This is a genomic window from Geodermatophilus sp. CPCC 205761 (genome assembly GCF_051383655.1).
Lineage (GTDB): Bacteria > Actinomycetota > Actinomycetes > Mycobacteriales > Geodermatophilaceae > Geodermatophilus.
In genome coordinates, this window is sequence record NZ_JALPKQ010000015.1 from 1 (window position 1) to 57,671 (window position 57,671).

Annotated in this window: 54 protein-coding genes (1 of these 54 running past the window's edge); 36 read left to right on the forward strand and 18 right to left on the reverse strand. The window is 74.6% G+C overall.

The features are described from left to right. The 4 genes from MY526_RS11230 to MY526_RS11245 form a co-directional block, all read left to right on the forward strand. A partial coding sequence (locus tag MY526_RS11230; RefSeq protein ID WP_436703895.1) for a methyl-accepting chemotaxis protein occupies positions 1–499 on the forward strand: 499 nt, incomplete at its 5' end. Between the two features lie 147 nt (positions 500–646). Beyond that, positions 647–3,064 (forward strand): chemotaxis protein CheA, encoded by a 2,418-nt coding sequence (locus MY526_RS11235; RefSeq protein WP_436703896.1) that lies wholly within the window; start codon positions 647–649, stop codon positions 3,062–3,064. A 1-nt stretch (position 3,065) separates the two neighbouring features. After that, positions 3,066–3,512, forward strand: a complete 447-nt coding sequence (locus MY526_RS11240; protein ID WP_436691931.1) for a chemotaxis protein CheW — start codon at positions 3,066–3,068, stop codon at positions 3,510–3,512. Between the two features lie 277 nt (positions 3,513–3,789). Further along, the gene (locus tag MY526_RS11245) at positions 3,790–4,668 is read left to right on the forward strand and encodes a hypothetical protein (RefSeq protein WP_436691932.1); all 879 of its coding nucleotides are present in this window, start codon (positions 3,790–3,792) and stop codon (positions 4,666–4,668) included. A 68-nt stretch (positions 4,669–4,736) separates the two neighbouring features. Here the strand turns inward: MY526_RS11245 and MY526_RS11250 are convergent, their stop codons facing one another. Further along, positions 4,737–5,924: a glucose-1-phosphate adenylyltransferase family protein gene (locus MY526_RS11250; RefSeq protein WP_436703897.1), complete on the reverse strand. Its 1,188-nt coding sequence runs from the start codon at positions 5,922–5,924 to the stop codon at positions 4,737–4,739. 916 nt (positions 5,925–6,840) lie between these two features. After that, entirely contained in the window at positions 6,841–8,364 is a 1,524-nt protein-coding gene (murJ, locus tag MY526_RS11255; protein WP_436703898.1) for a murein biosynthesis integral membrane protein MurJ, read from the reverse strand. Positions 8,365–8,765: 401 nt separating this feature from the next. Between murJ and MY526_RS11260 the strand changes: the two genes are divergently transcribed. The 6 genes from MY526_RS11260 to MY526_RS11285 are packed head-to-tail and all read left to right on the forward strand — an operon-like array spanning position 8,766 to position 12,447. Beyond that, the gene (locus tag MY526_RS11260; RefSeq protein WP_436703899.1) at positions 8,766–9,875 is read left to right on the forward strand and encodes a protein-glutamate methylesterase/protein-glutamine glutaminase; all 1,110 of its coding nucleotides are present in this window, start codon (positions 8,766–8,768) and stop codon (positions 9,873–9,875) included. Continuing rightward, positions 9,872–10,696, forward strand: a complete 825-nt coding sequence (locus MY526_RS11265) for a CheR family methyltransferase (protein ID WP_436703900.1) — start codon at positions 9,872–9,874, stop codon at positions 10,694–10,696. The genes MY526_RS11260 and MY526_RS11265 overlap by 4 nt, the downstream gene beginning before the upstream one ends. 14 nt (positions 10,697–10,710) lie before the next feature. After that, on the forward strand, positions 10,711–11,082 hold the full coding sequence (locus MY526_RS11270) for a response regulator (RefSeq protein WP_436703901.1): 372 nt from the start codon (positions 10,711–10,713) through the stop codon (positions 11,080–11,082). After that, positions 11,079–11,591, forward strand: coding sequence for a chemotaxis protein CheX (locus tag MY526_RS11275; protein WP_436691938.1), 513 nt, complete (start codon positions 11,079–11,081; stop codon positions 11,589–11,591). Before MY526_RS11270 ends, MY526_RS11275 begins: the two co-directional genes overlap by 4 nt. Continuing rightward, positions 11,588–11,950, forward strand: a complete 363-nt coding sequence (locus MY526_RS11280; protein ID WP_436691939.1) for a response regulator — start codon at positions 11,588–11,590, stop codon at positions 11,948–11,950. Before MY526_RS11275 ends, MY526_RS11280 begins: the two co-directional genes overlap by 4 nt. Next, positions 11,947–12,447, forward strand: coding sequence for a hypothetical protein (locus MY526_RS11285; RefSeq protein WP_436691940.1), 501 nt, complete (start codon positions 11,947–11,949; stop codon positions 12,445–12,447). Before MY526_RS11280 ends, MY526_RS11285 begins: the two co-directional genes overlap by 4 nt. A 169-nt stretch (positions 12,448–12,616) precedes the next feature. On the opposite strand, the gene MY526_RS11290 is transcribed toward MY526_RS11285, so the two are convergent. Together MY526_RS11290 and MY526_RS11295 are read right to left on the reverse strand one after the other, a co-directional pair. Then, the gene (locus MY526_RS11290) at positions 12,617–13,072 is read right to left on the reverse strand and encodes an ATP-binding protein (RefSeq protein ID WP_436691941.1); all 456 of its coding nucleotides are present in this window, start codon (positions 13,070–13,072) and stop codon (positions 12,617–12,619) included. 117 nt (positions 13,073–13,189) lie between these two features. Then, positions 13,190–14,842, reverse strand: coding sequence for a SpoIIE family protein phosphatase (locus MY526_RS11295; protein ID WP_436703902.1), 1,653 nt, complete (start codon positions 14,840–14,842; stop codon positions 13,190–13,192). A 203-nt stretch (positions 14,843–15,045) separates the two neighbouring features. Here MY526_RS11295 and MY526_RS11300 point away from each other — a divergent pair, with 203 nt between their 5' ends. Next, on the forward strand, positions 15,046–16,878 hold the full coding sequence (locus MY526_RS11300) for a SpoIIE family protein phosphatase (RefSeq protein ID WP_436703903.1): 1,833 nt from the start codon (positions 15,046–15,048) through the stop codon (positions 16,876–16,878). Here MY526_RS11300 and MY526_RS11305 read toward each other — a convergent pair. The 3 genes from MY526_RS11305 to MY526_RS11315 all read right to left on the reverse strand — a co-directional run bounded on the left by MY526_RS11305 (position 16,803) and on the right by MY526_RS11315 (position 19,858). Continuing rightward, on the reverse strand, positions 16,803–17,726 hold the full coding sequence (locus tag MY526_RS11305; RefSeq protein WP_436703904.1) for an alpha/beta fold hydrolase: 924 nt from the start codon (positions 17,724–17,726) through the stop codon (positions 16,803–16,805). The genes MY526_RS11300 and MY526_RS11305 overlap by 76 nt on opposite strands. Positions 17,727–17,772: 46 nt before the next feature. Next, entirely contained in the window at positions 17,773–18,528 is a 756-nt protein-coding gene (locus MY526_RS11310) for a ZIP family metal transporter (protein ID WP_436691945.1), read from the reverse strand. Positions 18,529–18,673: 145 nt separating this feature from the next. Then, complete coding sequence (locus tag MY526_RS11315) at positions 18,674–19,858, reverse strand: AAA family ATPase (protein ID WP_436703905.1); 1,185 nt, start codon at positions 19,856–19,858, stop codon at positions 18,674–18,676. A 166-nt stretch (positions 19,859–20,024) separates the two neighbouring features. Between MY526_RS11315 and MY526_RS11320 the strand changes: the two genes are divergently transcribed. The 21 genes from MY526_RS11320 to MY526_RS11420 all read left to right on the forward strand — a co-directional run bounded on the left by MY526_RS11320 (position 20,025) and on the right by MY526_RS11420 (position 43,363). Further along, positions 20,025–20,393: a phage holin family protein gene (locus MY526_RS11320; RefSeq protein ID WP_436691947.1), complete on the forward strand. Its 369-nt coding sequence runs from the start codon at positions 20,025–20,027 to the stop codon at positions 20,391–20,393. Positions 20,394–20,487: 94 nt separating this feature from the next. Further along, positions 20,488–21,321 (forward strand): VOC family protein, encoded by an 834-nt coding sequence (locus MY526_RS11325; protein ID WP_436691948.1) that lies wholly within the window; start codon positions 20,488–20,490, stop codon positions 21,319–21,321. A 209-nt stretch (positions 21,322–21,530) separates the two neighbouring features. Beyond that, positions 21,531–23,096 (forward strand): purine-cytosine permease family protein, encoded by a 1,566-nt coding sequence (locus MY526_RS11330; protein WP_436703906.1) that lies wholly within the window; start codon positions 21,531–21,533, stop codon positions 23,094–23,096. Between the two features lie 118 nt (positions 23,097–23,214). After that, positions 23,215–23,763, forward strand: a complete 549-nt coding sequence (locus tag MY526_RS11335) for an aromatic-ring-hydroxylating dioxygenase subunit beta (protein ID WP_436691950.1) — start codon at positions 23,215–23,217, stop codon at positions 23,761–23,763. Between the two features lie 40 nt (positions 23,764–23,803). Then, positions 23,804–25,210, forward strand: a complete 1,407-nt coding sequence (locus MY526_RS11340) for an aromatic ring-hydroxylating oxygenase subunit alpha (protein ID WP_436691951.1) — start codon at positions 23,804–23,806, stop codon at positions 25,208–25,210. Between the two features lie 49 nt (positions 25,211–25,259). Beyond that, complete coding sequence (locus MY526_RS11345; protein WP_436691952.1) at positions 25,260–25,916, forward strand: isochorismatase family protein; 657 nt, start codon at positions 25,260–25,262, stop codon at positions 25,914–25,916. Further along, on the forward strand, positions 25,913–27,181 hold the full coding sequence (locus tag MY526_RS11350) for an NADH-ubiquinone oxidoreductase-F iron-sulfur binding region domain-containing protein (RefSeq protein WP_436691953.1): 1,269 nt from the start codon (positions 25,913–25,915) through the stop codon (positions 27,179–27,181). Before MY526_RS11345 ends, MY526_RS11350 begins: the two co-directional genes overlap by 4 nt. Before the next feature lie 13 nt (positions 27,182–27,194). Next, positions 27,195–27,389, forward strand: coding sequence for a ferredoxin (locus MY526_RS11355; RefSeq protein WP_436691954.1), 195 nt, complete (start codon positions 27,195–27,197; stop codon positions 27,387–27,389). A gap of 47 nt (positions 27,390–27,436) precedes the next feature. Further along, positions 27,437–28,210: an SDR family oxidoreductase gene (locus tag MY526_RS11360; RefSeq protein WP_436703907.1), complete on the forward strand. Its 774-nt coding sequence runs from the start codon at positions 27,437–27,439 to the stop codon at positions 28,208–28,210. A 27-nt stretch (positions 28,211–28,237) separates the two neighbouring features. Beyond that, positions 28,238–29,251 carry a hypothetical protein gene (locus MY526_RS11365; protein WP_436691956.1) on the forward strand — a complete coding sequence of 338 codons (1,014 nt, stop codon included), beginning with the start codon at positions 28,238–28,240 and terminating at the stop codon, positions 29,249–29,251. A gap of 1 nt (position 29,252) precedes the next feature. Beyond that, the gene (locus MY526_RS11370) at positions 29,253–30,395 is read left to right on the forward strand and encodes a hypothetical protein (protein WP_436703908.1); all 1,143 of its coding nucleotides are present in this window, start codon (positions 29,253–29,255) and stop codon (positions 30,393–30,395) included. A 29-nt stretch (positions 30,396–30,424) separates the two neighbouring features. After that, positions 30,425–31,279, forward strand: coding sequence for a carbon-nitrogen hydrolase family protein (locus MY526_RS11375; RefSeq protein ID WP_436691958.1), 855 nt, complete (start codon positions 30,425–30,427; stop codon positions 31,277–31,279). Then, positions 31,276–31,587, forward strand: coding sequence for a hypothetical protein (locus tag MY526_RS11380; protein WP_436691959.1), 312 nt, complete (start codon positions 31,276–31,278; stop codon positions 31,585–31,587). The genes MY526_RS11375 and MY526_RS11380 overlap by 4 nt, the downstream gene beginning before the upstream one ends. After that, positions 31,584–32,396 carry a GntR family transcriptional regulator gene (locus tag MY526_RS11385; RefSeq protein WP_436691960.1) on the forward strand — a complete coding sequence of 271 codons (813 nt, stop codon included), beginning with the start codon at positions 31,584–31,586 and terminating at the stop codon, positions 32,394–32,396. The genes MY526_RS11380 and MY526_RS11385 overlap by 4 nt, the downstream gene beginning before the upstream one ends. Positions 32,397–32,502: 106 nt before the next feature. Further along, positions 32,503–33,255, forward strand: a complete 753-nt coding sequence (locus MY526_RS11390) for a maleate cis-trans isomerase family protein (protein ID WP_436691961.1) — start codon at positions 32,503–32,505, stop codon at positions 33,253–33,255. 23 nt (positions 33,256–33,278) lie between these two features. Beyond that, positions 33,279–34,067, forward strand: a complete 789-nt coding sequence (locus tag MY526_RS11395) for an SDR family NAD(P)-dependent oxidoreductase (RefSeq protein WP_436691962.1) — start codon at positions 33,279–33,281, stop codon at positions 34,065–34,067. A 139-nt stretch (positions 34,068–34,206) separates the two neighbouring features. Further along, on the forward strand, positions 34,207–34,602 hold the full coding sequence (locus MY526_RS11400) for a hypothetical protein (RefSeq protein ID WP_436691963.1): 396 nt from the start codon (positions 34,207–34,209) through the stop codon (positions 34,600–34,602). Positions 34,603–34,633: 31 nt separating this feature from the next. Beyond that, the gene (locus MY526_RS11405; protein ID WP_436703909.1) at positions 34,634–35,491 is read left to right on the forward strand and encodes an FAD binding domain-containing protein; all 858 of its coding nucleotides are present in this window, start codon (positions 34,634–34,636) and stop codon (positions 35,489–35,491) included. Beyond that, positions 35,488–35,961, forward strand: a complete 474-nt coding sequence (locus MY526_RS11410; protein WP_436691965.1) for a (2Fe-2S)-binding protein — start codon at positions 35,488–35,490, stop codon at positions 35,959–35,961. The genes MY526_RS11405 and MY526_RS11410 overlap by 4 nt, the downstream gene beginning before the upstream one ends. A gap of 2 nt (positions 35,962–35,963) precedes the next feature. Then, positions 35,964–38,321: a xanthine dehydrogenase family protein molybdopterin-binding subunit gene (locus MY526_RS11415; RefSeq protein ID WP_436703910.1), complete on the forward strand. Its 2,358-nt coding sequence runs from the start codon at positions 35,964–35,966 to the stop codon at positions 38,319–38,321. Positions 38,322–38,422: 101 nt separating this feature from the next. Further along, the gene (locus MY526_RS11420; RefSeq protein ID WP_436691967.1) at positions 38,423–43,363 is read left to right on the forward strand and encodes an NAD-glutamate dehydrogenase; all 4,941 of its coding nucleotides are present in this window, start codon (positions 38,423–38,425) and stop codon (positions 43,361–43,363) included. A 54-nt stretch (positions 43,364–43,417) separates the two neighbouring features. Here MY526_RS11420 and MY526_RS11425 read toward each other — a convergent pair whose 3' ends face one another. The 6 genes from MY526_RS11425 to MY526_RS11450 form a co-directional block, all read right to left on the reverse strand. Then, the gene (locus MY526_RS11425) at positions 43,418–44,020 is read right to left on the reverse strand and encodes a TIGR03086 family metal-binding protein (RefSeq protein ID WP_436691968.1); all 603 of its coding nucleotides are present in this window, start codon (positions 44,018–44,020) and stop codon (positions 43,418–43,420) included. Between the two features lie 119 nt (positions 44,021–44,139). Further along, positions 44,140–45,561: an amidase gene (locus tag MY526_RS11430; RefSeq protein ID WP_436691969.1), complete on the reverse strand. Its 1,422-nt coding sequence runs from the start codon at positions 45,559–45,561 to the stop codon at positions 44,140–44,142. Positions 45,562–45,570: 9 nt separating this feature from the next. Continuing rightward, the gene (locus MY526_RS11435) at positions 45,571–48,174 is read right to left on the reverse strand and encodes a SpoIIE family protein phosphatase (RefSeq protein WP_436691970.1); all 2,604 of its coding nucleotides are present in this window, start codon (positions 48,172–48,174) and stop codon (positions 45,571–45,573) included. 150 nt (positions 48,175–48,324) lie between these two features. Continuing rightward, on the reverse strand, positions 48,325–49,083 hold the full coding sequence (yaaA, locus tag MY526_RS11440; RefSeq protein WP_436691971.1) for a peroxide stress protein YaaA: 759 nt from the start codon (positions 49,081–49,083) through the stop codon (positions 48,325–48,327). A 29-nt stretch (positions 49,084–49,112) separates the two neighbouring features. After that, positions 49,113–49,904: an exodeoxyribonuclease III gene (locus MY526_RS11445; protein ID WP_436691972.1), complete on the reverse strand. Its 792-nt coding sequence runs from the start codon at positions 49,902–49,904 to the stop codon at positions 49,113–49,115. Positions 49,905–49,959: 55 nt separating this feature from the next. Continuing rightward, positions 49,960–50,892 (reverse strand): acyl-ACP desaturase, encoded by a 933-nt coding sequence (locus tag MY526_RS11450; RefSeq protein WP_436691973.1) that lies wholly within the window; start codon positions 50,890–50,892, stop codon positions 49,960–49,962. A 199-nt stretch (positions 50,893–51,091) separates the two neighbouring features. Between MY526_RS11450 and MY526_RS11455 the strand changes: the two genes are divergently transcribed. Continuing rightward, on the forward strand, positions 51,092–52,711 hold the full coding sequence (locus MY526_RS11455; protein WP_436691974.1) for an LCP family protein: 1,620 nt from the start codon (positions 51,092–51,094) through the stop codon (positions 52,709–52,711). A gap of 3 nt (positions 52,712–52,714) precedes the next feature. Here MY526_RS11455 and MY526_RS11460 read toward each other — a convergent pair whose 3' ends face one another. Further along, on the reverse strand, positions 52,715–54,307 hold the full coding sequence (locus MY526_RS11460; RefSeq protein ID WP_436691975.1) for an ABC transporter permease: 1,593 nt from the start codon (positions 54,305–54,307) through the stop codon (positions 52,715–52,717). Beyond that, positions 54,304–55,215, reverse strand: coding sequence for an ABC transporter ATP-binding protein (locus MY526_RS11465; RefSeq protein WP_436703911.1), 912 nt, complete (start codon positions 55,213–55,215; stop codon positions 54,304–54,306). Before MY526_RS11465 ends, MY526_RS11460 begins: the two co-directional genes overlap by 4 nt. 96 nt (positions 55,216–55,311) lie before the next feature. On the opposite strand from MY526_RS11465, the gene MY526_RS11470 reads away from it, so the two are divergent. Further along, positions 55,312–55,821, forward strand: coding sequence for a GbsR/MarR family transcriptional regulator (locus MY526_RS11470; protein WP_436703912.1), 510 nt, complete (start codon positions 55,312–55,314; stop codon positions 55,819–55,821). 4 nt (positions 55,822–55,825) lie between these two features. Here the strand turns inward: MY526_RS11470 and MY526_RS11475 are convergent, their stop codons facing one another. Then, positions 55,826–56,209: a VOC family protein gene (locus MY526_RS11475; RefSeq protein ID WP_436691978.1), complete on the reverse strand. Its 384-nt coding sequence runs from the start codon at positions 56,207–56,209 to the stop codon at positions 55,826–55,828. After that, positions 56,194–56,505, reverse strand: a complete 312-nt coding sequence (locus tag MY526_RS11480) for an ArsR/SmtB family transcription factor (protein WP_436691979.1) — start codon at positions 56,503–56,505, stop codon at positions 56,194–56,196. Before MY526_RS11480 ends, MY526_RS11475 begins: the two co-directional genes overlap by 16 nt. Before the next feature lie 53 nt (positions 56,506–56,558). Between MY526_RS11480 and MY526_RS11485 the strand changes: the two genes are divergently transcribed. Both MY526_RS11485 and MY526_RS11490 read left to right on the forward strand, forming a co-directional pair. Then, positions 56,559–56,756 (forward strand): hypothetical protein, encoded by a 198-nt coding sequence (locus MY526_RS11485; RefSeq protein ID WP_436691980.1) that lies wholly within the window; start codon positions 56,559–56,561, stop codon positions 56,754–56,756. A 70-nt stretch (positions 56,757–56,826) separates the two neighbouring features. Then, positions 56,827–57,027: a hypothetical protein gene (locus MY526_RS11490; protein ID WP_436691981.1), complete on the forward strand. Its 201-nt coding sequence runs from the start codon at positions 56,827–56,829 to the stop codon at positions 57,025–57,027. A gap of 29 nt (positions 57,028–57,056) precedes the next feature. On the opposite strand, the gene MY526_RS11495 is transcribed toward MY526_RS11490, so the two are convergent. Beyond that, on the reverse strand, positions 57,057–57,671 hold the 3' portion of the coding sequence (locus MY526_RS11495) for an acyl-CoA dehydrogenase family protein (RefSeq protein WP_436691982.1). It continues 597 nt past the right edge of the window; the window shows 615 of its 1,212 coding nt (coding positions 598–1,212); its start codon lies off the right edge, out of view; it ends in the stop codon at positions 57,057–57,059.

Consider the following 57,671-nt stretch of genomic DNA (forward strand, 5'->3'; position numbering starts at 1 on the left):
CGAGATCGGCAACGTGGTGAAGGTGATCACCTCGATCGCCGAGCAGACCAACCTGCTGGCGCTGAACGCCACCATCGAGGCGGCCCGGGCCGGCGAGGCGGGCAAGGGCTTCGCGGTGGTCGCCAACGAGGTGAAGGAGCTGGCGCAGGAGACGGCGAAGGCGACCGAGGACATCGCGCGGCGGGTGCAGGCGATCCAGGGCGACACCACGGCGGCGGTGACCGCGATCGGGGAGATCTCCTCGATCGTGGCGCAGATCTCCGACCGGCAGACCACCATCGCCTCGGCGGTGGAGGAGCAGACCGCCACCACCAACGAGATGTCCCGGTCGGTGCAGGAGGCGGCGAGCGGGTCGGGGCAGATCGCGGAGAACATCACCGGGGTGTCCGAGGCCGCGGGTGCCACCACCCAGGCGCTGACCCAGACCCGTACCGCGGTCGACGAGCTGTCCCGGATGGCCGCCGACCTGCGCACCAGCGTGGCCCGCTTCACCTACTGATCCGCCCGGGAGGGGCCACGTCGGCCCCTCCCGGCCCGGGCCGGCCGGGGCACAGCCGCCCGGCCGTTTGGGCTTGAGGTTCGGCCTCCCGTGTCCGATGACCCCTCCGAAGCGCGTGCAGCGCCGGAGACGAGAGAGAAGAGCAACGTGGACGGTCTGGACGACATCGTCGAGGAGTTCCTGGTCGAGAGCCACGAGAACCTCGACCAGCTGGACACCGACCTGGTCGCCCTGGAGCAGGAGCCCGACTCCCGGGAGCGGCTCTCGAGCATCTTCCGCACGATCCACACGATCAAGGGCACCAGCGGCTTCCTCGCCTTCCACCGCCTGGAGGAGGTCACCCACGTCGGGGAGAACATGCTCTCCCGGCTCCGGGACGGCGCCCTCGCGCTGACCCCCCGCCGGACCAGCGTGCTGCTGCAGATGGTCGACACCGTCCGCTCGCTGCTGGCCTCCATCGAGGCCACCGGCGGCGAGGGCTCCGTCGACGTCTCCGCCGTCGTCGCCGCCATCAGCGCGGCGATGGACGACGAGCCGGCCGTCGAGGCCGCTCCCGCCCCCGAGCCCGCTCCCGAGGTCGAGGTGCAGGCGATCGCCAAGCCGGCCCCCGCCAAGGCGGGCACCGCCAAGACCGCGGCCAAGGCGAGCACCGCCAAGACCGCCGGCAAGGAGACGGCCGCCAAGCAGCCCGCCGCCACGCTGACCGCCCCCGCGGGAACCGCTCCCGACCCCGTCGCCGAGGTGCCCGCCGCCGTGACCGACACCCCCGTGGTCCCCGCTCCCCGGCCCGAGCCGGTGGCCGAGGCCGCCGACGTGCACGAGGCCGACGTCGCGCCCGCTGCCGACAACGGCGGCGGCCAGACCCGCCGCGCCGTCGCCGACAGCACCATCCGCGTGGACGTCGACCTGCTCGACGAGCTGATGCTGCTGGTCGGCGAGCTGGTGCTGACCCGCAACCAGATCGTCCAGTACGTGGGCCGCACCAACGACACCGATCTGCTGCGCGCCTCGCAGCGGCTGAACCTCATCGCCAGCGAGCTGCAGGAGGGCGTCATGAAGACGCGCATGCAGCCGATCGACCACATCTGGTCCAAGCTGCCCCGCGTCGTCCGCGACCTGGGTCTGCAGTGCGGCAAGTCGGTCCGCCTGGAGATGGAGGGCCGCGACACGGAGCTGGACAAGACGCTGCTCGAGGCGGTCAAGGACCCGCTGACCCACCTGGTCCGCAACTCCGTCGACCACGGCATCGAGTCCCCCGAGGCCCGCGCCGCGGCCGGCAAGCCCGCCGAGGGTGTGCTGTTCCTCCGCGCGAAGCACGAGAGCGGCCAGGTCGTGGTCGAGGTCGCCGACGACGGCTCGGGCATCGACCCGGCCCGGATCGGCGCCAAGGCCGTCGAGCGCGGCCTGGTCACCCCGGACGCGCTCACCCGGATGGGCCCGCAGGACGTCCTCCAGATGATCTTCCTGCCGGGCTTCTCCACGGCCGCGGCGGTCACCAACGTCTCCGGCCGCGGCGTCGGCATGGACGTCGTCAAGACCAACATCGAGTCCATCGGCGGCACCATCGAGGTCGAGTCGATGCCCGGGAAGGGCACCGTCTGCCGGCTGCGCATCCCGCTGACCCTGGCGATCGTCCCGGCGCTGACCGTCGAGTGCGCCGGTGACCGCTACGCCATCCCGCAGATCAGCCTGCAGGAGCTCGTGTCGCTCGACGCCGAGAAGGCCGCCAACGCGGTCGAGGAGGTCGGTGGCGCGCCGGTCTACCGGCTCCGCGGCGAGCTGCTGCCGCTGGTCCGGCTCACCGACGTCCTGGGGCTGACCTCCGACCGGCACGACGGCCACGTCGTCATCGCCGTGCTCCGCTCCGAGGGCCGCCGCTTCGGGCTCGTGGTCGACCGGGTGATCAACACCGAGGAGATCGTCGTCAAGGCCGTCGGCGGCCAGCTCAAGGCGATCGGGCTGTACTCGGGCGCCACGGTGCTCGGCGACGGCACGGTCGCGCTGATTCTCGACGTCCAGGCGCTGGCCCGGCGCGCCCTGCGCACCGAGACCAGCGACCGGCAGGAGTCACGCGCGGCCGCCCTGCAGTCCGCGGTCACCGAGTCGGAGCGGCAGCGGATGCTGCTGGCCGCCATCGGGGGCGGCCGCCGGGTCGCCATCCCGCTGGACACCGTCACCCGCCTCGAGCAGGTGCGGGCCGAGGCGGTCGAGCGGGTCGGCAACCGCGAGGTCGTCCAGTACCGCGGCGCGATCCTGCCGATCGTCCGGCTCGACCGGCACCTGGGTGCCTACGGCGAGACCGACCGCGAGGTCCTCGAGGTCATCGTCTACAGCGACCACGGGCGCAGCGTCGCCATCGTGGTCGAGGAGATCCTCGACATCGTCGACGGCGAGGCGGCCGTCCGCAGCGACATCGACGACCTGGGCCTGCTCGGCTCGGCCGTGCTGGGCGACAAGGTGACCGAGCTGCTCGACGTCCGGGCCGCGATCCTCGCCGCCGACCCGGCCTTCTACTCCGCTCCCGTGACGCCGGCCGGCGTCCCCTCGTCCCTCCTGGAGGTCTGAGATGACCACGGACACCGCGGCCCCCGCCGTGGGCGGCCAGCTGGCCACCTTCTGGCTGGACGGCGACCTCTACGGCGTCGAGGTGGCGCACGTGCAGGAGGTGCTGCGGAGCCAGGGGCTCACCCGGGTGCCGCTGGCGCCCAGCGCCGTCGCCGGCCTGATCAACCTGCGCGGGCAGGTCGTGACGGCGATCGAGCTGCGCGAGCGGCTGGGCCGCCCGCCGCGGCCCGAGGACACCGACGCCGTCGTGATCGTCGTCCGGCTGCACGGCGAGGCGGTGAGCCTGCTCGTCGACGCGATCGCCGACGTCGTGGACGTCGACCCGGCCGACTTCGAGGCGCCGCCGGACACCCTCGACGGCTCCGCCCGCGAGCTGATCCGCGGGGCGTTCAAGCTCGACGGCCAGCTGCTGCTGGCGCTGGACGTCCAGAAGGCGGTCGGTGCCTGAGCGGCACCCCTGATCGTGGCGCGGCCGGACTTCCCCGGCGGCCGACGCCCTTCCCCCCGGCCCCCGGTCCGGCGGTCCTCCTCGGAGGCCGCCGGCCCGGGGGCCGGCCCCTTTCCGGTCACTGTCCGCAACCGGGCGCTGACGCTTCTGCCGAGGACACGCAGGACCCCCCTGACCGGGGTCCGGCGAACGGGTGACGACCACGTGGCGCAGCCTGGTGATCACCGTCAGCATGGGCTGACCTCACCTCGGGGGAAGTGAACTGGGAGGCGCCGCCGTGCCCTACTCGCTGGTCAGTGCCGCCACCCTCGGCTTCGACCTGGTCCGCCTGCCGGCCGGCCGCGCCGTCGCCGACGCACTGCTGGCCGGCCTCGCGTCCGACGCCACCACGCTCGAGCAGCTGGCCTCCGTGCACCCGGCCGCCGGCCGCGACCGGGAGGCGCGGGCCACGCTCGCCGTCCGGTCCCGCCGCGCCCGCGAGCTCGCCGTCGCCGTGCCGCACGTGCGCAGCGCCGCCGACCTGCCCGGCACCGACCGGGCGGCCGTCCTCATCGCCTCGCTCGAGCGCAGCACCATCGGCGACGCCGCCGCCCTCGAACGGGTGGTCCGCGACGACGTGCTGGGCCCGGAGCACCCCGCCGCCGCGCTGGTGGACGAGGACACCCGCGACGCCGCGGCCGACGTCCTCGCCGACGCCGCGGTCGGCTCGTGGGCGGCCGCCGTCCTCCCGCCGCTGGTGCGCCGCCAGCTGACCGGCCCGTTCGCGGTCGCGGTCGCCGCGGGCATGGTCGGCGCCCCGGACCTCGACCTCGGCCCGGCGACCGGCGAGCTGACCGGCCTCCTGGACGGCCTGCGCGGGCTGGACGCCGCCGGGCGGGCCCGCTGGCTGGCCGCCGTCGACGAGGGCCGCGCCCGGCGCCGGCCGTGGGCGACCGCGATGCACGAGGGGTCCTGGGCCGCGCACGTCTCCGGCCGCACCCGCACCCTGGCCATCGCCCAGCTGCTCGCCGTCCAGGCGTTCCTCGACGGCGGCTTCGACGCGGCCGGGGCGGCGGCCGGCGCGTGGAACGCCGTGGCCGGCTGCGTGCAGGGGATCGTCATGGCCGACCTGCTGGGCGCCGACGCGCTCGACGTCCTGCTGGCCCCGCGAGCCTGACCCGGCGCTCTCCCCAGGCATAGGAAGCTCTACCCGCGTCCTGAGTCGCAGGACGTGGGTAGAGCTTCCTATGCCTCGTCGTCGTCGGGGTCGGGGAAGCGGGCGCCGGCGCGGAGCTCGCTGCCCGCCGCCACGGTGGCCTCGCGCCCGACGAGGGTGACCTCTCCCTCGCCGCCCACCGACGCGCCCTCCCCGACGTCCACCCGGTCGTCGAGCACCGTGCGGGTGACCGTGGCGCCGGCCCGCACCCGCACCCCCGGCAGCAGCACCGAGTCGACGACGACGGCGCCCTCCTCCACGACGACGCCGGGCGACAGCACCGACCCGATCACCCGGCCGGCCACGCGGGTGCCGCCGGAGACCAGGCTGTCCTCCACCTCCGCGCCTCGCAGCACCCGGGCGGCGCTGTGCCGGCCACCGCGGGTGTGCACCGGCCAGCGGGGGTGGTCGAGGTCGAGCGGGGGCTCGGGGGAGCGGAAGTCCTGGTGGGCCGCCCAGTACGCGTCCACCGTGCCGACGTCGCGCCAGTAGCCGGTCAGCGGGTGGGCGCGGGCCAGCCCGTCGCTGGTCTGGGCCGGCAGCAGGTGCGAGCCGAGGTCCTCCAGGCCGTCCTCACCGTGCTCGGCGGCCAGGGCCTCCAGCCGGTCGAGGGTGGGGTCGGGGCTGAAGACGAACACCTCGTTGGTCGCCGTCGTCGTCCGTGGCTCGTCGGGCTTGTAGGCGTAGTCCCGGATCCGGTCGCCCTCGCCGACCTCGACGATGCCGTAGCGCGCGGCGTCGTCCGCCGCCACCTCGGTGGTGACCATCGTGACCTCGGCGCCGGAGTCCAGGTGGCCGTCGACGACCTCGCGGTAGTCCAGCTCGTAGACGGCGTCGGAGCTGACGACGACCAGCGCCTCGGCGTCGAAGTCCCGGATCAGCGGCGAGTACCGCCACAGCGAGTTCGCCGTGCCCGAGACCCAGCCGGCGCGCTCGGTGCCCTGGTACGGGGGCAGCACGAGCAGGCCGCCGGTGGTGCGGTCGAGGTCCCACGGCCGGCCGTTGGCCAGGTGCTGCGACAGCGAGGTGGGGTGGAACTGCACCGACACCCAGACGTCGGACAGCTGCGCGTGCTGGCAGTTGCTCAGCGGGAAGTCGATCAGGCGGTACACGCCGGCGAACGGCACGGCCGGCTTCGCCCGCCGCTCGGTCAGCAGTTCCAGGCGGCCGCCCGCGCCACCGGCGAGGACGAGGACGAGGACGCGGGGGAGGGCCATGCGGCGCGGGCTACCCGGCGGCCCGGCGCGTCATCCCCGGTGGTCGTCCCGGAGTTCCCGGCACAGGGCCGGAGCCGGGCGTACGGGCGGTGACCGGCCGCGGGCCGGGCGCCACGCCGCGCCGCACCCGTACCCGACGCCGGCAACGGATGTGACGTGGCTCACGCGTGTCTCGCCAGGTGCTCCGCGCTCGACCGCCACCCTCGGCGGCCCGGATCACGGAGACGAGGACGCGGAGGCCCCCATGCCCCACCCCAGCACCTGGTCGACCTGCCCGACGACGACCCGCTGGTGGACCAGCCACCCCGTGTCGACGCGGTGGCTGGTGCCCGATGACGACCTGGCCACGGAGCTCGATCGGTCCACGGCCGCGCTGCGGCGTCCGGGCGACACGGTCGGCGTGAGCGAGAAGGTCGCCGTCCTGCTGACGGGTGGGGCCATCCCCCGGGAGCGGGTCGTCCCGGGGCGGCTGGCCCGGTTCCTGTCCCGGCACGTCCGGACCGTCGGCAGCAGCTGTGGCCTGTCGATCCCGGAGAAGATGCAGCTGGTCCTGGAACGGCAGGGTCGGGTGCGGGTCGTCCTCGCCGCCGCCTGCTGCTCGGTGCTGCGGCCGCTGGGCCTGCACGGCTCCTTCTACCGGATGGCGGGGTCGTTCGCCCGGGACCTGGACGGGATGCGGCCGCCCTACTTCGACCTGCTGCTGCCGCCCCTGGAGCCCATGGCGGCCCGGGAGCTGGCCGAGCGGCTGGAGCGGCGGCTGGGCGTCGGGGTCGCGATCGTCGACGTCAACGACCGGGGCGGCTCGGTGCGGGCGGTCTCCGGGACCGCACTGCCCGCCTCCGATCTCATGGCCGCGTTGGGGGACAACCCGATGGGGCAGGGCTCGGAGGGCCGGCCGTTCGTCATCGTGCGGCGGTCACCCGCGGGCGACCAGCCCGCGAACGGCGCGCCCCAGCTCGCCCAGCTCCCGACAGCGCAACGCCCACAGCACGACCAGGTAGACCGTCAGGCAGCTCGCCGTCGCAGCCGCCGTGCCTCCGAGCCCGTCCCCGTACCGCGCCAGGAGCGCCGCCGGTACCGCGCCGCAGGCCGCCGCGAGGGCGACCTGGGCAGAGCAGCGGCCCAGGCCGGTCAGTGACAGCCCCTCGCCGGCGGAGCGCAGCCGCCACAGCGACAGCGCCGCCACGAGCAGCAGGGACAGCGACGTCGACACGGCGAGCCCCAGGACGCCGAACCGGACCCCCAGGGTGAGGTCGCCGACCACGTTGACGGCCATGCCGAGCAGCCCCAGCGCCACGGGGGTGCGTGAGTCGCCCAGGGACAGGAAGGCCCGGGTCGCCGGCTCGCGCAGGGCCAGGCCCACCAGCGAGGCGGCGTACCCGGTGACCGCCAGGGCGGTGAGCCGCACGGCCTCGGCGTCGAAGGCGCCGCGCTCGAACAGGAGCGACACCACCGGCTCGGCGGCCACGGAGAGGATCACCACGCACGGCGCCACCAGCAGGAGCAGGACGCCGCAGCCGCGCCGCACCAGGTCGTCGAGGTCGCGCGTCCGGCCCGGGCGCGCGGCCGCGGCGAGGGCGGGGTAGAGCGTGGTCGCCACCGTGGCCACGACCAGGGTGTCGGCCAGCCCGACCAGCCGCCAGCCGTAGTTCAGCGCGGTGATCGCCCCCTCGCCGGTCGCCGATCCGACCGCCCGGTCGACGAGGGTGTTGACCTGGGAGACCGCGCTGCCCACCAGGAGGGGCGGGACCAGCGCCACCATCTCGCGGAAGCCGCGGTCGCGGAGGTCGAGCGACGGGCGCAGCGACTGGCCCACCGCCAGGAGCGGCGGCAGCACGAGCAGCAGCCGCAGCCCGCTCCCGACGACGAACCCGACCGCCAGCGCCGTCACCCCGTACACGCTGCCGAACCCCAGCGCGGCGACGATCAGCGCGATGTTGAACGGGATCCCCTGGGCCGCGGCCCAGCCGAAGCGCCGGTGCCCCTGGGCCGCGCCGGCCAGCACGTTGGTGGCCGCGATCAGCGCGGTGGCCGCCACCACCAGCCGGGTGAGGCGGACGGCCAGGTCGGCGGTCTCCCCGTCGAAGCCGGGGGCCAGCGCCGCGACGAGGGGGCGGGCCAGCACCGCCATGACGACGGACGCGGCCAGCATCACCAGCACGGTGACGGTGAGGGCGACGCGCACGCTGTGCCGGCCGCGTTCGGGCTCCCCGTCCGCGACCGACCGGGCCACGGTGGGGACGACGGACTTCGCCACGGCGCCGGCCATCAGCGCCAGGACGAGGTTCATCAGTCCCTGGGCGACCAGGTAGGCGTCGATCTCCGAGCCCACCCCGAACACCGCGGCCAGGACCACGTCCCGCAGGAAGCCCAGGAGCTGACTGCCCAGCGTCAGCCCGGCCACGAGTGCGGTCGACCGGGCCAGCCCCCCTCGGCTCACCGGGCGCATCCTGCCGGGCGGAGGCGGCGCCTGACACGTCAGGTCCGTCTGCGGCTCTCTGCGGTCCGTCCGAGACAGGGCTAGACGACGCTCGACGAGCCCCGGCCCACCGTTCCGGGACCCGCCGCCGGAGGTCACCCGGGGCTGCTCCGGCCACCTGTCGACAAATGCTCCGGAATGGTCGGTGATCGCATTCCCGGCCCGGCGAAAAAGGTCCGGGAAATCAGCGGGATCGGCTCAAGGACCGGTCGCGGTGGGCCGACAACTCGGAGGACGGGCACCGCCGTCGGACGCGCCCCACCGGAGCGGCGCGCCCCCGCGCCCCGCGGCCTCCGGGCGGTGCCGTCGATCCACGCACGCGAGAGCCCTGCCGGGCCTGCCCCCAGGGAGACGGAGGACGGATGGACCCGATCCGGGTGATGGTGGTCGACGACTCGGTCGTCGTCCGGAAGATCGTGACCGACGTCCTGTCCGGAGACCCCGCGATCCAGGTGGTCGGCACCGCGGTCAACGGCCGCATCGCGGTCGGCAAGCTCGAGCAGCTGAAGCCCGACCTGATCACGATGGACATCGAGATGCCGGAGATGAACGGCATCGAGGCGGTCCGGGCCATCCGCGCCGCGCGCAGCCGCGTGCCGATCATCATGTTCAGCACGCTCACCGAGCGCGGCGCGGCGGCGACCCTCGACGCACTCTCCTCGGGCGCGAACGACTACGTCACCAAGCCGGCCAACGTCGGCAGCGTCGCGCAGTCGATGGAGAGCGTGCGCGAGCAGCTCATCCCCAAGATCAAGGCGCTGACCGGCCGCCCGGTCACCCCCGGCCCGGCGCGCGCCGCGGCGCCCGCCCCGGCCCGCATCCGTCCCCCGGCACCCCGCCAGGGCCCGGTCAAGCCGCCCGCGGCACTCGTCATCGGCTCCTCCACCGGCGGCCCGGAGGCACTGGCCAAGCTGCTCCCCGTGCTGCCGGCGACCCTGCCGGTGCCGGTGCTGGTCGTCCAGCACATGCCCCCCGTGTTCACCCGCCAGTTCGCCCAGCGGCTGGACCGGCTGTGCGCCCTGCGCGTCGTCGAGGCCGTCGACGGCACCCAGCTGGCGCCGGGCACCGTGCACCTGGCCCCCGGCGACCACCACCTGACCATCCGCAGCACCGGCCGCGGCCTGACCACCGCGCTCAGCCAGAGCCCGCCGGAGAACTTCTGCCGGCCCGCGGTCGACCCGCTGTTCCGCTCGGCGGTCGACGCGTTCGACGGGGCGGTGCTGGGCGTCGTCCTCACCGGGATGGGCTCCGACGGCCGGGCCGGTGCCGGGCGCATCCGCGAGGCCGGCGGCGCCGTCGTCGTCCAGGACCAGGCCACCTCCGTCGTGTGGGGGATGCCCGGTGCGGTCGCGGCGGCCGGTCTGGCCGACGAGATCCTGCCGCTGGACCGGGTCGCCGAGGCGATCCACCGGCGGCTGTCCGCCCCCCGGGCCGCCACCGGGGTCCCGGCAACCGTCGGAGGACGGCGATGACCCTCACCGCGACCGGCTTCGACTGGGTCCGTCAGCTCGTGCACCGGGAGAGCGCGATCGTGCTCGCCCCGGGCAAGGAGTACCTGGTCGAGGCGCGGCTGCTGCCGATCGCCCGCCAGATGGGCCTGCCGGACGTCGGCCAGTTCGTCGACTCCGTCCGCACCCGGCCGAGCCCCGAGTCCACCCGCAAGATCGTCGAGGCGCTCACCACCAACGAGACCTCGTGGTTCCGGGACGGCGACCCGTTCACCGCGCTCACCTCGACGGTGCTGCCCTCGCTGCTGGCCGACCGCAGGCCGGCCGACCGGCTGCAGATCTGGTCGGCGGCCTGCTCCAGCGGGCAGGAGCCGTACACGATCGCGATGCTGCTCGAGGACGCGCTGCCCAACGCCGCGTCCCGGGTCTCCATCACCGCGACCGACATCTCCCGCGAGATGGTCGAGCGGACCCGCGCCGGCCGGTTCAGCCAGCTGGAGGTCAACCGCGGGCTGCCCGCGCCGATGCTGGTCCGGCACTTCTCCCGGGCCGGCACGGAGTGGGAGGTGGCGCCTCCGCTGCGCCGGATCGTCACCGCCAGCGAGTGCAACCTCGCTGCCCCGCTGCCGCGGATGGGCCCGTTCGACGTGGTCTACCTGCGCAACGTCCTCATCTACTTCGACCTGCCCACCAAGCAGGCGATCCTCCGCCGGGTGCGCGCGCTCATGCGCCCCGACGGCTGGCTCTTCCTCGGCGCCGCAGAAACGACCCTCGGCGTCGACGACTCCTGGGAGCGGGTCGTCATCGGCCGCAGCTCCGCCTACCGCCCGCTGAAGGGGGCCTGACCGTGCGTGCTCTGGTGATCGACGACTCACGCGCCATGCGGCGCATCGTGAGCGGGACCCTCGAGGCCTTCGGCTACGAGACCCGCCAGGCCGGCCACGGCCAGGAGGCGCTCGACGTCCTGCACGAGGGCTGGGTGCCCGACCTGTGCACCATCGACTGGAACATGCCGGTGATGGACGGGCTGCAGTTCGTCTCCGCCGTCCGCTCCAACCCCGCCTGGCGGGCGGTGACGCTGATGATGGTCACCTCCGAGGGCGAGCAGTCCCAGATCGTGCGCGCCCTGGCCGCCGGCGCGCACGAGTACGTCCTGAAGCCGTTCACCGCCGACGCCATCCGCGACAAGCTCGCGCTGCTCGGCCTGCTCCCCCAGGAGGTCGTGCTGTGAGCGCGCCGGTCATCACCGCACTGCTCGACGAGGCCACGATCCAGGAGATCGCCGACCAGGCCTGGGCCGCTCTCGTCGGCGAGGACGAGGTCCTCCTGCCGCTGCCGGGCGAGACCGGCCCCGACGCCCTGAGCTCCTGGGTCGAGATCGCCGGCCCCTGGACCGGCACCGTGGTCCTGACCTGTGACCGGGACACCGCCGAGGAGCTGACCCGCGCGCTCCTGCGCGAGCACGCCCCGGCCGAGCTGGAGGCCGAGGACGTCACCGACGCCCTCGGCGAGCTGGCCAACGTGGTGGGCGGCAACGTCAAGGCCGTCCTCCCCGGACCGTCCGTCCTCGGCCTGCCCGAGGTCGGGGTCGCGCCGCGCGCGTCCGCGCCGGCCGACACCTGCCGTGTCGACGCCCAGTGGCGCGGCCGGCCGCTGTCCATCTCCGTCCAGGGGGGCACCCCCGCCGCCCTGGAGCTCCCGGGATCGGACCTCACCCACGAGAACGGAGTGCCCCTGTGAAGATCCTGGTCGCCGACGACAGCCGCGTCATGCGGCAGATCGTCATCCGCACCCTGCGGCAGGCCGGTTACGACGACCACGACATCGTCGAGGCCGAGGACGGCCGTGACGCCTTCGACAAGGTGCGGGCCGAGAACCCGGACCTGGTCCTGTCCGACTGGAACATGCCCAACATGAGCGGGCTGGAGTGCCTGGAGGCGCTGCGCTCGTCCGGCTCCGGCGTCCCCTTCGGGTTCGTCACCTCCGAGGGCTCGCCGGAGATGCGGGAGAAGGCCGCCGACGCCGGCGCGCTGTTCCTCATCGCCAAGCCGTTCAACGAGGACACCTTCAAGGACGCCCTGGACGGGGTGATCGTGTGAGCACGCCCCTCGCCGTCGTCCTGCCGGACGCCAAGCCGGTCAAGGACATGCTCACCGGCCTGGTGGGCAAGCCGGTCGCCGTCGCGCCGGGCGCGCCGGTCACCCCCACCGCGAAGAGCCCCGTCTCGGTCGCCGTCTACGTCGACCCTGGCATGACCGTGAACGCCCTGTGCGTCATGGACCTGGGCTTGTCGGCCTACACCGGCGGTGCCCTGGCGCTCCTGCCTCCCGGCGGCGTCCAGGACGCCGTCGAGGAGGACGGCGAGCTGACGTCCATGCTCACCGAGGCCCTGCACGAGGTCGTCAACGTGCTGTCGGCGCTGTTCAACGTCCCGGGTGCGCCGCACTCGAAGCTCTACAAGCTGTACGCCCCGGGCGACGAGCTGCCCGACGACATCGCCGGCATGCTCGCCGGCTTCAACCGCCTCGACCTGGCGGTGGAGGTCCCGGGCTACGGCAAGGGCGGGCTCTCCCTGGTGGTCCCCTCGGGGGCCTGACCTACCGGACGCCCCGGGACGGCGCCGGAACGCGAGTTCCCGCCGTCCCGGGCGCACTGCACACGCGACGGCCCCGGGGCGATCCCCCGGGGCCGTCGCGTTGCAGAAGGACCCCCGTGCACGGTCTCGCCCCTCGCACGCTCGCGGCGGGACCCTGCACGGGGACCTGTCAGGAGTACGCGGGCTGGCGGTCCTCGATCGTGGTGGGCAGGCAGGCCCACACGTGCTTGCAGTCGTCGTTGACGTACCAGCCGTGGGCCACCGACAGCCGCGCCACCAGGTACAGCCCCAGCCCGCCCTGCGCGGGGTCCCGGTCCACGGCGGGGGCGGGCATGGTCTCGGGGTCGCGGTCGCTGACGTCGAGCAGCCAGCCGCCGCTGCCGGCGATGACGGTCGCCACCACCGGCGACAGGCCGTGCCGCAGCGCGTTGGACGCCAGCTCGTCGAACGCGAGGACGAGTCGCTCGGCGGCCTGGTCGTCCTCATCGAGGAAGCCGACGCCACCGAGCCGCGAGCGGAGGACCGCCCGGGCGGCGGGCAGCTCGGACACCGTCTCCAGGTCCCAGCGCCACACCTCGCCCCGGCCGTCGGGGAGCGGGCGCAACGGCCACGCGAGTCGACTCACTTCGCCCTCTCCGTCCGTCGGTTTTCTGCGACGGGGAAGGGGTGCCCACCACCTCGGCGGCTCAATCGTCGCGGCCGGTTTCCGACCCCTCGGAGTGAGGCGTCCCTCGGGATGCGCTCAGGCGGGGGACCGGAGGCTGATGGCCACCAGCGCGACGTCGTCGTTCGGTGTGCCGTCCACCATCCGGGCCAGGACCGCGTCGCACAGCCGCTCCAACGGGAGCGGGGCCAGCTCGGCCAGGTGCTCGCGCAGCCGGGCGACGCCCTCGTCGACGCCGGTGTCGCGCCGCTCGACCAGCCCGTCGGTGTAGAGCAGGACGGTCGCGCCCGGCCGCAACGGGACGGTGAACTCCCGGCGGGCCGCGGTCGGGTCCACCCCGAGCAGCAGGTCGCCCAGGCCGTCGGAGAGGACGGTGACCGTGCCGTCGGGATCGACGACCAGCGGCGGCGGGTGCCCGGCGCTGACCCACCGGAGCAGCGTCCCGCCGCGCTCGAGCCGGGCGATCGCGGCGGTCGCCAGCGTGCCGGGGTGCATCTGCGCCATCGCGGCGTCCAGCCCGTGCAGCACCTCGGCCGGGCCCGCGCCGCTGTAGTGCGCGATGCCCCGCAGCAGGCCGCGCAGCTGGCCCATCTCCGCGGCGGCCGCCGTGTCGTGGCCCGCCACGTCGCCGATGACCACGACCGGCTCGCCGCTGGGGTGCAGGAACGCGTCGTACCAGTCGCCCCCGACGCGGGCGGCCTCGGCGGCCGGCACGTAGCGCACGGCCACCTCGGCGCCCTCGATGGTGGGCGGGTCGGTGAGCAGGCTGCGCTGCAGCGCCTCGGCCAGCTGCGCCTGCTGGCTCTGCCGGTGCACGCGGTCCACCGCGCGCGCGGCCTGCGCGGCCACCTGGGCCGCCGCGGCCACGTCGTCGGCGTCCGCGCTGCGGCCGGGGTCGAGGTACAGGGTCAGGACGCCGACCGGCCGCTCCTCCGCCGTCAACGGCAGGACGACGGCCGACTCGGGGCCGAGCTCCTGCAGCAGCTGTCGCGCCGGCCCGGGCGGCATGAGCGTCAGGATGGCGGCCACCGACTCCTGCGCCGCGGTGCCCGACCGCAGTGCCCGCGCCACCGGCGACGCCTCCGGGAGGGTGTCCAGCCGCACCTGCGCGTAGCGCTCCAGCAGCTCGTGGCGGGCCGGGTCGGTGTGCCACGCGCCGACGTCCCGGGCCCGGCCCTCCCGGTCGATGACGGTGACGATGCAGCCGTCGGCCAGCGCCGGCACCACGAGCCGGGCCAGGCTGCCCAGCGCCGACTCGCCGTCCAGCGCCCCGGAGAGCTCGGCGGTGACCGCGGCCAGCAGGGCCATCCGGGCTCCGGCCCGCTCGGCGTCCCGACGGGCCCGGTCGGCCGCCTGCTGGGCCCGCCGGCGGGGGCTGACGTCGACCAGCGCGACCGCCGGGCCCGCGGGTGCCGGCCAGGCGTGCAGCTCGAACCACCCCTCGCCGATGCCGGGCAGCGCGAGCTCCACGGCGACCGGCCTCCCGGTGGCGACGGCGTCGGCGCACGCCGCGCTGACGGTGCCGCCGACGTCCGCCGGGAAGACCTCCGCGACCGCGCGCCCGAGCAGCTCGGGGAGCGGCCGGCCGAGCAGCCGCACGGCCTCCGGGTTGGCGTAGGCGACCCGCTCCTGCGGATCGAGCGCGAGCAGCGCCGCGGGCAGCGAGGCCAGGACGCCGACGGCGAGGACCGGGTCCTCGACCGGAGCCGGCAGCGGAAGGTGGTCCGCCACGACGACCACCCCCTCCGCTGCGCGCGCCGGGCACCACCCGGGGCGCTTCCCCCGCACCGGCCCGCCGGGGTCGTGGCGGGCTCCCGGATGGTGGCAGGGCGGACCCCCGCTGCCAAGCAGCGCGGCCGTGGCATCGTCCGCCGGCCGGGCGAGCGGTCTCGCACGCGCCGGGCGGGGTACGGCGATGAGGCAGAGTGATCACCGTGAGCCGGGACTCCGGGGTGCCGCCCCCCTCCGACCTGCTGCTGCAGGCGGTGGACGGCATGGACCGGCCTCTGTTGGTCCTGGACGACGACTGGCGCTTCGCCTACGTCAACGCCGCCGGCGCCGCGGTCCTCGGCCGGACCGTCGAGGGGCTCGTCGGCCGGGACGTGTGGGCGCAGTTCCCCGAGGCCGTCGGAGGCCCGTTCGAACAGCTGTACCGGTGGGTGCGCGCCACGGGCACGTCGGGCAGCACCGAGGCGTGGTTCGCGCCGCTGGGCGGGTGGTTCCGCGCCGACGCCTTCCTCACCGAGGCGGGCCTGGTGGTCACCTTCGACGACGTGACCGAGCGGCGCCGGGTCGAGGGGGAGCGCGCCGCGGCGATCGCCGCGCGGGAGGAGGCGGCGCGGGTCGCGGCCGACGCCGCCGCGAGCGCGGAGCGGGCCGGCCGGCACCTCATGCTGCTCGGCGACATCAACCTGGCCATGACCTCCACCGTCGACGTGGACGAGGCCGTCGACCGGTTCGCCCACCTCGTCGTCCCGCTGCTCGCCGACTGGTGCCTGGTCAGCGTGGTCGACCCGGACGGCACCCGGCGGGACGTCGGCCGGGCGCACCGCGACCCCGCCCTGGTCGAGGCGATGCACCGGTACGCCGACGCGCGGGTGCGCACCAACGAGCGCAGCGCGCCGGTGCCCACCGCGCTGCGCAGCGGCCGGCCGGTCGTGATCCAGGAGCTGCTGCCGCACCACGTGGACGAGATGGTCGGCGACCGGGCCACCCGCGCCCTGCTGGAGCCGCTGCGGCCGGCCGCCGTCGCGACCTTCCCCCTCCTGGCCCGCGGCGAGGTGTTCGGTGCGCTCACGCTGGTCAACGGCCCCGACCGCGGCGCGCACACCGAGGCCGAGCTGCGGACGGCGGAGATCGCCTCCCGCCGGGCCGCGCTCGCCCTCGACAACGCACGGCTCGCCGCGGCCGGCCAGCAGGTGGCCGAGCGGCTGCAGCACAGCCTGCTCTCGCCCCCGGTGCAGCCCGAGCGGCTCGAGCTGGCCGTCCGCTACCGGGGAGCCACCCGCGGGGTGTCCATCGGCGGCGACTGGTACGACGCGTTCCAGCAGCCCGACGGCGACACGGTGGTCGTCATCGGCGACGTCATGGGCCACGACATCGAGGCCGCGGCCGCGATGGGGCAGGTCAAGACGCTGGTGCGGGCGATCGCCTTCGACCGGCTGGAGGAGCCCGCCGGCGTCCTGCGCCGGGTCGACCACGCCCTGGTCGGGCTGGCCGTGCCGACGATGGCCACCGCGCTGGTCTGCCGGATCGAGCAGGCGCCCGCCGACCGGTCGACCGGCCGGCGCCGGCTGCGGTGGTCCTCGGCCGGTCACCCCGACCCGATGCTGCTCCACCCCGACGGCACCGTCAGCGACCTCTCCGCGCCGGTCGGGCCGCCGCTGGGCATCGGCTGGCGCGGGCCCCGGGCCGACGGGGTGGTGCCGGTCCCCGACGGCGGAACGGTGCTGCTGTTCACCGACGGGCTCTTCGAGCGGCGCGGCGTGCTCCTCGACGAGGGCCGCGACCAGCTGCGCCGGCTGGTGGCCGCCTCCGCCGGGGAGTCCCTGGACGCGCTCTGCGACCGGCTGCTGGCCGAGATGACCGGCGGCGGCGTGGAGGACGACGTCGCGGTGCTCGCCGTCAGGGCCCACCCGCCGACCTGGGAACGGCCCCGCCCGCCCGCGAAGGGCGGGGAGGACGGGCCTCCTCAGGTCCGCGCGGCGGCGTCCCGGACGGCGGCCGCGATCGCCTCGACCGCCTGCGGGGCCCAGAGGATCGAGTAGTGGTTGGTGTCGGGCACCTCGCGGGCGGTGATCCCCGAGGGCTCGAGCCCCAGCCCGGCCAGCCGCACCTCGTCGTAGAGGCCCGGCGGGCGGTCGGTCAGGCCGCGAGGGGCCCACAGCAGCGTCGCCGGCACCGGCAGGTCGGTGGTCGCCTCCAGCAGCCGCTCGTTGAGCAGCACGTCCCCGCCGTCGACGCGGACCGCCTCCTGCACGCAGGTGCTGCGCAGGGCCGGGGGCTCGCCGGTGACGTCGCGGGCCAGGTAGGCGGCCACCGAGGGGACGTCGACCCACGGCCCCACGGCCGGGTGCTGCGCCCAGAACGCGCGCACCGCGGCGAGGTCGGGGAACGTCATCGACAGCCGGTCGAGCGCCGGGCCGAGGAGGGCGGACAGCATCGCGTCGACGTCGGCCCCGGGCGGCTGGGGGAGGGCCAGGCCGCCGTCGACCAGAACCAGACCGCGCACCCGGTCGCGCGCCGTGCCCGCGGCGGCCAGCGCGGCGACGAACGCGCCCATCGAGTGACCCACCAGGACGGCGGCGTCCGCGCCGGAGCGGTCCGCGCCGAGGGAGTCGAGCAGCGCGGTGAGGTCGGCGGCGTGCGCCTCGATGCCGTAGGGGCCGGGCAGCCCCGCCGAGCCGGCCCGGCCGCGCAGGTCGGGGGCCACCACCTCGAACTCCCCGGCCAGCGCGCCGGCCACCCGGGCCCAGGCCATCGCGTTGGCGGTGATGCCGTGCACGAGGACGGCGATCGGGGCACCGGGCGCGGCCGGCGGCCAGCGCAGCGCGGCGAGCTCCCCGCCGTCGACGGGAACGGTGATCTGCACGGGGTCGACAACCGGGTCGCTCACGGGTCCCACCCTGCCCGGGGCGGGCGCGGGCCGCAGCGCGGGCCGGTCACCGTCCGGCCACGTCGATCGCGAAGGCGACGAGGAAGCCGAGGGTGGTGATGACGCCGGTCCAGGTGCGGGTCCGCTCGAACGCCTCGGGGATCATCGTGTCGGCGATCATGGTGAGGATCGCCCCGGCCGCGACGGCGGTGATGACCGCGATCGCCTCCGGCGGGGCCTCGCCGAGCGCGGCGTAGCCGACCAGCGCCGCGACCCCGCTGGTGACGGCGATCCCGCCCCACACTCCGAACACGTAGCGCGCGGAGCGGCCGCTGGCCTTCATCCCGGCTGCCGAGGAGAGCCCCTCGGGCACGTTGGAGATGAACACGGCGGCCAGCACCGAGGGGCTCACCGACCCGCCGCCCAGCAGCCCGAGCCCGAGGACGACGGACTCCGGGACGCCGTCGAGCAGCGCGCCGATCGCGATCGCGGCCCCGCTGCCGGACTGCTGGTCCTCCGAGGGCTGCTGGGACCCCGAGCGCTTGCGGTGCCGGGCGCCGCGACGGGCCAGCGCGGCGTTGGCGGCGACGTAGGCCAGCGCGCCGCCCACGAACCCGACCGCCGTCGGTCCCAGCCCGCCGGTGTCGGCGGCCTCCGCCATGAGGTCGAAGGCCACCGCCGAGATGAGCACCCCGGACCCGAAGGCCATCACCGAGGCGATGACCGTCTGCGGCACCCGCACGAACCAGGCGACCAGCGCCCCGAGCACCAGGGCGGCACCGCCCAGCAGGCCCCACAGGCCGGCCTCCAGCCACGTCGGCACGGCATCCCCGATCTCGCCAGCGCTGCGTGCACACATCGTGCCCTGTCGAGTGCAGAGACCGCGCTGGGTGCGCGGCATTGGAAGCTCTACCCACGTCAGCGGGCCGGGGACGCGGGTAGAGCTTCCTTTGCCCTAGGGGGGAGCTTCAGTCCGGGTGGCTGAGCAGGTAGCGGCCGAAGTGCGGCACGGTGAAGGCGATCTGGCCGCGCTCGGCGGAGTAGACCAGGCCCTTCTTGATCAGCGAGTCCCGGGCGGGGGAGAGGGACGCCGGCTTGCGGCCGAGGGAGACCGCGACCTCCGACGTCGCCACCGCGGTGCCGCCCGGCCCGCCCAGCTCGGCCATGGCGTGCATGTACTCGCGCTCGGCGGGGGTGGCGCGGTCGTAGCGCGAGCCGAAGAAACCGACCGCCAGCTCGGCCTCGGCCACCGGCGCGGCCATGGCGACGTCCGCGGCGGTGACGGGGGAGGCGGCGGCGACGTCCCAGGTGACCTTCCCGTAGGCCTGCACGAAGTACGGGTAGCCGTCGGCGGCGGCGTAGAGGGCGTCCAGCGCACCGGCCTCGAAGGTGACGTCCTCCCGCTCCGCCGGCGCGAGCAGCGCGCGGTCGGCGGCGGCGCGGTCCAGCCGGTCGATCCGCAGGTAGCGGAACAGCCGCTCGGAGTAGCTCTTGGACGCCGAGAGCACCGCCGGCAGGTGCGGCAGCCCGGCGCCGACGACGATCAGCGGCGCGCCCTGCTGGGAGAGCTCGTGGCAGGCGGCGCAGATCGCCGAGACGTCGTCGGCCTGCACGTCCTGCATCTCGTCGATGAACAGCGCGATGCCGCGGCCGACGTCGGCGGCCAGCCCGGCGGCGTCGCTGAGCAGCTCGACGAGGTCGATCTCCATGTCGCCGGAGTCGGCCCGCCCACCGGCGGCCGGCACGTCGATGCCGGGCTGCCACCGGTCGCGCATCTTCGCGTCCGGCACCTGCCGCAGCGCGAACGCCTTGAGCACCCCCAGGACGGCGTCCATCGAGTCCTGGTCGGGGTGCCGCAGCTCGCGCAGGGCCATGTGCAGCGCGGAGGAGACCGGCCGGCGCAGCGACTGGTCGGGCCGGGCCTCGATCTTGCCCGTTCCCCAGCCGCGGCCGATGGCCGCCGAGCGGAGCTGGTTGAGCAGCACCGTCTTGCCGACGCCGCGCAGCCCGGTCAGCACCAGCGAGCGCTCGGGGCGGCCGTGCGCGATCCGCTCCAGCACGACGTCGAAGGCCGACAGCTCGGTGTCCCGGCCGGCCAGCTCCGGGGGGCGCTGGCCGGCACCCGGGGCGTACGGGTTCCGCACGGGGTCCATGACGAGCACCGTATGGGCGCGTCTAGCCCGGGCCGTAGAGATCGGTAGAAGGGCGTAGCGCGTGTCGCCGTCGACCGTCGTCTGCCGGTGTCTAGCCGGGCGGCTAGACGTGCCTAGACCGCCCGACACGGGCCGGTTCGCGATCTCCGGCCGCTAGCGTGGGGCCGTGATCAGGTTCGCGCTCAAGGTCGTGCTCATGGCCGGCGTCTTCTACGGCGTGGCCTATCTGCTGGACGGCGTCCAGGTGGACGCCAACGCCGCGGGGCCACTGGGGGAGCTGGGCACCTGGTTGTGGATCGCGCTCATCTTCGCGGTGGTGAACGCGATCATCGGACCGATCCTGCGGTTGCTGTCGCTGCCGTTCGTGCTGCTCACCCTCGGGCTGTTCCTGCTGGTGGTCAACGCGGCGCTGCTCGGCCTGACCGCCGCGCTGACCGACCGCCTCCAGGTCGACGGCTTCGGCACCGCCATCCTCGGCGGGCTGCTGCTGGCCATCGGCGGCTGGATCGCCGACCAGCTGGTCGAGAAGGTCTGACCCCGGCCACCCGTCTCCTGGATGGTTGACCCCCCGGCGCGGCACCTCGTACGGTCAACTGCATGCAAAACAGCATTCACAGGGCCGGACCTGCATGAGGGTCATGGGACTGGCCTGGCTCGGCTCCAGCAGTCCCGAGCTCGACGCGATGACCGAGCTGCTGCACGGCCGGCTGGGGCTGCCGGTCGAACGCGAGCAGGCCGGGGCCCGCGTGTTCCGGTTCCCCGACGGCAGCGGCTTCGAGGTGTTCAAGCCGACCGACAGTGACCACGACTTCTTCGAGCACCCGGTCGCCGGGATCCTCGTGGACGACGTCCGAGAGGTCCGGGCCCACCTCGAGGCGGGCGGGATCGAGTTCGTCGGCGAGGTCCACGACGGCGTCGAGGACTCCTGGGCGACCGCGTGGTCGCACTTCCGGGCGCCCGACGGCTACCTCTACGTCCTGGTCAGTCGCCCGGAGCCGGCGCCCGTCCCGCAGCCCACCCCCTTCGACGAGCTGCGGGTCTGCCTGCGGGTCGCTGACCTCGACGGTGCCGTGCGGCTCTACCGCGACGGTCTGGGCATGCAGGTCGTCGACGAGTGGACGCACCCTGGCGGGCAGCGCGGCGTGCTCTTCGGCGCCGTGTACGCCGCGGTGGAGCTGTTCGACGACCGGCAGTGGGATCTGGTCGACCAGTCCGAGACCGGGACGACGCTGGGCCGCGACCACGGTCTGCGAGTCGAGGTCTCCGACGTCGCCGGGCTGCGCGCGCTCGCCGACCGGCTCGAGGCCGTCGGCGCCAAGGCGACCGGGGAGGTCACCCGGACCCCCTGGGAGCAGACCTGTCTGCGCATGACCGATGCGGAGGGGGAGCAGTTGACCCTCTTCGTGCTCCCCGACGAGGAGAGGACCGTCCGCGCCCGGACGCGGAGCCGGCTCACGCCCTGATCCGCCGGCTCCGCGCCGCCCAACCCGTGCTCCCGGGAGCGCGGGGTCGTCGGCGTGCGCTCGACCGGGAGCGGCCCGTCCACGGCCGGGGGACAGCCGTGGAAAACGTGCGCGGACCCATTGACTTGTGGGCTGGATCACGGTTGGTTCTCGGGCACAGAACTGCATGCATTTATGTGTGCAGCGCATCCCGTCCACTGGAGAAGCCCATGGCACTCGCACCGGACCTCTCGGCGCCGCCGCTGACGACCCGTTCCACCGACGACCCGGACGTCGTGGCGAGGCAGCTGGCCGACGACTACAGCAACCACGTGGTCCCCCTCACCGCCCGGGTGGGGCGCTGGCAGCTCACGATGTCGTTCTGGTCGCTGCTCAGTGCGATGGTGTGGCTGTTCTACGGCGCGCTGGCCTCGACCCTCTTCGGCACGCGGGATGCGCTGATCGCGATCGGCCTGTCCGTTGTCACCTATTCCCTCATCAACTGGCTGTTCACCCGCTGGGGGGCGCGCAGCGGGCTGAACAGCACACTGCTGTCGCGCCGCATGTTCGGCGTCGTCGGCGCCTCGCTCACCGCGCTGTTGATCGCGGCCAACACCACCTACTACGCGGTCTTCGAGAGCAGCACCCTCGCGGTGGCCTTCCAGCACTACACGCCGAGCTGGGACATCCGGGTCTGGTACGCGGTCATCGCGCTGGCGATGCTGCCGCTGATGCTCGGCAGCGTGCAGACGTGGATGGCCAAGCTGAACGGCTTCCTCCTGCCCTTCTACGCCGTCGGCGTCATCGCCGCGGTCATCGCAGCAGCGGTCAGGTTCCCCGACTCCGGGTGGCTCGGCTTCGAGGGGGTCGTCCCGCCGGAGGCCCGGGCACTCCCCGGCTGGCTCCTGGGCACGATCCTCTACATGGGCATCTACCTGACGATGCCCACCACGGTGGACTTCGCCCGGTTCGCCAAGGTCCAGGACGAGGGGTTCCACAAGAACGTCACGTTCGGCTGGGTGTTCTACGCCTGGTTGTTCGCGGCGAACGGCGCGGCCGGCATCTTCCTCGTCCGCGCCGCGTTGCCCGGTGACCCGACGGCCGAGACCGGCGTCGTCGAGGCGATCATCGCCGCCCTCGGGTTCGTCGGCCTGCTGCTCATCGTCGTGTCGCAGACCCGCATCAACAGCCTGAACTACTACCTGGCGTCGTCGAACTGGGAGCGGCTGCTCACCAACCTGACCGGCCTGCGCCTCCGGCGGGTCGCCTGGGTCGTCGTCACCACGGTCGTGGTCTTCCTGCTCATGCTCACGAACGTCTTCAGCTACCTGCAGCAGGCGCTGAGCTGGCAGGGCGTCTTCCTCGTGGCCTGGGTCGGCATCGCGCTCACCCACTTCGCCCTGGTGCGCGAGGACCGGGACACCCCGGAGTTCCGCGCCACCCGGCTGCCGAAGGTCACCTGGGGCCTGGCGGTGTGGGTCGTGTCCGCCGGCGTCGGCATCTTCCTGCTCGAGACCACGTCCGTCCCGGCGCTGTTCACCGCCGCCGCCCAGGTGGTCGCTCTCGTCCTCAGCGTCGTCCTCTACGCGGTCGTGGTGACGGTGCTGCCGCCGCGGGTCCGCACGGGGCTGGACCCGCGCCAGGAGGTGCCCGACGCCGCGAGCACGTGGATCGAGTGCCACGTGTGCGAGGACTCCTACGTGGCCGTGGAGATGGACCGCGACCCCGGGGCCGACGACGCGCCGGTGTGCGACGCGTGCGCAACGGGACACCGTCGGGCCCACCAGCGGGCCTGACGGTGCGCTCACCGGCGGCCGGAGCCGGTCGCCGGTGAGTTGCCCGTCGCTCTTGATGTGACACGCGCCCCATGCCACACTCTCTACATACAAAAATGCATGCAGAAGGGATCCCGCGATGACGGACACCGCCTCGGCGCCCACCACCGTGAGGCCGCTGTCGATCGCCAGCCCCGAGCACGTCGAGGCCTCGGACTTCCTGGCCTACGAGGCCGAGCTGCTCGACGACCTCCGCGAGCGCGAGTGGCTGGAGACGATGGTCAGCAGGGACGTCGTCTACCAGCTGCCGCTCCGGGAGACCGTCGAGCGGGCCCGGGGGCGCGGTTTCGTCGAGGGCACCTATCACCTCAACGAGAACCACGGGTCCCTGGGCAGCAAGGTCGCCCGGAACGAGACCACCTACGCCTGGGCGGAGGACCCGCCCTCGCGGCTGCGGCACTTCGTCACCAACGTGCGGGTCCGGCGGCACGCCGACGCCGACAAGCTCCTGGTCCGCAGCAACGTGCTGATCTACCGCACCCGCCAGGACCAGACCACCCCCCAGATCCTCGCCGGCGAGCGGCACGACGTCCTCCGTCGCGAGGAGGGCGGGCTGCGCCTGCTGGAACGGGTCGTCTACCTGGACCTCACCGTCATCGGGACGCACAACCTGTCCCTCTTCTTCTGACCCACCTCCACCGACTCCGCGGCCCCTCGAGGAGAGCGACATGACCGAGATCGTCGAGCGCCCGGCCACCCCGGCCGACCCCGCCCTGCACCCGCAGGTCGACCGCCTGCTCACCCAGCTGGACGACGGGCTGCCCAAGGGCCAGGTCCCGGCCACGCTGTTCGGCAACCCGCACGTCTACCAGCAGGAGCTGCGCAGCGTCTTCGGCCGCTGCTGGGTGTTCATGGCGCACGAGTCCGAGGTCGCGGCCAACGGCGACTACGTCGTCCGCAAGATCGGTGAGGACAACTTCATCGTCTCCCGCGACGAGAAGGGCGAGCTGCACGTCCTCTTCGACGCCTGCCGGCACCGCGGCGTGCAGGTCTGCCGCGCCGACTCGGGCAACACCTCGCACTTCCGCTGCCCGTACCACGGCTGGACGTACTCCACCGACGGCTCCCTGGTCGGCGCCCCGCTGTGGCGCAACGCCTTCGGCGGCATGGACAAGGGCAAGAACGGCCTGGTCCCGGCGGCACAGGTGTCGACCTACCTCGGCCTGGTCTTCGCCACGCTCGACCCGACGGCACCGCCGCTGGAGGAGTACCTCGGCGGCATGTCCTGGTACCTCGACCTGATCTTCGGCCTGGACGCCGAGGGCCTGGAGGTGCTCGGTGCGCCGCAGCGGTTCGTCGTCGACGCCAACTGGAAGTCGGGGGCCGACAACTTCTCCGGCGACGACTACCACCTGGGCACCCTGCACCGGTCGGTCTGGGAGATCGGCGCCTTTCCGGTGCCCTTCCGCGAGAACATGATGGGCTACCACATCCAGGCGGCCCCCGGACACTCGCTGTCGTTCTCGATGGCGCCGGACGAGGACGAGCCCGGCCCCCGGTTCTTCGGCTTCCCCGAGGACCTCGCCGACACCTTCGACACCAGCCGGATCAGCCAGCACCAGCTCGACATCGCGCGCCGGTCCCGGGTCTTCGTGGGCAACGTCTTCCCGAACTTCTCGATCCTCGCGCTGCCCATGACCGAGGACGGCAGCGCCCACCCGCCGACCGGGATCATCACGATCCGCACCTGGCAGCCGAAGGGGCCCGGCCAGATCGAGATCTGGAACTGGTTCCTCGGCTACAAGCGCATGACCCAACAGCAGAAGGACCGCGCCTACCGCGCCGGCCTCGGCACCTTCTCGGTCGGCGGCGCCTTCGAGATGGACGACACCGAGCCGTGGATCACCGTCGGCCGCACCGGCCGCTCGGTCGCCGCGGAGGTGCTCGACTTCCAGCTCAACTACGAGATGGGCCTGCCCGGGATCGGCATCTCCACCCGCGTGACGGACTGGCCCGGCCCCGGCATCGCGTACTGGACCCGCTACGAGGAGGGCGTCCAGCGCAACCTCTACCGCTACTACGCGGCCATCATGCGCGCCCGTCCCGGCGACTGGCCGGACCTGCCGCCGGAGTGAGCCGGCGCGAGCCGCACGTGGACCGCAGGTCGGCACTGGGGAGGGACGCATGAGCAGCACCGGGTGGACCGCGGGGGTCCTGGACCGCTACCGGTCCGGGGGCCTCGCCGGCCGGCTCACGCCGGGGTCGTCGCCGGCCGTGGTCGTCGTGGACCTGCAGGACGGGTTCACCGACCCTGCCTGCGGGCCCGGCTTCGAGCTCGGCCCGGTCGTGGCCGGCACCCGGCGCCTCCTGGACGCCGCCCGGGCGGCCGGTGTGCCGGTGCTGTTCACGACGATCGCGTTCCCAGCCGCTGCGCGGAGCACCTGGCTGCGCAAGATGCCGGTCCTCGCCGAGCTGGTCGAGGGCAGCGGCCGGGAGCGGATAGACCCGCGCCTCGCGCCCCGCGCCGGGGAGCCGGTGCTGGTCAAGCAGAACGCCTCGGCGTTCGCCGGCACCGAGCTCGCCGGCGTCCTCGCAGGGTACGGCGCCGACAGCCTGATCGTCTGCGGCGCGACCACCTCGGGGTGCGTGCGGGCGACGGTGGTCGACGCGTGCGCCGCCGACCTGCCGACGTTCGTCGTCCGGGAGTGCGTCGGCGACCGGGAGCACGGGCCGCACGACGCCGCCCTGCTCGACCTCGACGCCAAGTACGCCGACGTGATCTCCCTGGACCGGGCGCTGGAGCTGTTGGCCGCCGTGCCGGCCGGCAGAGGTGTGCGATGAGCGCGCCGGCCGCGCCCACCGTGCCCGCCGCCCAGGCCCTGCTGTACCGGGCGGCCGGCGACCTCGCCCCCGCGCGGACGCTGCCCGGCGGCCCGGCCCGGCTGGTGGTCCCCGGCGTCGAGTCGCCGGAGTGGGGTCTCGCCGACGAGCGGCGCCTGGGCTTCCTCGCCGGCGACGCCGTCGACGGCGTCGTGGACGCGCTGGCCGCGGCCGGCCTGCGCGGCCGTGGGGGCGCCGGCTTCCCCGCCCACGTCAAGTGGCGCACCGTCGCCGACGCCTCCGGCCCGACCGTCGTCGTCGCCAACGGCCACGAGGGTGAGCCGGCGTCGGCCAAGGACCGCTGGCTGCTCACCCGCCGCCCGCACCTGGTGCTCGACGGGCTGCTGCTCGCCGCGCGGGTCGTCGGAGCCGACCGGGCGGTCGTCTACGTGTCCTCGGCCGACAGCGTCGCCGCCGCGCGGCGTGCCGTCGCCGAGGTGGCCGCGGCCGGCCTGGTCCCCGACGGGGTCCGGCTCGAGGTCTTCCGGACGACGGAGGCCTACGTCGCCGGCGAGGAGAGCGCGGTCTGCCGGGCGATCAACGGCGGCCCAGCGCTGCCGCTGGCCAAGCCGCCCCGGGTCTTCGAGAGCGGGGTCGACGGCCGGCCCACCCTGGTGTCCAACGTCGAGACGCTCGCGCAGGCCGCCTGGATCGTGCGCCACGGAGCGCGGGCGTTCCGCTCCGCCGGCACCGACGACTCCGCGGGGACGGCGCTGTTCACCCTCACCGGCGCCGGCGTGGACGGCGCCGTCGTGGAGGCGCCGCTGGGCAGCACCGTCGGCGAGCTGTTCGCGGCCGGGGGCGCCCCCCTGGAGGACCCGAGGGGGCTGCTCATGGGCGGCTGGTTCGGCGGGGTCCTGCACGGCGACCTGTCCGGGCTGGCCTGCTCGCACGCGGAGGTGGCGGCCGTCGGCAGCGGGCTCGGCTGTGCCTCGATCACCGCCCTGGGGCCCGGCGACGACGTCCTCGCCGTCGCCACCGAGCTCAGCGGCTGGTACGCCGCGGAGTCCGCCCGCCAGTGCGGCGTCTGCCGCAACGGCACCAAGGCCATCCACGCCACGCTCACCGCGCTGAGCGACGGGGACGCCGATCCCGAGCACCGGGAGAAGCTCGCCCGCTGGGGGACCACTCTCCCCGGCCGCGGTGCCTGCTCCTTCCTCGACGGCGCGGCGACGCTCGCCCGCAGCGTCGTCGCCTCCCTGACCGCACCAACGCACGGCCACTGAACGGAGAGACGCGATGCGAGTCGTCCTGGACGCCACCCGGTGCGAGGCCTACGGGGCCTGCGCCGATCACTGCCCGAGCCTGTTCGCGCTCGATGAGTGGGGCTACGCCTCGGTCATCGGCGACGGCTCCGTGCCGGCCGGCGAGGAGCAGAACGTGCGGGCCGCCGCCCACGCCTGCCCCGAGAAGGCGATCGCGGTCCTCGACTGAACGAGGACCCCTCCGCCCGACGGCAGCACACGAGAGAAGGACATCCGTTGGACCTGGAACTCACCGGCGGGACCGCCCTGGTCACCGCCGCCTCCCGCGGGATCGGCCGGGCCGTCACCGAGCGGCTGGCCGAGGAGGGCATGACCGTCGTCGCGGGCGCCCGCACGGCCGGCCGCGAGCCGGAGAAGCTGGGCGCGGGGGTCATCCGGCCGCAGGTCAGCGACCTGGCCGACGCCGAGCAGACCGCGGCCCTGGTCGACACGGTCGTCGCCGAGCACGGCCGGCTCGACGTGCTCGTCCTCAACACCCCCGGCCCGCGGATCGTGCCGGCGCTCGACACCACCTGGGCCGACTGGGCGGCCGCGCACGACCTGCTCCTGCGGCCGGTCGTCCAGCTCGCGGTGGCCGGCGGGCGGCAGATGCGCGCGCAGGGCAGCGGCACGATCGTGCTGCTCAGCTCCACCTGGGTGCGCCAGCCGGCCGCGGGCGGGGTGCTGTCGGCGTCCTACCGCTCGGCGGCGGCCGCCCTGGTCAAGACCCTGGCCGCGGAGCTGGCCCCGCACGGGGTCCGCGTCGTCCACGTCATGCCCGGGGCCACCGGAACCGACCGGATGCAGGCCATCGTCGAGAGCAAGGCGGCGAGGAACGGCACCACCACGGACGACGAGGTCGCCGCGGTGGTCAGGGACATCCCCCTGGGCCGGTGGGCGGAGGCCCGCGAGATCGCCGACGTCGTCGCCTTCGCCGCCTCCCCCCGCGCCGGGTTCATGACCGGGTCGGCCGTCGTCGTCGACGGCGGCGCGGTCCGCGCCACCTACTGACCACCAGCACCACCGAGAGAGGACGTCATGCCCAGGACCCTGACCGAGAACTTCGTCGAGCAGTTCCGGCTCTGCAACGTGCAGCCCAGCGAGACCGTCGGCATCATCGCCGAGCTCGGGCAGAAGGACGAGTACGTGGCCGCCGCCGTCGCGGCCGCCCGCCAGCTGGGCGCCAGCGCGCTGGTCCTGCACGCCTCGAGCCTGTCCAACCCGATGCTGCCCCCGTACGCCCCCGACGGCCGCGAGGTCCCGGCCCTGCTGGCCGCCGCCGGTGAGTGCGACTTCGTCGTCGACGTCACCGTCGGCGGTCTGATCCACTCCGACGTCCGCACCCGGATCACCGGCAACGGCAAGCGGATGCTGTTCGTGGCCGAGCCCAACGACGTCCTCGAGCGGCTGATGGGCGGCCCGGAGCTGCGCACGGCCGTCGAGGGCGGCGGCCGCAGGCTGCGGGCCGGCAGCACCCTCCACGTCACCAGCGCGGCCGGCACCGACCTCACCGCGGACATCTCCGGAGAGGACCTGCCGATCACCCACCAGTGGGGCTACGTCGACGAGCCCGGCCGGTGGGACCACTGGCCCAGCGGCTTCGTCGCCTGCTTCCCGAGGGACCGCTCGGCCGAGGGGCGGATCGTCCTGCAGCCGGGTGACGCCCTCATCCCGTGGCAGCGCTACGTCCGCGAGACGGTCACCATCGAGGTCGCCAAGGGCTTCATCACCGGCGTGACCGGGGACGGCGCCGACGCGCACCTGCTGCGCGACTACTTCGACAGCTGGGAGGACCCCGAGGTGTGGGCGCTCTCCCACATGGGCTGGGGCCTGCTCCCGCCGGCCCGGTGGTCGGCCTTCGACGTCTACGACCCGCGCAGCCTGTACGGGCAGGAGCTCCGCTCCACGGCGGGCAACTTCATGTGGTCGACCGGGTCGAACCGGTTCGCCGACCGCGAGACCCCGGCGCACCTCGACGTCCCGATGCGCAATTGCACCGTCGAGATCGACGACGTGGCCGTCGTGCGGAACGGGAAGCTGGTGGAGGGCTGACATGGACCGGTCGACCCTCGAGAACGCGATCCTCGCGCTGGCCCGGGACCCCGAACTGCTCGAGCGGGTGCGCAGCAACCCCGACGCCGCGGCCGCGACGCTCGGCCTGGACGCCTCCTGGGCCCGGGCGATCGTCGACGGCGACCGGGACCGGCTGCGCTCGGCCGGCGTGAACGACGGCATCACCATCCTGGTGAGCCGCTGGTTCAAGGACGACCTCGGTGACTCGGCCAGCCAGGGCGCCTTCGTCGTCGACGAGTCCTCGCCGCTGCCCCCGGCCGACGTCCCGGACGGGCTGGTCTTCGCCGGTGGGTGCTCGCACGTGCCGGACCTGCTGGCCCGGCCCGAGATCGACCCGGCCGACGGCGTCGACCGGCTGCTCGGCGGCTACCGCCGGCTCGCCGAGGACCTCGCTGCGGCGCAGCCCGACGTCGTCCTGGTGACGGCGGACTGCCACTTCCAGAGCTTCGAGACCCAGCACTTCGTGATCGGCGACGGCGCGGCGCACCGGGGGTCGATGGAGTTCTTCAAGCGGCCTGACCTGGACCTCCAGCTCACCGGCATGCCGGCGCTGGCCGCGGCGATGGCCGAGGCGGTGCGGGCGGCCGGCCAGGAGGTGGAGCTGGCCGAGCGGGTCGACCTCGACCACGGGCTGATCGTGCCGCTCCGGCTGCTGCTGCCCCGGCCGGACCTGCCGGTGATCCCGATCATCACCCAGCCGGCGCGCAGCTTCTCGCCGTTCGGGGCCCGGGCCTTCGGGCAGGCGCTGCGCACGGTGATCACGGACTCCGGCCTGCGCGTGGCCGTGCTCGCCACCGGCGGGCTGTCGCACTGGCTGGACCCCGGCAAGTTCGGCGGGGTGGACGTCGGGTTCGACACCTACCTGCTGCAGATGCTGCAGGCCGGGCGCGGGCTGGACCTCGCCTCGCTGGAGCCCTACCCGCTGCTCGACCACGGTCAGTACGAGTTCCTCAACTGGCTGATCATGCTGGGCATCGTGGGCCCGGGCGTGCGGGGCGAGGTCTACGCGTACGAGCCCATGGAGGCCTCCGGCGGTGGCTGGACGGTCGTGCACATGGGCCTCGCGGCCGCCCGGGGCGCCGATGCTGGCGCCGGCCGCACCGCCGTCCCGGCGGGGGTGTGACGGTGGGCGGGACGACCAGCTGCCTCCGCGTGGGGGTCACGCAGTGGCACGCCACGACCGACGTGGCCGCAAACCTGGCGGTCGCCCTCGACCTGGTGGGCCGGGCCGCCGCCGACGGGGCGCGGCTGGTCGTCCTGCCCGAGAACGGCCTGATGCTGGGCACCAACGCCCAGATGCGGGCGCGGCTGCTGCGCGAGGACGGCCCCGAGATCCGGGCGCTGGGCGAGGCCGCGGCCGCGCACGGCGTCACGGTGGTGCTCGGCGGGATGAAGAACGCCACCGCCGACGGTGTCTTCAACTCCGCGATCGCGATCGGCCCCGACGGGCTCGTCGCCGGCCGCTACGACAAGATCCACCTGTTCGACGCGCGGGTGGGCGGTCAGTCGTTCGAGGCCAGCAGCGTCGAGCAGGCCGGGAGCGAGCCGGTGCTGCTCGACGTCGACGGGACGACGGTGGGACTGACGATCTGCTACGACGTCCGCTTCCCCGAGCTGTCCCGGGCGCTGGCGACGGCCGGCGCGGAGGTGCTGCTCGTCCCCGCGGCGTTCACGCACCCGACCGGGCGGGCGCACTGGCACACCCTGCTGCGCGCCCGCGCGATAGAGAACGGCTGCTACGTGGTGGCACCGGCGACGGTCCGGTCCCCCGAGGGGCCCGGGCACGACGCCTTCGAGACCTACGGGCACGCGCTGGTGGTCTCCCCGTGGGGCGAGGTGCTCCTCGACCTCGAGGAGCGGACCCCCGCCGTCGCCGTGGTCGAGCTCGACCTGACCACGGTGCGGGAGGTCCGCACCGCGCTGCCGGTGCTGGCTGGTACGAAGCCTGCGGCCTACCGCACGGCCCCACGGACGATCGCCGTCCCGATCCTGGAGGAGCAACGATGAGCCACGACGGTCCACCGGCCGGCACGGGGCGACCCGACGCCGCCGCGGCAACGGACCCCGAGGACCTCGCGGCGGGGGTCACCGAGGCGGGGGAGTGGTTCGGCATCGGGAACGAGTTCACCGGGGTGCGGGTCCGCAAGGTGTGGACCCGCAACGGCGAGCGGCTGGAGCTGCACGTCCCGGCGCGGAACCACCGCATCCTGCTCGACGCGATGCAGCTGGAGATCGTCGCCGCGCAGGACCCGTCGGCGTTCACCCGGCTGTTCCAGCGGCAGCTGGGCTCGGACGAGTCGGACGCGGCGCTGTGAGCACGACCAAGCGCCCCGGCACGGCGGTCGACGACCTCGTCGGTGCACTGCGGGAGCGCATCGTGTCGGGCGAGCTGCCGCCCGGCCTGCGGCTGTCGCAGCAGCAGCTGGCCGAGGACATGCAGGTCTCCCGCACCCCGCTCCGCGAGGCCCTGCAGCGGCTGGCGACCGAGGGCCTGGTCGTCACCCAGGTCAACCGCGGGATGGTGGTCGCGCCGGCGCCGCTCAGTGACGTGGAGGGCTCCTACGCACTCCGCCTGCTCGTCGAGCCGGCGATCGTCTCCGCCGTCGTCGGGACGGTGACCGAGGACGACATCGAGCGGATGACCGCCGCGCTCGCCGCCATGGAGCGGCCGGGGGCCTCCACCCGGGAGTTCCAGGCGGCGCACCTCGACTACCACCAGGTGCTGCTGAGCAGGTATCCACAGCAGGCCTGCGAACTGATCCGGCAGCTGCACACGCGCATCAACCGGCACCAGCGGATCTACTTCTCGCGGCCGCCGGCGGTCGCGGACTTCACCTGGCTGGACCGGATCTTCCTGGACGCCGTGCGGGACCGGGACGGCGACCTCGCCCGGCACCTGCTGGAGTTCCACCTGCTGGACGCGGCGATCGGTCTGGTCGCGGAGGTGGAACCCGAGCACCGCTACGACTCGCTGCGGGTCACCCTCTCCGGGATGGGCGTGGAGGTCGAGGGGCTCGACCGCGACGACCTGCGCCGGCCGGCGTCGCTGCGCTGGCTGCGCGCCACGCCGCCGGGCCTCCCGGAGCTGAAGACCTCGAACCTCGAGTACACCGGCGCGGGCTAGCCCCGCCCTCCCCCCGGTTCCACAGCACGGGCCAGCGCCCCCTCGGGGCGCTCCCACCCGTACCCACGACCAGGCGGCGCCCCTGCGGTCCGCGGAACGGAGTTCCATGACCACCCGTCGTGTCGGTCTCATCGTGCCCAGCTCGAACACCACGATGGAGACCGAGATCCCGGCGATCCTGCGGGCCCGCGCGGAGCTGCGCCCCGACGAGGAGTTCACCTTCCACTCCTCGCGGATGCGGATGAAGCACGTGAGCCCGGCGGAGCTCGCCGCCATGGACGCCGACTCGCTCCGTTGCGCCGCCGAGCTCGCCGACGCCCGCGTCGACGTCATGGCCTACGCCTGCCTTGTGGCGATCATGGCGCAGGGCCTGGGCTACCACCGCAGCTCCCAGGAGAAGCTGGCCGCACAGGCCGAGGCCGAGAGCGGCAGCGCCGTGCCGGTGGTCTCCTCCGCCGGCGCCCTGGTCGAGGGCCTGCACCACCTGGGCGCCGAGAAGGTGGCGGTGATCGCCCCGTACATGAAGCCGCTGACCGCGACCGTCTGCGGCTACCTCGAGCACGAGGGCGTGGAGGTCGTCGACTCGCTCAGCCTGGAGGTGCCCGACAACCTCGCGGTCGGCCGGCTCGACCCCACCCGCCTGGTCGACCTCGCGCAGCGGGTGGACACCTCGGGCGCCGACGCGCTGGTGCTCAGCGCCTGCGTGCAGATGCCGTCGCTGGCCGTGCTCGACGCGGTGCAGCAGCAGTTCGACATCCCGGTCGTCTCCGCCGCGGCGGCGACGGTCTGGCGCATCCTCACCGATCTCGGCCTGGACCCGGTCGCCCCGCGCGCCGGTGCCCTGCTGGCCGGTCGCTGACCCCACACCCTGGGAGGACCGACATGGGAGCACTCGACGGCAAGGTCGTCGTCTTCACGGGAGCCGGCGCCGGCATCGGCGCGGCCGTCGTCCGCCGGTACGTCGCCGAGGGCGCGCGGGTCGTCGCCGTCGACGTCTCCGCGGGCGTCAAGGAGCTCGCCGACGAGCTGGGGGAGGCGGTCCTCCCCGTCGTCACCGACGTCCGGTCGTGGGAGGGCAACGTCGACGCGGCGACGGCGGCGGTCGACCGCTGGGGCCGGATCGACGTCTTCGTCGGCAACGCCGGGATCACCGACGGCGCCCGCCCGCTCGAGCAGATCCCCGGGGAGCACCTCACCGCGGCCTTCGACGAGCTCATGGGCGTCAACGTGCTCGCGCCGATGCTGGGCGTCCGCGCCTGCCTCGGCCAGCTGATCGCCACGCGCGGCGCGGTCATCCTCACCGGCTCGTTCGCCAGCACCAACGCCGCCGGGGGCGGGGCCCTGTACACGGCGTCCAAGCACGCGGTCCACGGCCTGATCCGGCAGCTGGCCTACGAGCTGGCGCCCGACGTCCGGGTCAACGGCGTCGCCCCCGGTGTGGCGCCCACCCGGCTGCGCGGGACCGCGGCCCTCGGCCAGGAGGCGAGCGACTCCGTCCTCCAGGGCACCGAGCGGGCGCTGCCGCTGCAGGAGGTCGCGGGTGTGGACGCCTACAACGGCGTCTTCACGCTGCTCGCCTCGGCGGAGGCCGACGCGATGACCGGCTCCCTGGTGACCGTCGACAGCGGCCTGTCCGTCCGCGGCATCGCCCGCCCGGGCGGCCGGGTCTGACCCGGGCGCCCGCCGCGGAGCTGGCCGAGGCCGGCGTGCCGGTCATGACCATCGGCTCCGCGCAGGCCCCGGGACCGGGTCTACGACGCCATCCACACCGCCTACTTCGCCGCCCGGCACATCTGAGAGGACGACTCCCGTGCAGACGATCGCACCGCAGACCACCGCCCCCGTCGTCGGCGTCGCCCTCCCCGAGCCGCTGCGCGAACAGCTGCGGGCGGTCGCCGGCCCCGACACCGCCTGGTGGGCGGCCGACTCCGTCGCCGACGCCCGGGCCGCCTTGACGTCGGCGGAACCGACGGTCGCCCCGGCGGTGGTCCTGGTCAGCTACGACTGGCGGGAGGCGTGGTCGGTCCTGACGCTGCTCAGCCGGCTGTTCGCGCTCCCCGGCGGGGTGACCAGCCGGGCGCTGCTGGTCACCGAGGCGCCCAGGTCGAGCCTGCCGGTCTGCCTCGCCGACGAGCCGCGCCTGGACGTCGTTGCCCCGGACGCGGCCCAGACGGCCCTCCGGACCCTGCTCGACCGGTCCTCCTGACCGTTCGTCCACCACCCCAGTGAGGAGTGCAGTGAAACCACCGCCGTTCATCTATGAGGATCCCCGCACGGTCGACGCGGCCCTCGCCCTCCTGGCCGAGCACCGGGACGACGCGACGCTGCTCGCCGGGGGACAGAGCCTCGTGCCGCTGCTCACCATGCGCCTGGCCCGACCGGAGGTGGTCGTCGATCTCAACCGGGTCGAGGGACTGGACCGGATCCGGATCTCCGACGACGCCGTCCGCCTGGGGGCGACGGTCCGGCTCAGCACCGTCGAGGCCGATCCCGGGGTCTCGGCGGCGCTGCCGGTGCTGGCCGAGGCGGCGTCGTTCGTCGCTCACCCGCAGATCCGGGCCCGCTCCACGATCGGGGGCACGCTCTGCCACGCCGACCCGACGGCGGAGATGCCGACCGTGGCGGTGGCCCTGGGCGCCCACGTGCACCTCCGCTCGCAGGCCGGGGTCCGCACCGTTGCGGCCGAGGAGTTCTTCGAGTCGGTCTTCCTCACCGCCAAGCAGCCTGACGAGCTGCTCGAGTCCGTCGACTTCCCGCGCCGGTCCGGGATGACGTTCGTCTACAGCGAGGTCGCCCGCCGGCGGCACGGCGACTTCCCCTACGTGGGCCTCTGCCTCGGCGTCGCCCGCGACGGCGGTGTGGTGACGGCGGCCCGCGCGGCCGCCTCGGGAGTGGCCGACCGGCCGCTGCGGCTAGCCGCGATGGAGACGGCCCTGGTCGGCCGGTCGCTGGCCGCTGCGGTGGAGGACGCGGCAGCCGCGGCGGCCGCCGAGGTGGACCCGCCGGCGGACGCGCACGGCTCGGCGGCGTTCCGGCGCGGCCTGCTCCGCACCCTGGTACGGCGGCTGGCCGCCCGACTCGAGGAGACCCGATGAGCGAGACGGTCCGCACCGTGACGGTCACGGTGAACGACGACGTCCGGACGGCGGAGGTGCCGGCTCGGATGCTGCTGAGCGACTTCCTGCGGCACCGGGTCCGGCTCACCGGCACCCATGTCGGCTGCGAGCAGGGGGTCTGCGGCGCCTGCACCGTGATGGTCGACGGAGCGGCGGTGCGTTCCTGCCTGATGTTCGCCGTCCAGGTCGACGGCTGCAGGGTGGAAACGGTGGAGTCGGTGGCTCTCGACGGCGAGCTCTCCGGCTTCCAGGCCGCGATGAAGGAGCACCACGGACTCCAGTGCGGCTTCTGTACCCCCGGGATCGTCATGAGCGTGACCGCCGCGGAGCGCAACGGCGAGAGTCTCGAACGCACGGAGGACGCCGTGCTCAACGGGCACGTCTGCCGGTGCACCGGCTACCAGGGCATCCGCGCGGCCATCCGCCAGCAGTGGCAGGGGGAGGAGTGACCGTGTCGATCGGACAGCAGGAGCCCGGGAGCACCGGGCTGATCGGTGCGCCGGTGACGAGGGTCCAGGACGACCGCATGCTCCGCGGCTCCGGGTGGTACGTCGACGACCTCGACGAGGCCGGCACCCTGCACGCCGCGCTGGTGCGCAGCCCCGTGGCGCACGGTCGGGTCATCGGGTACGACGCCTCGGCGGCGCTCGCCCTCGAGGGTGTGGCGCTGGTGCTGGGTCCCAAGGAGCTCGAGGAGTTGCTCGCGCCCCTTCCGCATCCGTGGCTCATCCCAGGGCAGCAGATCACCGACGTCCGCCTGGTGGAGAGCGTCGCCCGTTACGTCGGGCAGCCGCTGGCCGTCGTCGTCGCGCGGACCCGGGCGGAGGCCGAAGACGCTGCGGAACTGGTCGACGTCGAGTTCGAGGAGCTCGGTGTCGTGTCGTCGTTGCGCGAGGCCCGCCGCGACGGTGCCCCGCTCGTCCATCCCGAGTTCGGCGTCAACCGGGTGGGCGCCATCCAGTTCGGCGACCCGCTGCCGGACCTCGAGGCGTCGTTCGCGGAAGCCGCCCTGGTGGTCGACCGGGTCTTCACCGTCCCCCGGGTGGCCCACAACCCGATGGAGCCCCGAGGGCTGGTGGCCGAGTACCAGCGCGCCACCGGCCGCCTCGACGTCGTCTCCAGCACGCAGGTGCCGCACCTGGTCCGCCAGGAGCTCGGCCGGGCACTCGGCCTGCGCGCCGACTCCGTGCACGTCGTCGCGCCGGACGTGGGCGGTGCGTTCGGGCAGAAGACGTCGCTGTTCCCGGACGAGGCGATGGTCTGCGCCGCCGCCAAGGTGCTCGGCCGGCGGGTGAAGTGGATCGAGGACCGGGCGGAGAGCCTGACGGTCGCGTACCAGGGCCGCGGTCAGGAGAGCCGCGGGCGACTCGCCGTCGCGGCGGACGGGACGTTCCTGGCGCTGCACGTCGACATCCACGGCGACATCGGCGCGTTCCCGAGCACCGGCACGGGTGGCGCGGGGCCGTTCATGGTGTCGGCCCTCATGGCCGAGGGCCCGTACCGGTTCCCTCTGGCCGGGAGCACGGTGACCGCCTGGTACACCAACGCCACCCCGACCGGCGCGTTCCGCGGCTACGGAATGCAGGAGACCACGTTCATCCGTGAGCGCCTGGTCGACGAGGCGGCCCGGTTGCTGGGCGCCGATCCGGTCCAGTTGCGTCGGCGGAACATGCTCACCGCCGCCGAGCTGCCGTTCGTGACCCGGCTCCAGATGCCGTACGACAACGGCGACTATCCCGGCGCGCTGGACCGGGCGGATGCGATGGCCACGGACCGTGCGAGGCCGTCGGCCGGCCGCGTGCGCCGCGGGGTCGGCCTCGCGTCGATGACCGAGATCACCGGCTACGCGCCCACGGCGCTGCAGGAGGCGTTCGGTATCCACTGGACGACGTGGGACTCCGCCCGCATCCGGGTGAACGAGGACGGCACGGTCACCGTCCACTCGGGGGTCACGTCGGTCGGGCAAGGGATCGAGACGTCCCTGGCTCAGGTTGCCGCCGAACGCATGGGGGTGCCGCTCTCCTGGGTCACGGTGCAGCTCGGCGACACCTCGACCGCGCAGTTCAACAACATGGGCTCGCAGGCCAGTCGGGGGCTCACGGTCGCGGGCGCGGCGTTGTGGCAGGCCGCGGCGCGGCTGCGCGAGCGGATGGACGCCCTCGCCGCCGCCCACCTCCAGGTGGAGGCCGATGGCGTCCGCCTGGACGGCGACGCCTACGTCACGGCCGATGGACGGCGGGCGCTCTGGCGAGACATCGCACACCGGGGCTGGATGGGCTGGGGCCGTCGGCCCGACGACCCGATCGCGCTGGAGGAGACCGTCGAGTACGACCCTCCCAGCATCACCTACGGCTACGCGACGCACGGCGCCGAGGTGGCTGTCGACCTCGACACCGGGCGGGTCACCGTCGAGGACTACTGGCTGGTGCACGACGCCGGCCGGGTGGTCAACCCGCTCATCGTGGCCGGCCAGATGACCGGTGGCGTGGCGATGGGCATCGGCGCGACGCTGCTGGAGGAGGTCTCCTACTCCGACACCGGCCAGCCGACCGCCACCACGTACCTCGACTACCTGCTGCCCATCTCCGAAGACGTGCCGGACGTGGAGCAGCACCACGTCGAGACCGCCAGCGATGTCACGCCCGGCGGCTTCAAGGGCGCGGGGGAGAGCGGCCTGATCCCCCCGCCGGCGGCGATCATGAACGCCGTCGCGAACGCGGTGCCGGAGATTGCCGAGCGGCTGGTGGCCATCCCGCTGACCCCGTCGCGGCTGTGGGACCTGTTGGAGGAGGCGGGTCTGACCCGCTGAGGAGGTCGAGGGTCGCCCCGGTGGCCGGAGAGCCACCGGGGCTCCCAGGCCGGGCCCGTCGTTGTGACGGCGGGCACCCGATCGGTCTAGCGTCAGGCGTCATGGCCAGCACCACCGGCACCGCCCCGGCGACCCCGGGGACGGACCCAGCGGACGACCCCACCCCGGCGTCCGCACTCGACGGCACCACGTCCGACCTCGCCGCCTTCGAGGCGGCGCGCACCGAGAAGCGCCGGCTCCTGGAGGAGGCCGCGCAGGCCGCCCTCGGCTCCGGCGACGGGCTGCCGGTGGGCTGCACCGCCGGCGACGTCCCGGCCCTGCTGCAGCGCTACTACTGGAGCGAGCCGGCCGCCGAGGTGCTCGAGCAGGACCCGGCCGACCTCGCCGCCCTCGCCCTGGGCCACCTGCGGCTGGCCGAGGTGCGCCCGCAGGGCTCGGCCACCGTCGAGATCCAGCAGCTGCCCGCACGGTCGGGCGCCGGGGCCCGCTCGATGGTCCTCGTGGTCACCGACGACATGCCCTTCCTCGTCGACTCGGTGACCGCCGAGGTGGTCCGGCAGGGCTTCCGGCTGGAGCACGTCGTCCACCCGGTGGTCGTGGTGCGGCGCGACGTCACCGGCCGGATCCGCGCGTTCTGCGACAGCGCCGAGCCCGGCGCCTGCGGCGCCGACGCCCTCGCCGAGTCGTGGATGGCCGTCGTCCTGGACGGGCCGCTGGACGAGGAGGCCTCCGGCGACCTGGTGGCCGGTCTGCGGACGGTGCTCGCCGACGTCCGCGCGGTCGACGAGGACGCCGGTCGCATGCGCGCCCGCGCCCTGGAGCTGGCCGGCCGGCTGGCGGACCTGCCCCCGCGCGAGGACGGCGACCCGGCCGACGACCCCGCCGAGGCCGCGGAGCTGCTGCGCTGGCTGGCCGACGACAACTTCGTCTTCCTCGGGGCGCGCGACGTCGACCTGCTCCCCGCGCGCGGCCGGACGACGGTCCGCGCGCTGCCGGGCAGCGGCCTCGGCGTGCTGCGCAGCGACGCCGACGTGACGGCCGCGCCCGAGGGCGCCGGCGGCCCGTCGCTGCTGGTGGTCACCAAGGCCGACAGCCGCTCGACGGTGCACCGCCGGGCCTGGCTGGACCTGGTCACCGTCACGCTGCCGGACGGCGACGGCGGCCCGGCCCGCCAGCACCGGCTGGTCGGCCTGTTCCCCGGCCCCGCCTACGCGCACGGCGTCCGCGAGGTGCCGCTGGTCCGCCGGCGGGTCGCCGAGGTGATCGAGCGCTCCGGCGTGCCGGCCGACAGCCACACCGGCAAGCAGCTGCTCGACGTCCTGGAGACCTATCCGCGCGACGAGCTCTTCCAGGTGGGCACCCCCGAGCTGCTGCCGGTCGCGCTGGCGGTGCTGCAGCTGCAGGAGCGCCGGCAGACCCGGCTGTTCCTGCGCCGCGACCCCGCCGACCGGTTCTGGTCGGCGATCGTCTACCTGCCCCGCGACCGGTACACGACCGAGGTGCGGCTGGCGATCCAGCAGCAGCTGCTGGAGCGGCTGGGCGGCAGCAGCATCGAGTACACCGCCCGGATCACCGAGTCGGTGCTGGCCCGGCTGCACTTCGTCGTCCGGCCGCCGGCCACCCGCCGCGGCCGGCCCGAGCTACCCGACGTCGACGTCCCGGCGCTGCAGGCGGCGCTGGCCGCCGTCGCCCGCAGCTGGACCGACGACCTCGCCGACGCGCTGGCCGCCCGCTACGGCGCCGACGCCGAGCGGCGGCTGGCCCGGGTCGCCGACGCCTTCCCCGCCGCCTACCAGGAGGACTTCGCCGCCGCGGTCGCGGTCGAGGACCTCGAGCGGCTCGACGCCCTGGCCGAGGGCGAGCTCGGCCTGCTGCTGCGGCGGCCGGCAACGGCCGCGGCGGAGCCACGGCTGGCCGTCTACCGCGTCGGCCGGCGGCTGCTGCTGTCCGACGTCCTGCCGATGCTGCAGCACATGGGCGTCGACGTCATCGACGAGCGGCCCTACGAGATCGACCGCATCGGCGCGCCGCTGGCCTGGATCTACGACTTCGGGCTCACCGCCCCCGGCGGCGAGCTGCCCTTCCCCGGCTCGCTGCCGGAGCGGTTCACCGAGGCGCTGTCCGCGGTGTGGCGGGGCGACGCCGAGGACGACGGGCTGGGCGCGCTGGTGCTGCTGGCCGGCCTCAACTGGCGGCAGGTGACGGTCGTCCGCGCCTACGTGCAGTGGCTGCGCCAGGCCGGGCTGCCGTTCGGGCAGGGGTACGTGGAGACGACGCTGGCCGCGCACCCGGACGTCGTCGCCCGGCTGGTGGCGCTGTTCGAGACCCGCTTCTCCCCGGGACGCGACGCGGGGCGGGCCGCCCGCCAGGAGGAGCTGATCGCCTCGCTGCGCGAGGCGATCGGCCGGGTCGAGTCGCTCGACGCCGACCGCGTGCTCACCTCGCTCCTCGCCGCGGTCACCGCCACCCAGCGGACGACGTACTACGCGGGCGGTCCGCTGGCGCTCAAGCTGCACCCGGCCACCGTCCCCGACCTGCCCGAGCCGCGGCCGGCCCGCGAGGTCTGGGTGAGCTCGCCGCGGGTCACGGGCGTGCACCTGCGCTTCGGCGCCGTCGCCCGCGGTGGGCTGCGCTGGTCCGACCGGCACGAGGACCTCCGCACCGAGGTGCTGGGCCTGGTCAAGGCACAGATGGTGAAGAACACCGTCATCGTGCCGACCGGCGCCAAAGGCGGCTTCGTCGTCCGCCGGCCCCCGCCCGACGGCGCGAGCCGCGACGAGGTCCTCGCCGAGGGGCAGGCCTGCTACCGGCTGTTCATCGGCGCGCTGCTGTCCCTCACCGACAACCTGGTGGACGGGAAGGTCGTCCCGCCCGACCGCGTGGTCCGGCACGACGGCGACGACACCTACCTGGTGGTCGCCGCCGACAAGGGCACCGCGACCTTCTCCGACCTGGCCAACGCGGTGTCGCTGGAGCGCGGGTTCTGGCTCGGCGACGCCTTCGCCTCCGGCGGGTCGGTCGGGTACGACCACAAGGCCATGGGGATCACCGCCCGCGGCGCGTGGGAGTCGGTGACCCGCCACTTCCGCGAGCTCGACCTCGACGTGCAGAGCCAGGACTTCACGGTCGTCGGCGTCGGCGACATGTCCGGGGACGTCTTCGGCAACGGCATGCTGCTCTCGGAGCACATCCGGCTGGTCGCCGCCTTCGACCACCGGCACGTCTTCGTCGACCCCACGCCGGACGCGGCGGCCTCCTTCGCCGAGCGGCGCCGGCTGTTCGCGCTGCCGCGCTCGTCGTGGGCCGACTACGACCCCACGCTGATCAGCCCGGGCGGCGGCGTGTGGCCGCGGACGGTCAAGTCGATCCCGGTCAGCGAGCCCATGCGGACCGCCCTCGACCTGCCGGCCGACGTCGACACCCTCTCGCCGGTCGAGCTGATCCGCGCCGTCCTGCTGGCCCCGGCCGACCTGCTGTTCAACGGCGGCATCGGCACCTACGTCAAGGCCGCCACCGAGAGCGCGCTGGACGTGGGGGACAAGGCCAACGACGCCGTCCGGGTCGACGGCCGCGACCTGCGGGTCCGGGTGGTGGGGGAGGGCGGCAACCTCGGCCTCACCCAGCGCGGGCGGGTGGAGTACGCGCTGGCCGGGGGCCGGGTCAACACCGACGCGATCGACAACTCCGCGGGCGTGGACACCTCCGACCACGAGGTCAACATCAAGATCGCCCTGGACCGGGTGGTGGAGGCCGGCGAGCTGGACGCCGAGGGCCGGGCCGCGCTGCTGGGCGAGATGACCGACGAGGTCGCCGTCGCCGTCCTCACCGACAACCACGCGCAGAACGCCGCGCTGGCGGTCGAGACGACGTCGGCGCGCAGCCTGCTCGACGCCCACCAGCGCTACCTGCGGGCCCTGGAGCGCTCGGGGCGGCTGGTGCGCAGCGTGGAGGCGCTGCCCGACGACCGGGCGATCACCGAGCGGCGCCGCGACGGGCACGCGCTGACCGGCCCGGAGCTGTCGGTGCTGCTGGCCTACGCCAAGCTGGAGACCGGGGACGCCGTCCTCGCCTCCGACCTGCCCGACGACCCGTCGCTGGAGTCGCTGCTGGTCGGCTACTTCCCCACCGGGCTGCGCCGGCGCTTCCCGGCCGCGGTCACCGGCCACCCGCTGCGGCGGGAGATCGTCGCCACCGCGCTGACCAACCGCGCGGTGAACGTGGCCGGGGTGACGGGGCTGTTCCGGCTGGTCGAGGAGACCGGTGTGCCGCCGGCGGGCGTGGTGCGGGCGCACGCGGTGGCGCGGGCGGTCTTCGAGGTGGACCGGCTGTGGGACGCCGTCCGCCCGCTGGACAACCGCGTCTCCGCGGGCACCCAGGTCGAGCTGTGCACCGAGGCCACCCGGTTGGCCGAGCGGGCCACGCGGTGGCTGCTCGGGCTGCCGGAGCTGTCCGCCGAGCAGGGGGTGTCGGTCGCGGGGGTCAGCGACCGGTTCGCCGCGCCGGTCGCCGCCGTGCGGGCCGGGTTGCCGTCGTGGCTGCTCGGCGCGGAGGCCGCGGCGTACGCCGAGCGGGCGGCCCGGCTGGAGCAGGCCGGCGTGCCACCGGCCCTGGCCGGTGAGGTGGCGGCCGCGCCGCTGCTGCCGGTCGCGCTCGACCTCGCCGTCGTGGCCGAGCGGACCGGCGCCCCGATCGAGCTGGCCGGGCGGGTGCAGCAGTGCCTGGCCGAGCGGCTGGCGCTGGTGCCGCTGCGCGAGCTGGTGATCGCGCTGCCGCGCGACCGCCGCTGGCCCTCCATGGCCCGGGCCAGCCTGCGCGACGACCTGACCGGGGAGCAGGCCGCGCTCACCGCCGAGGTGCTGGCCGGCCGCCGCGCCGACACCGAGTCCGCCGGCGAGCTGGTGCGGCGCTGGTCGGGCGGCTGGGACAACGCCCAGCAGCGGGCGGCGGCCCAGCTCGTCGACATCGCGTCGGGGGACCGGCAGGAGCTGGCCGAGCTGCTGGTCGCCGTCCGGACGCTGCGCGGCCTGCGCCGCCGCACCTGAGAAGGGACCCTCCGCCCCACCACTCGCAGGCTCGCGGCGGGACCCTGCAGGGGCCTAGCAGGGCGGTGTCCAGGCGGGGTCGCGGCCGACGAGCCCGAGCGCGCGGTCCTGCAGCGGCGCGTCGTCCGGCACCTCGACCACCGGGCCGAAGACGACGACGCCCGGGCCGAAGGCGCCGGGCACCCGCATGACGTCGGGGATCTGCTGCAGGCCGGGCCACATGCGCTCGAGCTCCTCGGCGTCGATCGCGTCGTCCTGCCCGGTCGCGCGGGCGAGGTCCCAGCGGTGCAGCACCAGGTCGGCGCTGGCCACCTGGTCGACCATGTCGGCGCCCGCCATCGTGCCGGCGGGGCTCTCCGTCTGCCGGGTCGCCAGGGCGGGGTCGGCCAGGATCGCCTCCACCTCGGCGCGCGCCGTCCGGAAGGCCGCGAGCGGGTCGTCGTCCACGCTCGGGGCCGACGCCGGCGTCTGCCCGTAGGGGCGCAGCATCACGTGGTGCATGTCCACGATGTGCCGGACCACGTCCCGCGCGTCCCACTCCGCGCACGGCGACGGTCGGGACCAGTCGGCGTCGCCCACGGCGGCCACCGTCGCCTCGAAGGCGTCCGCGCGGCGCCGGTAGCGCTCGGTCACCGCGGCGAGGTGCTGCTCGGACACGGCTCGGGGCTCCTCGGTCATGCGGGTCAGACCGTTCCCCCGCGGCGGACTCATCGGTGGGGCGCGTCGAGATCGATCTGTCGCTGTCTAGTCCTTCCGCTAGAGAACGGCAGACGACCTCAGAGCGGCGGACGGCGCTCGCCGAAGCGGGTCGCCTGCTCGAAGGCGTGCCCCACCTCGAGCACCCGCCGGTCCGCCCGCGGCGCGGCCACGACCTGCAGGCCGACCGGCAGCCCGTCCGGCGTGAACCCGGCCGGCACGGACAGCGCCGGGCACCCGGTGGGCGTGATGAGGGTGCAGGCGCGCATCCACTCGAGGTAGTTCGCCAGCGGCACGCCGCCGATCTCGGTCGGGTACTCCTGCTCCACCGGGAAGGGCAGCACCTGGGTGGTCGGCGCCAGCAGGACGTCGTAGCGCTCGAAGAACGCGACCACCCGCTCGTACAGCGCGGTGTGCGTCATCTCCGCCCGGGCGACGTCGGCGCCCGACAGCTTCGCGCCCATCTCGGCGTTCCAGCGGATCGCCTCCTTGAGCTGGTCCGGGTGCTGCCGGGCGAGGTCGGAGAACGAGGCGTCGAACAGCCAGGCGCGCAGCGTGCCGAAGACGTCGTCGGCGCCGGAGAGGTCGGGGCAGTCGGGCGTCACCGTCGCGCCGAGCTCCTCGAACACTCCGACCGCCGCCCCGAGGACCGAGGTGATCGCCGGGTCCACCCGCACCCGTCCCCCGAGGTCCGGCGCCCAGGCCACCCGCAGCCCGTCCAGCCGCTCGGGCAGCGGCGCGGCGAACGGCGCGCCGGGGTCGTCCAGCGAGATGGGGACGCGCCGGTCGGGGCCGGCCACCGCCGACAGGGTCAGCGCCACGTCGGCCACCGTGCGGCCCATCGGGCCCTGCACCGACAGCTGGGACCAGCCGATCGGCGCCGGCCAGGTCGGGACCCGGCCCGGCGTCGGGCGCAGGCCCACGACGTTGCAGAACGCCGCCGGGTTGCGCAGCGAGCCGCCCATGTCACTGCCCTCGGCCAGCGGCACGAACCCCGCTGCCAGCGCCGCGGCCGCCCCGCCGCTGGACCCCCCGGCCGACAGCCCGTGCCGGTACGGGTTGTGGGTGGCGCCGAACAGGGTGTTGAAGGTGTGTGAGCCGGCCGCGAACTCCGGGGTGTTGGTCTTGCCCACCCGGATGGCGCCGGCCGCCCGCAGCCGGGCGACGACCAGCTCGTCCTCCGCCGGCACCGTGTCGACGTGCAGCGGGGACCCCCAGGTGGTGCGCATCCCCCCGGTGGCGTGCGTGTCCTTGTGCGCGACCGGCAGCCCGTGCAGCGGGCCGAGCGCCTCGCCCGCGGCCTGGGCGGCGTCGGCGGCGTCCGCGGCGGCGCGGGCACCCTCGGGGTCCAGCGTGACGACGGCGTTGACCCGCGGGTCGAGCCGCTCGATCCGGTCGAGGCAGGCGTCGGTCAGCTCGCGCGCCGACAGCTGCCGGGAGCGGATCAGCGCGGCCAGTTCCGTGGCGGGGCGCAGGCACAGCTCGTCCGTGGAGGTCGTCACACCGGAAGGCTAGGTGGCGGGCTCCGCGGGAACGACCTCCGGGACGACGTTCGGCCCGGCCTCCGGTGGCCGCGGCCGGTTCTGCGGGTGCAGCCGGACGGCGACCAGCGCGACGTCGTCCTCGGGGCTGCCGTCGACCAGCCGCTCCAGCACCTCGTCGAGCATCTGCTCCAGCGGCAGCCCGGCCAGGTCGATCAGCGCCTGACGCAGCCGCACCATCCCGGCGTCGAGGTCGGCGTCGCGCCGCTCGACCAGGCCGTCGGTGAACAGCAGCACCGTCGCGCCGCGGTCGAGGGTGACCACCGACTCCTGCCGCCGGGTCTCGGGGTCGACGCCGAGCAGCAGGTCGCCGTGCCAGGAGGCCAGCTCGGCGACGCTGCCGTCCGGGTTGATGACCAGCGGCGGCAGGTGACCGGCGTTGGCCCAGCGCATCCGGGTGAGCCCGCGCTCGCGCTCGTCGGGGGTCTGCTCGAAGCGCGCGACGGCGGCGGTGGCCAGCACCCGCGTCTGGAGCACGGCCATGGAGGCGTCCAGGCCGCGCAGCACCTCCACCGGCGGGGCGTCGCTGTAGGTGGCGATGCCCCGCAGCAGCCCGCGGAGGTGGCCCATGGCCGCGGCCGCCTCGGTGTCGTGGCCGACGACGTCGCCGATGACCAGCATCGTCGCCCCGCACGGCTGCATGAAGGCGTCGTACCAGTCGCCGCCGACCCGCGCGGCCTCGACGGCCGGCTGGTAGCGGACGGCGATCTCGGCGTGGTCGGGCTCCGGCGGGTCGGTGAGCAGGCTGCGCTGCAGACCCTCGGCCAGCTGCTCCTGCTGGGCGTAGAGCCGCGCGTTGTCCAGGGCCAGCCCGGCCCGGTCCGCGACGTCCTGGGCCACGGTGACGTCGTCCGGCGTCGACGCGTGGCCCTCGGCGTAGAACAGCGTGAGGAGGCCGACCGTGCGGCCGCGGGCGCGCAGCGGCAGGGCGATCTCGGTGACCGGTGCCAGGACGGCGAGCAGGTTCTTGGCCGGCCCGGGCGGCAGCACGTCGAGGACGTCCTCCCCGGCGAAGGTGACCGCCTCCCCGGTGTGCAGGGCGCGGGCGACCGGCGCGGTCACCGGCATGACGTCCATGCGCACCTCGGCGTACCGCTCCAGGACCGAGCGGCTGGCCGGCTCGGCGTGCCAGCTGCCGACGTCACGGGGCCGGCCGTCGGGGTCGATGACGGTGAGGATGCAGAAGTCGCTCAACGCCGGGACCACCAGGCGCGGGAGCCGGGCGGTGGCGGCCTCGACGTCGAGGGTGCCGGCGAGCTCGGCGCTCACCTGCGCGAGCAGGGCGAGCTGCTGGGCCGACCGCTCGGCGCGCTCGCGCGCCTGGCGCCGCTCGGTGACCTCCAGAAAGTAGACCGACAGCCCCTCGGGGGTCGGCCAGGCCCGCAGCTCGTACCAGCCGTTCAGCGGAGCGGGGTAGTACGCGTCGAAGTTGACCGGCTCCCCGGTGTGGACGGCGTGGCGGTAGCTCTCCTCGAACACGCTCCGGGTCGCGGCCGGGAAGGCCGCCCACAGCACCTCGCCCAGCAGGTCCTCGCGGGAGCGGCCCAGCAGCCGCTCGGCCTCGGCGTTCACGTGCGTGAACCGCCACTCGTGGTCCAGGGAGTAGAAGCCGGCCGGCATCGCCTCCAGCACGCGGGCCACGCGGGCCTGTGCACTGCGGTCCTCGGTCGTGTCGTGGGCGGCGCCCAGCAGCCGGACGGTGGTCCCGCCCAGCCCGGCCAGCGCACGGCCCCGGGCCTGCACCCAGCGGGTCTCGCCGTCCGGGCGCACCACCCGGTACTCCGCCTGGAAGTCCCCCACGTGCTCGATCGAGCTGCGCAGCGCCTCGCCGACCCGGGGCAGGTCGTCCGGGTGCAGGCGGGCGTTGAAAGCCTCGATGGTGCCGTCGAAGTCCTCGGCGGTGTAGCCGAACATCGTCATCAGCGGCTCGTCCCAGATGAGCTCGCCCGTGCGCAGGTCCCAGTCGAAGGTGGCGACCCGGCCGGCGTCCATGGCCAGGACCCAGCGCACCCGCTGGCGCTCGTGCTCGTTGGCCAGCGCGGCGTACTCGAGCTCGGTGACCACCAGGTCGGCCAGGTGCTGCAGGGTCGCCAGGTCGCTGTCGCACCACTCGTGCGGCTCGGCGTCGAACACGCAGAGGACGCCGACGACCAGGTCCGACTCGTCGATCAGCGGCACACCCAGGTAGGAGGCGACCACACCCGACCTGACCGGCTCGAGGTCCCGCACGCGGACGTCGGCGCGGGCGTCGCGGATGGCCAGCGGAGCGCCGAAGGCGGCGGCGAGGGCGCAGGGCGACTGGTCCAGCGGGGACTCCTGGCCGCGCCCGCCGGGGGGCACGCCGGCGATCCCCGCGATGGTGTGGGCGTCGTCCAGGATCGAGATCTGGGCGGACCGGGCTCCGAGCAGTCGCGCGGCCAGCTCCACGAGCCGGTCGAGGGCCGCGGTGCCGAGGCCGGTGGTGCGCAGCCGCCGCGCAGCGCGGACGCGCGCGGGATCCGCGCGCAGTCGTCGGGCGGCGAGGGCAGCATCGAGCACCGGCACGGCGCTGCCGTCCCGCGGGGATTCCGCCACAGGTGCCCTTCTCGTCCGGCGAGGACCGCCGGTGTCTGACGCGGACCACGGGTGTTCGGGTCAACGTCTCACGCCAGTTATGCCACGCGGAACGCGCGCGGGCAAGGAAAACTGACCCAGATCACTGCGACGGTGACCGTCAGTGACCGCTCACCCGGTGGCCTGCGCGGCCGGGACGACGAGCGTGAGCGCCGTTCCGCCGTCGTGTTCCACGTGCAACCCGGCCCGCCGCAGCAGGGCCCGCAGCCGGACGACGTCGGCCGGCTCGGCCGTGGTGGTGGCCAGCAGCCGACCGATCCGGCCCTTGTGCGCCTTGTTGAAGTGGCTGACCACGGCCCGGGTGCCGTCCGGGCGCTCGCTGAGCACGTCGACGGTCACCGCGCCGGGCACCGGGGCCAGCGCCGCGTAGGACCCGCTGCGCAGGTCGACGACGAGCTCGTCGACCGCGGCCAGGACCGGGCCCAGGACCGGCCGCCACAGCGCGCGCACGGTGGGCAGGCCGGGCAGCGCCGAGCCGGCCGAGAGCCGGTAGGCCGGGATGGCGTCGGTGCCGCGGACCAGGCCGAACAGCGCCGAGCCCACGGCCAGCCGCCGGTCGGCCCGCGCCCGCTGGGAGCGGGTCAGCGAGCCGACGTCGAGGGCGTCGTAGAGGACGCCGGTGTAGCGCTCCAGCGCCGGCATCGTCGGGCTGGCGAACAGGACCGCGTTGCGGGCGATCTCGTCGTCCTGCTTCGGGGACAGGCCCAGTGCGGCGCGGGAGGCCGGCAGGTCGGTGGCGAGGTCGGTGAGCGTCTTCGCCAGCTCGGTGCGGACCGGCGTCAGCTCCGGGGAGGACAGTGCGTCGAGGTCGAGCGGGGCGCCGGCCCCGCCGGGGGCCTTGGTCTCCGACGGGGGGAGCAGGACGAGCACGGGGAACCAGGATACGTGCTCGTCCTCCGTCAGTCGGACAGGTCGACGACCACCGGAGCGTGGTCGCTGGCGCCCTTGCCCTTGCGCTCCTCGCGGTCGATGAGCGCGCGGGTGGTGCGCGCGGCGAGGGCCGGCGAGCCCAGCACGAAGTCGATCCGCATGCCCTCGCGGCGGGGGAAGCGCAGCTGGGTGTAGTCCCAGTAGGTGTAGACGCCCGGGCCCGGCGTGTACTCGCGGACGACGTCGGCGTACCCGGCGTCCACGATCGCGCGGAACGCCGCCCGCTCGGGCTCGGAGACGTGCGTGGAGTGGGCGAACACCCGCATGTCCCACACGTCGTCGTCCTGCGGGGCGATGTTCCAGTCCCCGACCAGGGCCACCGCGGCGGCCGGGTCCGCGGTGAGCCAGCCGCCCGCCGTCTCGCGGAGCGCCGCGAGCCACCGGAGCTTGTACTCGTAGTGCGGGTCGGTGAGCGTGCGGCCGTTGGGCACGTAGAGGCTCCACACCCGGACCCCGCCGCAGGTGGCCCCGAGCGCGCGGGCCTCGGCATCCGGATCGTCCCCCCAGCACGGCTGCCCCGGGAAGCCCACCTCGACGTCCTCGAGCCCGACCCGGGACAGGATCGCCACGCCGTTCCACTGCGAGAAGCCGACGTGGGCGACCTGGTAGCCCAGCTCGGTGAAGCGCGACTCGGGGAACTGGTCGTCGCGGCACTTGGTCTCCTGCAGCGCGAGGACGTCGACGTCCGAGCGCTGCAGCCAGGCGACCACCCGGTCGGCACGGCTGCGGATGGAGTTCACGTTCCAGGTGGCCAGGCGCACGTGGACCGAGCTTACGGAGTGGATCCGCCGGCGTTACCCCGACCGGACCCCTCCGTCAGGCCTGCTTCGCCGCCTCGCGGGCGCGCATCCGCTCCCGGCTCTCCACGAACCGGGTGGCCTGGCCGTCGAGGCCGGTGAGGAACTCGGCCAGCTCCTCGCGGGCCTTCTCGCCGGCGGGCCCGAGGTCGGTGCGCTCGAACACCTTCCACGCGCGCAGCACCGGGCTGACGACGTCGTCGTGGTGCAGCCGCAGGTCGTAGATGCCGGCCTTGGCGATGAGCATGGAGTTCTTGCGGAAGCCGGCCATCGTGGCCCCCGGCATCTCGAAGCCGACGACCTCCCGGGTGACCGCCTGCATGGCCAGGTCGGGGTCGATGTCGAACGCCGCGGCCATGAGGTTCCGGTAGAAGACCATGTGCAGGTTCTCGTCGGTCGCGATCCGGGCCAGCAGCCGGTCGGCGATCGGGTCGCCGGTGGCCTTGCCGGTGTTGCGGTGCGAGACCCGGGTCGCCAGCTCCTGGAACGAGACGTAGGCCAGGGCCTCCAGCGGCGTCTTGTCACCGGAGTCGTAGCCGAGGGTCATGTAGTCCATCCGGGCCCGCTCGAGCGCGACGGGGTCCACGCCGCGGGTGACGACGAGGTAGTCCCGCAGCGCGACGCCGTGCCGGTTCTCCTCCGCCGTCCAGCGGCCCACCCACTGGCCCCAGGCGCCGTCCCGGCCGAACCGGGTGGCGATCTCGCGGTGGTAGCTGGGCAGGTTGTCCTCGGTCAGCAGGTTGACGAACATCGCGGCCTTCGCCGGCTCGTCGAGCCGGGACTGCTCCGGCGACCAGTCCTCACCGCCGAGGAAGGCGAAGTCCCGGCCCTGCGACCAGGGGACGTAGTCGTGCGGGTGCCACTCCTTGGCGACGGCGATGTGGCGGTCGAGGTTCTCGGCCACCACCGGCTCGAGCTCGTGCAGTACCGCTGCGTGCGGGGACTGGGACATGCGGACCTCCGGGGATCGACCTGCGCTCAGGTGAGGCACGTGCCGACTCCCCGCTGTGTTCCCCGGAGCGGCCCTCGTCACGCATCTCCCAGCCGGCTCATGGTGTCCTCCCAGGTGGGGCGGGTATCACGGCGGTACCGGCCGGCCGCGAGTGGGACCATGGCCGGATGACCGGCATCGGCCCTGCGGGAGCGTGCACGTGACCCACGACAGGGACGAGACCCGGCCGATCGGTCCGTCGCGGCCGCTCCCGCCCATCCCGTCCGGCCCCGCCGGCCGGCGCCGGGGCCTGCGGCACTTCTCCACCGCCCTGGCGATGACCGTCGTCGGCGCCCTGGTTCCCGGGACGGCGTTCCTCGCGGCCGGCCGCCGCTGGCTCGGCGCCCTCGTGCTCCTGGTCTTCGCGCTGCTCGTCGGCGGCGGGGTGTGGCTGGCCACCGGCGGCCAGCGCACCGCCGCGCGCATCGCCGTCGACTCCACCTGGCTGGGCTGGGTGGTGGGCGGGGTGCTGGCGCTGGCCGTGCTGTGGATCGTGGTCGTCGTCGCCGGCTACCGGGCCCTGGTGCCCGCGGGGACGTCGCGCGTCCGGCACCTGCTCGGCGCGGTCGTCGTCCTGGCGCTGCTGGTGGGGATCTCCTACCCCGCCTACAAGGTCGCCGAGGTGGCCGCGGCCCAGCGCGGGCTGCTGGACGGCCTCTTCGCCGACGACCGGGAGTCCGCAACCGTCGTCGACGTCCCCGACCCGTTCGGCGACAAGGAGCGGGTCAACGTGATGCTGCTCGGCGGCGACGGCGGGGAGGGGCGGGAGGGGGTCCGCACCGACACGGTGATCGTCGCCAGCATCGACACCGACACCGGTGACACCACGCTGATCAGCCTGCCCCGCAACCTGCAGGACCTCCCCTTCCCGCCCGGCAGCCCGCTGGACGAGGCCTATCCCGACGGCTTCGAGGGGGTCAACGAGAGCGAGGGCCTGCTCAACGCCGTCTACCGCAACGGCCCGGCGGAGCACCCGGAGATCCTCGGCGAGACCGACGACCCGGGGGCCGACTTCCTCAAGCTCGGCGTCGGGGAGGCCCTCGGGCTGACCGTCGACTACTTCGTCCTGGTCAACCTCGACGGCTTCAGCCGGGTCGTCGACGCACTCGGCGGCATCACCGTGAACGTCAACTACTACGTGCCGATCAACGGCGACCCGGGCACCGGTGAGCTCCCCGACGACTACATCGAGCCCGGACCCGACCAGCACATGGACGGGTTCACGGCGCTGCAGTTCGCCCGGGGCCGGTACGGGCTGACCGACTACGACCGGATGGCCCGCCAGCGCTGCACGATCTCGGCGATCATCGACGCCGCCGAGCCCGGCACGCTGCTGCAGCGGTACCAGGAGCTGGCCGCCACGACGCAGGACATCGTGAGCACCGACATCCCGCGCTCGGCGCTCGACGACTTCGTCGACCTCGGCTTCCTGGTCAAGGACGCCGAGGTGCGCAGCGTCGTGTTCGACACCAGCCTGATCGACCCGGCGTACCCCGACTACGACGCGATGCGCCGGATCGTCCGCGATGCGCTGACCCCGCCGCGCCCGGCGGCCGACGACGCCCCGCCGAACGGCACCCCGGCCCCGCAGACGACGACCGAGCAGACGCCGACCGAGCAGACCCCGGCCGAGCAGACCCCGGCCGAGCAGACCCCGACGGCCGGCAGCACCGACGGCGACCCCCAGGCGGTGGCCGACGTCGGCGACGCCTGCGCCTACGACCCGGTGCAGGCCCGCGAGGCGGTCGCGGCAGGGGAGCCCCCGAACAAGGCCGACTGAGGCTCAGCCGGTGAGCACGTCGCGACGGCGGAACGCGCCCAGCCCCAGGGCCAGCAGCCCCGCGGCGACGGCGGTGAGGACGGCGAGCGGCAGCGCCGTCCACGGCTCGATCGGCACCGCCGGCGTCCAGCTCAGCGGGGACAGGTCGTCGGCCCAGGCCGGCCAGTCGAGCGAGCCGGCGAGCATCGTGGTGACCGCGACGTAGGCGACCACCACCCAGGCCGCCGCGGCCGCCACCCGCGGCAGCAGCCCCGACAGCGCCAGCGCGGCGCCGGCCATCACCCAGACCGCGGGCAGGTAGCCGAGCGCGGCCGCGAGCAGCCGGCCGAACTCGCCGCCGTCCCCGGTGGCGGCCGCCCGCGTCAGCCCCGTCGCCGCGCCCGAGAGTCCCACGAGCAGCGCGGAGCCCAGCAGTGCGACGGTCGCGTGGCTGCCCAGCCAGGCCGTGCGGCTGGTGGCCGTGGCCAGGACCGGCTCGGCCCGGCCGGCCGACTCCTCGGCCCGGGCGCGCAGCACCGCGGAGACGGCGTACGCGCCGGCGAGCAGGGCGTTGATCGCCAGCGTCGTCGCCAGGTAGGCGTCGACCAGGCTGGCCGCGTCCGGGAGGAACGCGCGGGCCTCCGGGTTGTCGGCGAACAGCGTCTCCACCGACTCGGCCAGGCCGCCGTAGACCAGCCCGAGCAGGGTCAGGCCGACGGCCCAGCCGACGAGCGACCCGCGGTGCAGGCGCAGCGCCAGCCCCAACGGCGAGCGCAGCGACCGGTGTGCCGACGCCGGGCCGGGGCGCGGCGGCACCAGGCCGGCGCCGAGGTCCCGGCGGTCGAGCAGCGCGACGGCGCCCACCAGGAGGGCGGCGGTGGCGGCGAGGCAGACCAGCAGCGGCCAGGCCCGGTCGTCGGAGTAGGGGTGCACGGCCTGGGCCCAGCCGATCGGCGAGGTCCACACGACCGCGCTGCCCTCGATGTCACCCACCGCACGCAGCACGAAGGCGACGGCGAAGACGGCTCCGACGATGCCGTGGGCGGCGCGGGTGGAGCCGGTGACCTGGCCGGCGACCGCGGCGACGGCGGTGAACACCAGACCGGCGGCCCCGATGGATGCCCCGAGCAGGGAGGAGCCCCGGGCCGGCAGCCCGGTCGCGGTGGCCACGGCGCCGATGGCCACCGCGGTCGCGACACAGGCCAGCCCGGAGACCAGCACGGCGGCGGCCAGCGGGGCGTGCCGGCCCACCCGGGTGGCCCGCACCAGCTCGGTGCGGCCGGCCTCCTCGTCGCCGCGGGTGAGCCGCCCGGTGGTGGTCATGGCCATGAGCGCCACGACCAGGACGACGAACGCGGAGATCTCGAAGGCGACGGTGCCCGCGACGGTGTCCAGGCCGACCGGCGGCCCGGCCAGCGCGATCGTGGCGGCGTTGCTGCCGACCGAGGCCTGGTAGGCGGCGAGGTCCTGTGGCGAGTCGTACACCGCCTGGCTGGAGACCGACTGGGTGGCGACCAGCCCGGCGGCCACCGCGATCCACACCGGCAGCCGCACCCGCTCCCGGCGCAGCGCGAAGCGGACCAGCGGACCGGTCCCGGCGAGGGCGACCGCGCTCACGACCGCACCGCCTCGAGCTCGGCGAGGTCCTCGCCGTAGTGGCGGAGGAAGAGCTCCTCCAGGGTCGGCGGGGTGCTGGTCAGCGCCGTGACCCCGAAGTCGCCGAGGTGCCGGACGACGGCGTCGAGGGCGTCGGTGTCCACGTCGAACCGCACCCGCCCGTCGGCGCGGGCCAGGTCGTGGACGCCGGGCAGCGACTCCAGCCCGCTCACCGGCCGCAGGGTCTGCACGGTCATCGTGGTGCGGGTCAGGTGGCGCAGCTCGGCCAGGCTGCCGCTCTGCACCGTCCGTCCGTGCCGGATGAGGCTCACCCGGTCACAGAGCGCCTCGGCCTCGGCGAGGATGTGGCTGGACAGCAGCACGGTGCGGCCGTCGGCGCGCAGCCGGCGCACCTCCTCCTGGAACACCGCCTCCATCAGCGGGTCCAGGCCCGAGGTGGGCTCGTCGAGGACGTACAGCTCGGCGTCGGAGGCGAGGGCGGCCACCAGCGCCACCTTCTGCCGGTTGCCCTTCGAGTAGGCCCGCGCCTTCTTGCGCGGGTCGAGGTCGAAGCGCTCGAGCAGCTCCGCCCGGCGCGCGGGGTCCAGCCCGCCCTGCAGCCGGCCGAGCAGGTCGATCGCCTCGCCGCCGGTGATGCCCGGCCACAGCGTCACGTCGCCGGGCACGTAGGCGAGCCGGCGGTGCAGCTCGACGGCGTCGGCCCACGGGTCGCCGCCCAGCAGGCGCACCCGGCCGGCGTCGGCGCGCAGCAGCCCGAGCAGGACGCGGATGGTGGTGGACTTCCCCGAGCCGTTGGGACCGAGGAAGCCGTGCACCTCGCCGTGGGCGACCTCGAGGTCGAGGCCGTCGAGGGCGCGGGTGCTGCCGAAGGTCTTGATGAGACCGGAGACCACGATGGCGGTGTCCATGCGGTCGAAGCTACACACGGTTCACGAAGTTGTGAATGTTGTGCAGCGTGGCCTACCGTGATCACCGGCAGGTGCGGCGAGCGGAGGGCGGACGGCGTGGCGGACGACGGTGAGCGGATCACGCTGCTCCGCTTCGTGGAGCGTTTCGCGCTGGTCCTGCGGGAGGCCGGGATGGCGCCCATGCCGGCGCGCGTGCTGGCCTACGCCCTGGCCGACGACGCCGACGCCTACACGGCCGGTGACCTCGCCCGGGGCCTCGGGGTGAGCCCCGCGGCGATCAGTGGCGCGGTCCGCTACCTCGTGCAGGTCGGCTTCTTCGCCCGGGAGCGCGAGCCGGGGACGCGCAGCGACCTCTACGTCCTCGACGACCGCGACCTCTGGTCCCGCTTCATGTCCGCGGAGCTGCACTCGCTGCGTCGCTTCGGGGAGACCGTCGCCGAGGGGGTGGCCGCCCTGGGCGCGGACCGGCCGGGCGGCCGGCGGCTGGCGGAGACCTGCGACTTCATGACCTTCCTGCACGCCGAGCTCAGCGACGCGGTGCGGCGCTGGCCGGCCGAGCGCGACCGGCTGGCCGCCGGCCGGAGCCCGGTCGCCCCGGCCGGGTGACCGCTCACGCCGCGTGGATCTGCAGGAGGTTGCCGCAGGTGTCGTCGAGGACGGCGGTGGTGACCCCACCCATGGCGGTCGGCTGCTGGGTGAACCGGACGCCGAGCGCGCGCAGCCGCTCGTACTCCTCGTGCACGTCGGCCACGGTGAACGAGGTGAACGGGATGCCGTCGGCGACCAGGGCCTCCTTGAACGGCCGCACCGCGGGGTGCTCGCCGGGCTCCAGGACGAGCTCCACGCCGTCGGGGTCCTCCGGGGAGACGACGGTGAGCCACCGGTGCTCCCCGAGCGGCAGCTCGGTCTTCTTCACGAAGCCGAGCACCTCGGTGTAGAAGCGCAGCGCCTTGTCCTGGTCGTCGACCAGCACGCTGGTCAGGGTGATCCGCACGGGTCCTCCTCGGGAGTGCTTCCTCGGTGTTGCGGCCGCCACCGCTCGGTGATGGCCCGCAGGGGCGTGGTGTCCAGGTGGTGGAACTTGTAGCGGCCCTCGCGGCGGGTCAGCACCAGGCCGGCCTCCTCGAGCACGTCCAGGTGCTGCGAGACCGCCTGCCGGCTCGAGGTCAGCCCGTGCCTGGTGATCAGCCGGGTGCACAGCTCGAACAGGGTCTGGCCGTCCCGCTCCTGGAGCTCGTCGAGGATCGCCCGCCGGGTGGGGTCCGCGAGGGCCTTGAACACGTCGCCCACAGCCGAACGATACGCAAGTGATTACTTGCATGACAAGGGCCTAGGGTCGCGGCATGAGCACTCCCGGACCGGTGGACCGCCGCGAACGGCTGGTCGCCCTGCTCGCCGCCGGGATCGCCGTCGTCCTGCTGGTCTCCTCGGTCACCTGGTTCGCCAGCGACCAGGCCGGCGTCGGCGTCGCCCAGCTGTTCCTCGGCGCCGTCCTCGCCGGTGCCGCCGCTCTCCTGTACCGGCGGGCGCAGCGCCGCTGACGACGTTGCAGGTCACCGGCGCGCACCGCACGCTGGACGACGACGGTCGACGACCGAGCGGAGGTCAGACGTGAAGCTGGACAAGCAGGAGCTGCTGCGGGTGCTGCGCACCGAGGGCGACAACGACACCGCGGACCGGGTGGACGCCCAGCTGCCCGACGAGATCGACACCGACCGGGACGGCGCCGCCCTCGACGCCGTGGGCCTGGACCGCACCCAGCTCATGGCGAAGCTGGCCGGCGGCGGCTTCGGCGGCACGCTCGCTCCCTGACCGGTACGCCCCCTCGGCGCTGGGTGCGGTCAGCCGGTGTGGGGGCGTTCCCGGGCCAGCTCCTCGCGGGCGACCGAGCGCAGGTGGACGGCGTCCGGACCGTCGGCGATGCGCAGCGTGCGGGCCGCGGCGTAGAACCGGGCCAGCACGGTGTCGTTGCTGACCCCCGCCCCGCCGTGCACCTGGATGGCGCGGTCGATCACCGCGCAGGCCACCCGGGGAGCGACCACCTTGATGCCCGCGATCTCCGTCCGGGCGCCCTTCGCGCCGTACCGGTCGATCAGGTCGGCGGTCTTGAGCACGAGCAGCCGGGCCTGGTCGATCTCCAGGCGGGACAGCGCGATCAGCTCGCGGACGGTGCCCTGCTCGGCGAGCGGCCGTCCGAACGCGACCCGGCTCTGCGCCCGCGTGACCATCAGCGCCAGGGCCCGCTCGGCCATCCCGAGGGCGCGCATGCAGTGGTGGATGCGACCGGGCCCCAGGCGGGCCTGCGCGATCATGAAGCCGTCACCCTCGCCGGCCAGCACGTTGGTCGCCGGCACCCGGACGTCGGTGAGCACGATCTCCGAGTGGCCGTGCTGGTCCTGGAAGCCGAACACGGGCAGGTGCCGGACGATCTCCAGGCCCGGGGTGTCCCGCGGGAC

Excerpts from the sequence above, each read along its gene's own strand:
- MY526_RS11240 (WP_436691931.1), top strand. The coding sequence starts at position 3,066 with ATGACCACGGACACCGCGGCCCCCGCCGTGGGCGGCCAGCTGGCCACC.
- MY526_RS11250 (WP_436703897.1), bottom strand. The coding sequence starts at position 5,924 with ATGGCCCTCCCCCGCGTCCTCGTCCTCGTCCTCGCCGGTGGCGCGGGC.
- MY526_RS11260 (WP_436703899.1), top strand. The coding sequence starts at position 8,766 with ATGGACCCGATCCGGGTGATGGTGGTCGACGACTCGGTCGTCGTCCGG.
- MY526_RS11265 (WP_436703900.1), top strand. The coding sequence starts at position 9,872 with ATGACCCTCACCGCGACCGGCTTCGACTGGGTCCGTCAGCTCGTGCAC.
- MY526_RS11315 (WP_436703905.1), bottom strand. The coding sequence starts at position 19,858 with ATGGACCCCGTGCGGAACCCGTACGCCCCGGGTGCCGGCCAGCGCCCC.
- MY526_RS11325 (WP_436691948.1), top strand. The coding sequence starts at position 20,488 with ATGAGGGTCATGGGACTGGCCTGGCTCGGCTCCAGCAGTCCCGAGCTC.
- MY526_RS11330 (WP_436703906.1), top strand. The coding sequence starts at position 21,531 with ATGGCACTCGCACCGGACCTCTCGGCGCCGCCGCTGACGACCCGTTCC.
- MY526_RS11335 (WP_436691950.1), top strand. The coding sequence starts at position 23,215 with ATGACGGACACCGCCTCGGCGCCCACCACCGTGAGGCCGCTGTCGATC.
- MY526_RS11340 (WP_436691951.1), top strand. The coding sequence starts at position 23,804 with ATGACCGAGATCGTCGAGCGCCCGGCCACCCCGGCCGACCCCGCCCTG.
- MY526_RS11345 (WP_436691952.1), top strand. The coding sequence starts at position 25,260 with ATGAGCAGCACCGGGTGGACCGCGGGGGTCCTGGACCGCTACCGGTCC.
- MY526_RS11350 (WP_436691953.1), top strand. The coding sequence starts at position 25,913 with ATGAGCGCGCCGGCCGCGCCCACCGTGCCCGCCGCCCAGGCCCTGCTG.
- MY526_RS11355 (WP_436691954.1), top strand. The coding sequence starts at position 27,195 with ATGCGAGTCGTCCTGGACGCCACCCGGTGCGAGGCCTACGGGGCCTGC.
- MY526_RS11365 (WP_436691956.1), top strand. The coding sequence starts at position 28,238 with ATGCCCAGGACCCTGACCGAGAACTTCGTCGAGCAGTTCCGGCTCTGC.
- MY526_RS11370 (WP_436703908.1), top strand. The coding sequence starts at position 29,253 with ATGGACCGGTCGACCCTCGAGAACGCGATCCTCGCGCTGGCCCGGGAC.
- MY526_RS11380 (WP_436691959.1), top strand. The coding sequence starts at position 31,276 with ATGAGCCACGACGGTCCACCGGCCGGCACGGGGCGACCCGACGCCGCC.
- MY526_RS11390 (WP_436691961.1), top strand. The coding sequence starts at position 32,503 with ATGACCACCCGTCGTGTCGGTCTCATCGTGCCCAGCTCGAACACCACG.
- MY526_RS11395 (WP_436691962.1), top strand. The coding sequence starts at position 33,279 with ATGGGAGCACTCGACGGCAAGGTCGTCGTCTTCACGGGAGCCGGCGCC.
- MY526_RS11410 (WP_436691965.1), top strand. The coding sequence starts at position 35,488 with ATGAGCGAGACGGTCCGCACCGTGACGGTCACGGTGAACGACGACGTC.
- MY526_RS11420 (WP_436691967.1), top strand. The coding sequence starts at position 38,423 with ATGGCCAGCACCACCGGCACCGCCCCGGCGACCCCGGGGACGGACCCA.
- MY526_RS11450 (WP_436691973.1), bottom strand. The coding sequence starts at position 50,892 with ATGTCCCAGTCCCCGCACGCAGCGGTACTGCACGAGCTCGAGCCGGTG.
- MY526_RS11465 (WP_436703911.1), bottom strand. The coding sequence starts at position 55,215 with ATGGACACCGCCATCGTGGTCTCCGGTCTCATCAAGACCTTCGGCAGC.
- MY526_RS11485 (WP_436691980.1), top strand. The coding sequence starts at position 56,559 with ATGAGCACTCCCGGACCGGTGGACCGCCGCGAACGGCTGGTCGCCCTG.